General features: G+C 71.0%; 47 protein-coding genes, 2 tRNA genes and 1 CRISPR repeat array (1 of these 50 running past the window's edge). Of the genes, 25 read left to right on the top strand and 24 right to left on the bottom strand.

All coding sequences use genetic code 11. From position 1 onward, the window contains the following. Window positions 1-88: the 5' end (the start) of a hypothetical protein gene (locus EBN88_RS03685; RefSeq protein ID WP_122182318.1), read on the bottom strand. 137 nt of this gene lie to the left of the window's left edge; the window shows 88 of its 225 coding nt (coding positions 1-88); its start codon is at window positions 86-88; its stop codon lies beyond the left edge, outside the window. A 7-nt stretch (window positions 89-95) separates the two neighbouring features. On the opposite strand from EBN88_RS03685, the gene EBN88_RS03680 reads away from it, so the two are divergent. Continuing rightward, on the top strand, window positions 96-872 hold the full coding sequence (locus EBN88_RS03680; RefSeq protein WP_233580431.1) for a M23 family metallopeptidase: 777 nt from the start codon (window positions 96-98) through the stop codon (window positions 870-872). A gap of 41 nt (window positions 873-913) precedes the next feature. On the opposite strand, the gene EBN88_RS03675 is transcribed toward EBN88_RS03680, so the two are convergent. Further along, window positions 914-2,083, bottom strand: a complete 1,170-nt coding sequence (locus EBN88_RS03675; protein WP_122182317.1) for an acyltransferase family protein — start codon at window positions 2,081-2,083, stop codon at window positions 914-916. 476 nt (window positions 2,084-2,559) lie between these two features. Between EBN88_RS03675 and EBN88_RS03670 the strand changes: the two genes are divergently transcribed. Further along, complete coding sequence (locus EBN88_RS03670; protein ID WP_122182316.1) at window positions 2,560-2,772, top strand: hypothetical protein; 213 nt, start codon at window positions 2,560-2,562, stop codon at window positions 2,770-2,772. 90 nt (window positions 2,773-2,862) lie between these two features. Here EBN88_RS03670 and EBN88_RS03665 read toward each other — a convergent pair. Then, window positions 2,863-2,933 (bottom strand) — tRNA-Gly (locus tag EBN88_RS03665). Window positions 2,934-3,106: 173 nt separating this feature from the next. On the opposite strand from EBN88_RS03665, the gene EBN88_RS03660 reads away from it, so the two are divergent. The 5 genes from EBN88_RS03660 to clpX all read left to right on the top strand — a co-directional run bounded on the left by EBN88_RS03660 (window position 3,107) and on the right by clpX (window position 7,836). After that, a tRNA-Pro gene (locus tag EBN88_RS03660) sits at window positions 3,107-3,183 on the top strand. Window positions 3,184-3,282: 99 nt separating this feature from the next. Further along, on the top strand, window positions 3,283-4,725 hold the full coding sequence (tig, locus tag EBN88_RS03655) for a trigger factor (protein ID WP_122182315.1): 1,443 nt from the start codon (window positions 3,283-3,285) through the stop codon (window positions 4,723-4,725). 285 nt (window positions 4,726-5,010) lie between these two features. Then, window positions 5,011-5,625, top strand: coding sequence for an ATP-dependent Clp protease proteolytic subunit (locus tag EBN88_RS03650; protein ID WP_319789580.1), 615 nt, complete (start codon window positions 5,011-5,013; stop codon window positions 5,623-5,625). A 75-nt stretch (window positions 5,626-5,700) separates the two neighbouring features. After that, window positions 5,701-6,351: an ATP-dependent Clp protease proteolytic subunit gene (locus EBN88_RS03645; protein WP_122182314.1), complete on the top strand. Its 651-nt coding sequence runs from the start codon at window positions 5,701-5,703 to the stop codon at window positions 6,349-6,351. Between the two features lie 192 nt (window positions 6,352-6,543). Beyond that, window positions 6,544-7,836, top strand: a complete 1,293-nt coding sequence (clpX, locus tag EBN88_RS03640; RefSeq protein ID WP_122182313.1) for an ATP-dependent Clp protease ATP-binding subunit ClpX — start codon at window positions 6,544-6,546, stop codon at window positions 7,834-7,836. An 81-nt stretch (window positions 7,837-7,917) separates the two neighbouring features. On the opposite strand, the gene EBN88_RS03635 is transcribed toward clpX, so the two are convergent. Further along, on the bottom strand, window positions 7,918-9,039 hold the full coding sequence (locus EBN88_RS03635) for a hypothetical protein (RefSeq protein WP_199742242.1): 1,122 nt from the start codon (window positions 9,037-9,039) through the stop codon (window positions 7,918-7,920). 258 nt (window positions 9,040-9,297) lie between these two features. Here EBN88_RS03635 and EBN88_RS03630 point away from each other — a divergent pair, with 258 nt between their 5' ends. The 11 genes from EBN88_RS03630 to EBN88_RS30150 all read left to right on the top strand — a co-directional run bounded on the left by EBN88_RS03630 (window position 9,298) and on the right by EBN88_RS30150 (window position 24,791). Next, window positions 9,298-11,928 carry a valine--tRNA ligase gene (locus EBN88_RS03630; RefSeq protein ID WP_122182312.1) on the top strand — a complete coding sequence of 877 codons (2,631 nt, stop codon included), beginning with the start codon at window positions 9,298-9,300 and terminating at the stop codon, window positions 11,926-11,928. Between the two features lie 135 nt (window positions 11,929-12,063). Further along, window positions 12,064-13,575, top strand: coding sequence for a bifunctional tetrahydrofolate synthase/dihydrofolate synthase (folC, locus tag EBN88_RS03625; RefSeq protein ID WP_407703369.1), 1,512 nt, complete (start codon window positions 12,064-12,066; stop codon window positions 13,573-13,575). Next, entirely contained in the window at window positions 13,575-13,916 is a 342-nt protein-coding gene (locus EBN88_RS03620) for a DUF4233 domain-containing protein (protein ID WP_122182310.1), read from the top strand. The genes folC and EBN88_RS03620 overlap by 1 nt, the downstream gene beginning before the upstream one ends. Window positions 13,917-14,102: 186 nt before the next feature. Further along, window positions 14,103-14,519: a nucleoside-diphosphate kinase gene (gene ndk, locus EBN88_RS03615; RefSeq protein WP_122182309.1), complete on the top strand. Its 417-nt coding sequence runs from the start codon at window positions 14,103-14,105 to the stop codon at window positions 14,517-14,519. 336 nt (window positions 14,520-14,855) lie between these two features. Continuing rightward, window positions 14,856-15,875, top strand: coding sequence for a rod shape-determining protein (locus tag EBN88_RS03610; protein ID WP_122182308.1), 1,020 nt, complete (start codon window positions 14,856-14,858; stop codon window positions 15,873-15,875). Between the two features lie 80 nt (window positions 15,876-15,955). Beyond that, a complete protein-coding gene (gene mreC / locus EBN88_RS03605; RefSeq protein WP_122182307.1) occupies window positions 15,956-17,065 on the top strand; it encodes a rod shape-determining protein MreC in 1,110 nt (369 codons plus the stop codon). A gap of 2 nt (window positions 17,066-17,067) precedes the next feature. Further along, the gene (gene mreD / locus EBN88_RS03600; RefSeq protein WP_122182306.1) at window positions 17,068-17,769 is read left to right on the top strand and encodes a rod shape-determining protein MreD; all 702 of its coding nucleotides are present in this window, start codon (window positions 17,068-17,070) and stop codon (window positions 17,767-17,769) included. After that, window positions 17,766-20,174, top strand: a complete 2,409-nt coding sequence (gene mrdA / locus EBN88_RS03595) for a penicillin-binding protein 2 (RefSeq protein ID WP_122182305.1) — start codon at window positions 17,766-17,768, stop codon at window positions 20,172-20,174. Before mreD ends, mrdA begins: the two co-directional genes overlap by 4 nt. Before the next feature lie 10 nt (window positions 20,175-20,184). After that, window positions 20,185-21,375, top strand: coding sequence for a rod shape-determining protein RodA (gene rodA / locus EBN88_RS03590; protein ID WP_122182304.1), 1,191 nt, complete (start codon window positions 20,185-20,187; stop codon window positions 21,373-21,375). 150 nt (window positions 21,376-21,525) lie between these two features. After that, complete coding sequence (locus tag EBN88_RS03585; RefSeq protein WP_122182303.1) at window positions 21,526-23,448, top strand: TIGR03960 family B12-binding radical SAM protein; 1,923 nt, start codon at window positions 21,526-21,528, stop codon at window positions 23,446-23,448. A gap of 335 nt (window positions 23,449-23,783) precedes the next feature. Next, the gene (locus tag EBN88_RS30150) at window positions 23,784-24,791 is read left to right on the top strand and encodes a pentapeptide repeat-containing protein (RefSeq protein WP_147472633.1); all 1,008 of its coding nucleotides are present in this window, start codon (window positions 23,784-23,786) and stop codon (window positions 24,789-24,791) included. 278 nt (window positions 24,792-25,069) lie between these two features. On the opposite strand, the gene EBN88_RS32325 is transcribed toward EBN88_RS30150, so the two are convergent. Beyond that, on the bottom strand, window positions 25,070-25,987 hold the full coding sequence (locus EBN88_RS32325) for a DUF1932 domain-containing protein (protein ID WP_122182301.1): 918 nt from the start codon (window positions 25,985-25,987) through the stop codon (window positions 25,070-25,072). Further along, a complete protein-coding gene (locus tag EBN88_RS03570; RefSeq protein ID WP_122182300.1) occupies window positions 25,984-26,994 on the bottom strand; it encodes a hypothetical protein in 1,011 nt (336 codons plus the stop codon). The genes EBN88_RS32325 and EBN88_RS03570 overlap by 4 nt, the downstream gene beginning before the upstream one ends. Window positions 26,995-27,115: 121 nt before the next feature. On the opposite strand from EBN88_RS03570, the gene EBN88_RS32650 reads away from it, so the two are divergent. Then, window positions 27,116-27,664, top strand: coding sequence for a hypothetical protein (locus EBN88_RS32650; RefSeq protein ID WP_407703368.1), 549 nt, complete (start codon window positions 27,116-27,118; stop codon window positions 27,662-27,664). A gap of 13 nt (window positions 27,665-27,677) precedes the next feature. Next, on the top strand, window positions 27,678-28,067 hold the full coding sequence (locus EBN88_RS32645; RefSeq protein ID WP_407703367.1) for a hypothetical protein: 390 nt from the start codon (window positions 27,678-27,680) through the stop codon (window positions 28,065-28,067). 48 nt (window positions 28,068-28,115) lie between these two features. Continuing rightward, a CRISPR array of direct repeats spans window positions 28,116-28,806; the repeat unit is 30 nt; unit sequence GTTGCTACCCCTCGTAGGGGCGATGAGGAC. A 117-nt stretch (window positions 28,807-28,923) separates the two neighbouring features. On the opposite strand, the gene cas2 is transcribed toward EBN88_RS32645, so the two are convergent. From cas2 to EBN88_RS03525, 7 genes are all read right to left on the bottom strand, one after another. Beyond that, complete coding sequence (gene cas2 / locus EBN88_RS03560; protein WP_122182299.1) at window positions 28,924-29,187, bottom strand: CRISPR-associated endonuclease Cas2; 264 nt, start codon at window positions 29,185-29,187, stop codon at window positions 28,924-28,926. A gap of 7 nt (window positions 29,188-29,194) precedes the next feature. Beyond that, on the bottom strand, window positions 29,195-30,175 hold the full coding sequence (gene cas1b / locus EBN88_RS03555; RefSeq protein ID WP_122182298.1) for a type I-B CRISPR-associated endonuclease Cas1b: 981 nt from the start codon (window positions 30,173-30,175) through the stop codon (window positions 29,195-29,197). A 1-nt stretch (window position 30,176) separates the two neighbouring features. Then, a complete protein-coding gene (locus EBN88_RS03550) occupies window positions 30,177-30,674 on the bottom strand; it encodes a CRISPR-associated protein Cas4 (protein ID WP_199742241.1) in 498 nt (165 codons plus the stop codon). Then, window positions 30,671-33,802 carry a CRISPR-associated helicase Cas3' gene (cas3, locus tag EBN88_RS03545; RefSeq protein ID WP_199742240.1) on the bottom strand — a complete coding sequence of 1,044 codons (3,132 nt, stop codon included), beginning with the start codon at window positions 33,800-33,802 and terminating at the stop codon, window positions 30,671-30,673. Before cas3 ends, EBN88_RS03550 begins: the two co-directional genes overlap by 4 nt. 84 nt (window positions 33,803-33,886) lie before the next feature. Then, window positions 33,887-34,954, bottom strand: a complete 1,068-nt coding sequence (gene cas7i, locus EBN88_RS03535; protein ID WP_122182297.1) for a type I-B CRISPR-associated protein Cas7/Cst2/DevR — start codon at window positions 34,952-34,954, stop codon at window positions 33,887-33,889. Next, window positions 34,951-36,366 (bottom strand): hypothetical protein, encoded by a 1,416-nt coding sequence (locus EBN88_RS30410; protein WP_158621314.1) that lies wholly within the window; start codon window positions 36,364-36,366, stop codon window positions 34,951-34,953. The genes cas7i and EBN88_RS30410 overlap by 4 nt, the downstream gene beginning before the upstream one ends. Before the next feature lie 48 nt (window positions 36,367-36,414). After that, window positions 36,415-36,984: a CRISPR-associated endoribonuclease Cas6 gene (locus tag EBN88_RS03525; protein ID WP_199742239.1), complete on the bottom strand. Its 570-nt coding sequence runs from the start codon at window positions 36,982-36,984 to the stop codon at window positions 36,415-36,417. 2,223 nt (window positions 36,985-39,207) lie between these two features. Here EBN88_RS03525 and EBN88_RS03515 point away from each other — a divergent pair. Continuing rightward, window positions 39,208-39,813: a M23 family metallopeptidase gene (locus EBN88_RS03515; protein WP_122182295.1), complete on the top strand. Its 606-nt coding sequence runs from the start codon at window positions 39,208-39,210 to the stop codon at window positions 39,811-39,813. 88 nt (window positions 39,814-39,901) lie between these two features. Here the strand turns inward: EBN88_RS03515 and EBN88_RS03510 are convergent, their stop codons facing one another. The 4 genes from EBN88_RS03510 to EBN88_RS30405 form a co-directional block, all read right to left on the bottom strand. Then, window positions 39,902-42,835, bottom strand: a complete 2,934-nt coding sequence (locus EBN88_RS03510) for an AfsR/SARP family transcriptional regulator (protein WP_122182294.1) — start codon at window positions 42,833-42,835, stop codon at window positions 39,902-39,904. A gap of 727 nt (window positions 42,836-43,562) precedes the next feature. Next, complete coding sequence (locus EBN88_RS03505) at window positions 43,563-44,144, bottom strand: TOBE domain-containing protein (protein ID WP_122182293.1); 582 nt, start codon at window positions 44,142-44,144, stop codon at window positions 43,563-43,565. Window positions 44,145-44,161: 17 nt separating this feature from the next. Next, the gene (locus tag EBN88_RS03500) at window positions 44,162-45,058 is read right to left on the bottom strand and encodes a sterol desaturase family protein (RefSeq protein ID WP_122182292.1); all 897 of its coding nucleotides are present in this window, start codon (window positions 45,056-45,058) and stop codon (window positions 44,162-44,164) included. An 82-nt stretch (window positions 45,059-45,140) separates the two neighbouring features. Then, window positions 45,141-45,806, bottom strand: a complete 666-nt coding sequence (locus EBN88_RS30405; protein WP_158621313.1) for a hypothetical protein — start codon at window positions 45,804-45,806, stop codon at window positions 45,141-45,143. Here EBN88_RS30405 and EBN88_RS03490 point away from each other — a divergent pair. From EBN88_RS03490 to EBN88_RS30395, 4 genes are all read left to right on the top strand, one after another. Next, on the top strand, window positions 45,771-49,592 hold the full coding sequence (locus EBN88_RS03490) for an RHS repeat-associated core domain-containing protein (RefSeq protein WP_158621312.1): 3,822 nt from the start codon (window positions 45,771-45,773) through the stop codon (window positions 49,590-49,592). The genes EBN88_RS30405 and EBN88_RS03490 overlap by 36 nt on opposite strands. A gap of 35 nt (window positions 49,593-49,627) precedes the next feature. Further along, complete coding sequence (locus EBN88_RS03485; protein ID WP_122182290.1) at window positions 49,628-49,873, top strand: S1 domain-containing protein; 246 nt, start codon at window positions 49,628-49,630, stop codon at window positions 49,871-49,873. Between the two features lie 174 nt (window positions 49,874-50,047). Then, complete coding sequence (locus EBN88_RS30400) at window positions 50,048-50,194, top strand: hypothetical protein (protein ID WP_158621311.1); 147 nt, start codon at window positions 50,048-50,050, stop codon at window positions 50,192-50,194. A 132-nt stretch (window positions 50,195-50,326) separates the two neighbouring features. Next, entirely contained in the window at window positions 50,327-50,476 is a 150-nt protein-coding gene (locus tag EBN88_RS30395) for a hypothetical protein (protein ID WP_158621310.1), read from the top strand. A 52-nt stretch (window positions 50,477-50,528) separates the two neighbouring features. Here the strand turns inward: EBN88_RS30395 and EBN88_RS03480 are convergent, their stop codons facing one another. From EBN88_RS03480 to EBN88_RS03450, 7 genes are all read right to left on the bottom strand, one after another. After that, window positions 50,529-51,713 carry an HTTM domain-containing protein gene (locus EBN88_RS03480; protein WP_122182289.1) on the bottom strand — a complete coding sequence of 395 codons (1,185 nt, stop codon included), beginning with the start codon at window positions 51,711-51,713 and terminating at the stop codon, window positions 50,529-50,531. Continuing rightward, window positions 51,710-52,279: a DUF5819 family protein gene (locus tag EBN88_RS03475; protein ID WP_233580429.1), complete on the bottom strand. Its 570-nt coding sequence runs from the start codon at window positions 52,277-52,279 to the stop codon at window positions 51,710-51,712. Before EBN88_RS03475 ends, EBN88_RS03480 begins: the two co-directional genes overlap by 4 nt. Before the next feature lie 228 nt (window positions 52,280-52,507). Next, window positions 52,508-53,722, bottom strand: coding sequence for an ice-binding family protein (locus tag EBN88_RS03470; RefSeq protein WP_199742237.1), 1,215 nt, complete (start codon window positions 53,720-53,722; stop codon window positions 52,508-52,510). Between the two features lie 419 nt (window positions 53,723-54,141). Continuing rightward, window positions 54,142-55,149 (bottom strand): ABC transporter substrate-binding protein, encoded by a 1,008-nt coding sequence (locus tag EBN88_RS03465; RefSeq protein WP_122182288.1) that lies wholly within the window; start codon window positions 55,147-55,149, stop codon window positions 54,142-54,144. Between the two features lie 35 nt (window positions 55,150-55,184). After that, the gene (locus EBN88_RS03460) at window positions 55,185-55,937 is read right to left on the bottom strand and encodes an amino acid ABC transporter ATP-binding protein (RefSeq protein WP_122182328.1); all 753 of its coding nucleotides are present in this window, start codon (window positions 55,935-55,937) and stop codon (window positions 55,185-55,187) included. A gap of 14 nt (window positions 55,938-55,951) precedes the next feature. After that, on the bottom strand, window positions 55,952-56,968 hold the full coding sequence (locus EBN88_RS03455) for an amino acid ABC transporter permease (protein ID WP_233580432.1): 1,017 nt from the start codon (window positions 56,966-56,968) through the stop codon (window positions 55,952-55,954). A 49-nt stretch (window positions 56,969-57,017) separates the two neighbouring features. After that, a complete protein-coding gene (locus EBN88_RS03450) occupies window positions 57,018-57,578 on the bottom strand; it encodes a GNAT family N-acetyltransferase (protein WP_122182287.1) in 561 nt (186 codons plus the stop codon). Window positions 57,579-57,671 lie beyond the last annotated feature (93 nt).

Raw genomic sequence — 57,671 nt, 5'->3', positions numbered from 1 at the left:
CTTGGCTCGGGTCCATGAGCGATCCGCGCAACAGCCCGAGAACGCCGAGAACGCCGAACACGCCGAACACGCCGAACACGCCGAACACGCCGAGAGTGCCCCGCCTCCCGCGTGCCCTGGGGAGGCTGGCCACCGGCCACGCCTTCGTCGCCATCCTGGCCAGGCGGCTCGCACGCCCCCTGGCCAGGATGGTCGCCGGCCGGCCGTCCCGCCCCTCAGCCCGGTGGGCCGCCGGCTGCGCCCTGCTGGGCGCGGTCGCGATAGCCGGCCCCTGGGCGGTGACGGCGATCGGGCAGGAGGACGACCGGCCGGCGGCCCGCACCGGCGAGATCCGGCAGTTCCTCGGCGGCATCGGCGACGCGGCCATCGGAGCGCACCGTGGACCGGGGCCCTACTACGGCACGTTGGCCGAGCAGGGCTGGAACGAGCCGTTCCAGCCCTGGTACTGGCACCCGACGGCCGGCCCCGAGTGGGCGCTGCCGGTCACCGGCCACCCGGTCTCGGCCCGCTACGGCATCCCCGGCGGCTGGGCCGCCGGCTACCACACGGGCGTCGACTTCGCCGCTCCCGTCGGCACCCCGGTGCACTCGGTCGGCCCCGGCCGGGTGATCGAGACGGGCTACTCGGGCGACTACGGCAACGCCGTCACCGTCGCCATGGAGGACGGGCACTTCACGCTCTACGCCCACCTCGACTCCATCGCCGTCGAGCCGGGCCAGTCGGTGACCGCCGAGAGCTGGCTGGGCGACTCCGGCAACACCGGCCGCTCCACAGGGCCGCACCTGCACTTCGAGGTGCGCACCAGCAACGTCTACGGCAGCGACATCGACCCGCTGAGCTACCTGGTCGGGCACGGCGTCGAGGTCGGCTGACCGAACGGGGCGGGCGCCGGAACCGCCCGCCCCGCGCGGCGTCAACTCGCCTTGACCGGACGGCGGTCGCCGCCCGTGTCGTTCGACGGCCGCCCGGCCCGCCCGCCGGACTCGCCCCGCTCGGCGGCGCGGAACGCCCAGTCCATCCTCGGCTCCACCATGAACCGGAAGACCCGGCGCACCGGCGCGGTGCACAACAGGGTGACCACGGCCGCGCCGATCAGCGTCACCCCGATCCGGCCGGCCGGCGTGTGCACCCAGGCCACGTCGTACCACTCCCACCAGCGCGAGGCCTTGGCCACGAAGCCGTGGAGCAGATAGCCGTAGATGGTGCCGGCGCCCAGCGCGGTGAACCAGCGGTGCCGGGCCGGCACCCAGGACAGGAAGCAGACGGTCAGCAGCAGGCCGCAGCCGAACAGGGCCAGGCTCATCACCACGCCGACCCACCACTCGAAGCCGAGGTCCTGCGCGGCGGCGCTGCGGTAGAACCAGGCGGCGTCCATCCTGGGCACCGACCAGTAGGCGGTGACCAGCGCGCAGAGGAAGACCGGCAGCGCCAGCAGCCGCACCTCGCGCCGGCGGACCAGCTCGAAGTGCTCGGGGCGCAGCCGCATCCCCAGCACGAAGAAGGGGAGGAACTGGAGCACCCGCTGGATGTTGAGGTCGTTCCCCAGCGAGGGCGCGAAGCTGGCCAGCGCGGCGATCGTCAGCGCGATCGGCATCGGCCAGCGGACGATGTGCCACAGCGGTGCCGTGATCCGCCAGACGAACAGCGCGATCAGGAACCAGGTGAGGTAGTAGGGGTCCAGGAGCGCGAAGGGGTGGTCAGGGTCGTCGGTGCCCCAGCGCTTGAACAGCACATAGGCGACACCGAAGATCAGATAGGGCACCAGCACGCCGCTGACCAGCCGCTTGAGCTGGTCGGGCCGGCCGGTGAAGTTCCGCGAGAAGTAGCCGGCGACGAGGATGAACGCCGGCATGTGGAACGTGTACACGAAGTTGTAGAGGGCCGCCGCCGTGCGGGAGTCCTCCCGCAGCGGGGTCCACGCGTGGCCGATCGCGACCAGCACGATCGCCAGGTACTTCGCGTTGTCGAAGAAGGGGTCGCGTGCACTGACCCGGGCCTGACCGTCCGTGACTGTCGGTGGGGGGACAGCCTTCGTCGCCCGGACCTCGGGCAAGGGGGCTCGTTGGTTACGGACGTGCAACATTGTCCGCACGATAGCGCTTCCTCAGGTGATCCGTACATTCGCCAACCCGGATAAGGGAATCTTGAGAGGGATTCGACTGATGAAACGAAAACCCAAGGGTGGTGGAGGTCACGTTCCCTGTCCGTAATCACGCGATTTGACCGGATTAATTGGTGTGTTTCGGACCGCTCGGCGCCCTCCCGACGGCCCCTCCCGTGCCCGGCGAATGGCGCCTTCCGGCCCCCCGGCGGCGTGATCCCGAACACGATCAGCGGGCCGCCGGAATTGTCGAAGCGGGACGGACGCGGTGGCTAACGGACGGATAACGGGCACAACGCCGCCCAACACCCCGTGGCCGCCGCCCGATCGGGGCCCTCGGAGGGGCATCCTCCTCCGCTGGCCCGCCAGTTGATGGCACGATGGTGCCTGCGGGGGTGCGGCGGCCGTGGTCAAGCCCCTGACGGAGCAGTGGCGACCTTCCGAAGGTGTGATCAGTTGTGGTTATCTCGTTCTCTCTGGCCCTGCTGTTCGGCGTGATCATGTTCTTCATGATCCGAAGCGGGGCGGTCAAGTGGGGACCGGCCATCGTGGCGATCCTCTTCGGCTTCTCCCTCGCCTCCACCGGCGCCGCCGACCCCATAAACAGCTTCCTGGAGTCGATCACCAACGCCGTCGACGAGGTGGACGGCTCCATCAACAGCTCGCCCTGAGCCCACTCCCGGTCGGCCCCCACGCGCGGCACGGAGGAAAACACGAGGGCCCGGCTCCCCGAGGGGGGCCGGGCCGGAAGTGCGGAGAAGAGCGGGCGACGGGAATCGAACCCGCGTAGCTGGTTTGGAAGACCAGGGCTCTACCATTGAGCTACGCCCGCCGGCGGGGTCGTCGGATGCCGTGTCCACCACGGACGCTCCCCGAACGCATCGCATCGTACCAGCGCCCAACGCCCGCCCCGATCGGGCGAGATCACCGCCCGGCGCGGCGCGGGGCCCCGGCAGGGCGCCGGCCTGCCGCCCTGTACCCTACGTATCGCGTCGTGAGCCACGACGGGGTGTGGCGCAGCTTGGTAGCGCGTCCGCTTTGGGAGCGGAAGGTCGTCGGTTCGAATCCGGCCACCCCGACCACGTACGATGACTAGCCTGTGCGCCTGTGGTGTGTCCGGATATGGAGCGCTTCAGCGACGTTCGCCTAACTCTCGATTGTCAGCCCCAAGGAGACCGACCGTGAAGAGCGCCGTGGAGACCCTGAACCCCACCCGGGTTCGGCTCACTGTCGAGGTGCCCTTCGATGAGCTGAAGCCCAGCCTCGACGCGGCGTACCGGAAGATCAACCAGCAGGTCCAGGTGCCGGGCTTCCGCAAGGGGAAGATCCCGGCCCGCGTCATCGACCAGCGCTTCGGGCGCGGCGCGGTGTTGGAGGAGGCGGTCAACGACGCGCTGCCGAAGTTCTACACCGAGGCGGTCAACGAGGGTGAGCTGACGCCGCTCGGCCAGCCCGACGTCGACATCACCGAGCTGAAGGACAACGAGACCCTCACGTTCACCGCCGAGGTGGACATCCGCCCCGAGCTGGAGATCCCCGACTTCTCCGGCATCGAGGTCACCGTGGACGCGGTCGAGGTCGCCGACGAGGACGTGGACAAGGCCGTCGAGCAGCTCCGCGAGCGCTTCGCCACCACCACCGTCGTCGAGCGCGAGGCCGCCGACGGCGACGTCGTCAAGATCGACCTGGAGGCCCGGGTCGACGGCGAGCTGCTGGAGGACGGCGTCGCCCAGGGCGTCAACTACACCATCGGCTCGGGACAGATGCTGGACGGCCTGGACGAGGCCGTCATCGGCCTGGCCGCCGGCGGCACCGCGACCTTCACCAGCGAGCTGCGGGGCGGCTCCGGCGCCGGCAGCGAGGCCGAGGTCACCGTCACCGTCGAGTCCGTCTCCTCCCGCGAACTCCCCGAGCTGGACGACGAGTTCGCCCAGCTGGCGAGCGAGTTCGACACCTTGGAGGAGCTGCGCGAGGACAGCCGCAGCCGGCTGGCCGACGAGCGCAGGTACCAGCAGGCCACCGAGGCCCAGGAGAAGGTCCTCGACGCCCTGCTGGAGCTGGTCGAGGTCCCGCTGCCCGAGAAGCTGCTGGCCGAGGAGATCAAGACCCGCAAGCACAACCTGGAGCACCACCAGCTGCCCCAGCTCGGCATGGACCTGGACGCGTACCTCAAGCTCCAGGAGAAGACCGCCGAGGAGTTCGACGACGAGCTGAAGGAGCAGGCGGAGAAGGGCATCCGCACCCAGTTCGTGCTGGACGCCATCGCCCGCCGCGACGAGCTGAACGTGAGCCAGGAGGAGCTGACCGAGCACCTGGTGCGCCGGGCCCAGTCCTCCGGGATGAGCCCCGACCAGTTCGCCAAGGCCGTCGTCGAGGGCAACCAGGTCTCGATGCTGGTCGGCGAGGTCAGCCGGGGCAAGGCCCTCGCGTCCGTGGTCGAGGCCGCCACCGTCCGCGACAGCAACGGTGAGCTGGTCGAGCTGGACGACGAGGACGAGAGCGAGAACGAGAACGCCGAAGGCGCCGCCGCCGACGAGACGGACGACGCGGTCGCCGAGGCGGTGGAGGCCAACGAGGCCGCCACGGCCGGCGACTCGACCGAGTCGAAGCCCAACGAGGGCTGACGCGACGTCAGTCGGCGGGCAGACGGCCAGCAGGGGGTGGACGCGGACGACGCGTCCACCCCCCTTCCGTTCGCTCCCGTTCGGCCCGCCCGGGCCCCACGCACCGTCACCCTCCCGCCGCCCCGGTCCCGCCGGGGAGGGGCGACCCTGCGCTCACAGCGAACAGTTCCCTGGTCGGGATGGGTCTGTCGGGACCGCGCGTTAGGGTCCCTAGAAACACGCCAGATGTCGAGTGACGGACGGGCACACGTGGCCTGGACCGTCCAGGAATGAGCAGGTGGATACGTGACGCTCTTGATGCCCTCCGCCGCAGCGGAGCCGACAAGCGGCAGCCTCGGCGATCAGGTCTACAACCGGCTGCTCGACGAGCGCATCATCTTCCTGGGTCAGCCGGTGGACGATGACATCGCCAACCGGATCACGGCGCAGCTGCTGCTGCTGGCCGCCGATCCGGACAAGGACATCTATCTCTACATCAACAGCCCCGGCGGCTCGATCTCGGCCGGCATGGCGATCTACGACACCATGCAGTACGTCAAGAACGACGTGGTGACCATCGCCATGGGCCTGGCGGCGTCGATGGGGCAGTTCCTGCTGACGGCCGGCGCCCCCGGCAAGCGCTACGCGCTGCCCAACGCGGAGATCCTGATCCACCAGCCGTCGGCCGGGCTGGCCGGCTCCGCCTCGGACATCAAGATCCAGGCCGAGCAGCTGCTGCGCACCAAGCGCAAGATGGCCAAGCTCTCGGCCGAGCACTCGGGCGTCTCCGAGGAGCAGTGGGAGCGCGACGCGGACCGGGACCGCTGGTTCTCCGCCGAGGAGGCGCGGGACTACGGGCTGCTGGACCGGGTCATCACCAGTGCGGCGGACATCACGGGCGGCGGCGGCACGGGCGCCTGAGCCCACAGCTCGCCCTGACAGCCCCGACGCTCACTGCCCGTTCGCAAGCCTAGACCCAAGGCGGTACACACACCGATGAAGAAGTTCCCAGGCTCCGGCCTCTACGACCGTCTGCCGGCCGAGTCCCGCTATGTGATCCCGCGCTTCGTCGAGCGCACCTCGCAGGGCGTGCGCGAGTACGACCCGTACGCGAAGCTCTTCGAGGAGGGCGTGATCTTCCTCGGCGTGCAGATCGACGACGCCTCGGCCAACGACGTGATGGCGCAGTTGCTGTGCCTGGAGTCCATCGACCCGGATCGGGACATCCAGATCTACATCAACAGCCCCGGCGGCTCGTTCACCGCGCTGACCGCCATCTACGACACGATGGTCTTCGTCAAGCCCGACATCCAGACGGTCTGCATGGGCCAGGCCGCCTCGGCCGCCGCCGTGCTGCTGGCCGCCGGCACCCCCGGCAAGCGGATGGCGCTGCCGAACTCGCGGGTCCTGATCCACCAGCCGTACTCGGAGACCGGCCGTGGCCAGGTGTCCGACCTGGAGATCGCCGCCCGCGAGGTCCAGCGGATGCGCGGCCAGATGGAGGAGATGCTGGCCAAGCACTCCACCAAGCCGATCGAGCAGATCCGTGACGACGTCGAGCGCGACAAGATCCTCACGGCGGCCGAGGCCGTGGACTACGGCCTGATCGACCAGATCATCACCACCCGCACCTCCACGGCCGGCTAGGCCACTGTCGGTACCTGTGCCGGATCACACATTCGGCGCGCGAAACGGCTCTGTCCCCTTTGACGGGAAGGCCCCGCCCAGGGGGATTCCCGTCAAGGGGGACCGTTCCACCGGGCCAACGAGGTACCGTCGTCTTCTGTAAGCACTCGGCACCGTCTCCCCGGCGGTGCGCAGTCGAAGGGGAAGCACCTCGTGGCACGCATCGGTGATGGCGGCGATCTGCTCAAGTGCTCGTTCTGCGGCAAGAGTCAGAAACAGGTGAAGAAGCTCATCGCGGGCCCGGGGGTCTACATCTGTGATGAGTGCATCGATCTCTGCAACGAGATCATCGAGGAGGAGCTGGCCGAGTCGCCGGACTCCGACCTGGGGGAGCTGCCCAAGCCGAGGGAGATCTACGACTTCCTCGAAAGCTATGTGGTCGGCCAGGAGGACGCCAAGAAGGCGCTCTCCGTCGCCGTCTACAACCACTACAAGCGGGTCAGGGCCAGCGACGCCCACCCCTCGCGCGACGAGGAGATCGAACTCTCCAAGTCGAACATCCTGCTGCTCGGCCCCACCGGGTCGGGCAAGACCCTGCTGGCCCAGACGCTGGCCAGGATGCTGAACGTCCCGTTCGCCATCACCGACGCGACCGCCCTCACGGAGGCCGGCTACGTGGGCGAGGACGTGGAGAACATCCTGCTCAAGCTGATCCAGGCGGCCGACTACGACATCAAGAAGGCCGAGCAGGGGATCATCTACATCGACGAGATCGACAAGGTCGCCCGCAAGAGCGAGAACCCGTCGATCACCAGGGACGTCTCCGGTGAGGGCGTGCAGCAGGCGCTGCTGAAGATCCTGGAGGGCACCACGGCGGCCGTGCCGCCGCAGGGCGGGCGCAAGCACCCGCACCAGGAGTTCCTCCAGATCGACACCTCCAACGTCCTGTTCATCGTCGGCGGCGCGTTCGCCGGTCTCGACGACATCATCAGGGCCCGCTCGGGCGCCCGTGGCATCGGCTTCGGCGCCGACATCCGCTCCAAGCGGGAGCGGGACAGCGCCGGGCTGCTCACCGAGGCGCTCCCCGAGGACCTGGTGAAGTACGGCATGATCCCCGAGTTCATCGGGCGGTTGCCGATCATCACCTCGGTGCACAACCTGGACCGCGAGGCGCTGCTGCGTATCCTGGTCGAGCCGCGCAACGCGCTCATCAAGCAGTACGAGCGGCTGTTCGAGCTGGACGGGGTGGAGCTGGAGTTCGACCTGCCGGCCCTGGAGGCCATCGCCGACCAGGCCATCCTCCGGGGCACCGGGGCGCGCGGCCTGCGGGCGATCATGGAGGAGGTCCTGATGTCGGTGATGTACGAGGTGCCGTCCCGGCAGGACGTCGGCCAGGTCGTGATCACGGAGGACGTCGTCCGCTCCAACGTGAACCCGACGCTGGTGCCGCGCTCCCGGCTGGCCAAGCGCGACGCCTCGGTGCCGCCGCAGGAGAAGACCGCCTGAGCGGTCGCCGTAGCAACGGGCGAGGGGCCCGGAACCAACTGGTCCCGGGCCCCTCGTGCTGTCCGGTCGGTGCCGGGGCCGTTACGGAACGGTCTCCTCGCCCGGGGCCTCGCCCTCGGTCTCGGCGCCGCCCTCGGTCCCGCCCGCGCCGGGCGTGCCCTCGACGAGCGAGGCGCTGCGCAGCGTGGCGCTGTGCGAGGCGGCCTCGTCCAGCGACATCTCCAGGCCGCCGGAGCCGGTCTGCTTCTGGAAGAAGGTGAAGCCGGCGGTGCTGTAGTCGGCCCAGACACAGACCGGGACCCGCACCATCTCGCCGGTGAAGGTGTCCTCGGTCTCGGCCTCCTGGCACTTCATGGTCGCGCCGTCGAGCCCGTCGGGGTTCATGGCCTGGGGCTCGCCCAGCAGGCTCATGTCGTCGCCCGCCGCCGCCTGCTCGGCGCCGTAGGCCAGGAACGCGTCCACGGAGGCCTCGGGGTCCTCGATCTCACCCCACATGCCGACCGCGAACAGGGTGGTCACCTCGGTGGAGCCCAGCTCCGAGGGGTCCATGATCTCGGCGACCTCCTCGGGCGTTATCCCGGCCACATAGACGCCCGAGGTGCCCTCGGCGTCGGCCAGCCCGACCTCGGCCAGCTCCTCCTCGGAGAGGGTGTCGGTCGACGAGGCCGGCTCCATCAGCCGGAAGTCGCCGCTGGTCTCGGGGAACTCCAGCGAGTAGGTGGCGTCCGGGTCGTTGCCCGGGCCGCTGCCGCCGTCGTCGTCGCCGCCGAGGAGGAAGAACGCGCCGCCGCCGATCACGGCGAGCGCCACCACCACCGACAGCACGATGAGCAGCGTCTTGTTGCCGCCACCGCCGCCGGCCGGCGGCTGCGGCTGGCCGTAGGGGGGCTGGCCCGGGAACTGCCCGGGGGGCGGCGGCTGTTGGCCGTAGGGGCCGGGCTGCTGGGGCTGGCCGTACGGGCCCGGCTGGCCCGGGAACCCGCCCGGCTGCCCCGGGGCGCCGCCGGGCTGGCCGGGGGCGCCGCCCGGCGCCTGCGGGAATCCGTACCCGGGGCCCTGGGGGGCGCCGCTCTGCGCGTACGGGTTGGGGCCGCCGGGCGGCGGGGCGCCGTGCGGCGGCGGTGACCCGTACGGGCCGGGCTGCCCGGGCTGCTGGCCCGGCGGGGGCTGCTGCCCGTAGGGACCCGGCTGGTTATGACTCATGTGCTTCCCCTCAAGAGCCCGACATCGTCTGCGTCAGGCACATCCTGTCGGATGAGACGGCTTCCTGTACATCCACCCCAATCACATCCTCGCCGCCGGCGCAAGGCCCTCCGCGCCCTTCGCCGCGACCGGTTCCGGCGGCCGATCTCCCGCGCGGGCGGCCGGCGTTGGAGGCCGCCCCCGGCGGACCCACGGGCGCCGCGGCGGCCCCGGCAACGGGTGCGCGGAGTGTCAGCGGGGCGTTCTAGACTTACCGCCGTGACCGAGAACACTCAGCCGCCCGCCAACGGGCCCCACAGCGCCCCCGCAGATCTGCCGACGCAGTACACGCCGGCCGACGTAGAGGGGAAGTTGTACGAGCGCTGGGTAGAACGCGGTTACTTCGAGGCGGACGAGAAGAGCGAGAAGGACCCGTACGCGATCGTCATTCCGCCGCCCAACGTGACCGGAAGTCTCCATCTCGGCCACGCCTTTGAGCACACGCTCATCGACGCGCTCACCCGGCGCAAGCGGATGCAGGGGTACGAGACCCTGTGGCAGCCCGGGATGGACCACGCGGGCATCGCCACGCAGAACCGCGTGGAGCGCGAGCTGGCCAAGGAGGGCACCTCCCGGCACGACCTGGGCCGGGAGGCGTTCGTCGAGCGGGTCTGGCGGTGGAAGGCCGAGTCGGGAGGCACCATCTCCGGGCAGATGCGCCGCCTCGGCGACGGCGTCGCCTGGTCCCGCGAGCGCTTCACGATGGACGAGGGCCTCTCCCGCGCGGTCAACACGATCTTCAAGCGGCTCCACGACGACGGCCTGATCTACCGCGCCGAGCGCATCATCAACTGGTGCCCGCGCTGTCTGACCGCCATCTCGGACATCGAGGTGGAGTACCAGGACGACGACGGCGAGCTGGTCTCCATCAGGTACGGGGACGGCGAGGACTCGCTGGTCGTCGCCACCACCAGGGCCGAGACGATGCTGGGCGACACGGCCGTCGCGGTCCATCCGGACGACGAGCGGTACCGCCATCTCGTCGGCCGCCGGATCGACCTGCCGCTGACCGACCGCTCCATCCCGGTCGTCGCCGACGCCCATGTGGACCCGGAGTTCGGCACCGGCGCGGTCAAGGTCACCCCGGCCCACGACCCGAACGACTTCGAGATCGGCCGCCGGCACGGCCTCCCGCAGCTGACGGTCATGGACGAGCACGCGGTGATCACCGCGCCGGGCCCGTTCCAGGGCCTGGACCGCCTTGAGGCGCGCTCGGCCGTCGTCGGCGCGCTCCGCGAGGAGGGGCGCATCGTCGCGGAGAAGCGCCCCTACCAGCACTCCGTCGGCCACTGCTCGCGCTGCCACACCACGGTCGAGCCCCGGCTGTCCATGCAGTGGTGGGTCAGGGTCGCCCCGCTGGCCAAGGCGGCCGGGGACGCGGTCCGCGACGGCCGGGTCGCCATCCACCCCAAGGAGATGTCCTCCCGGTACTTCGAGTGGGTCGACAACCTCCACGACTGGTGCATCTCCCGCCAGCTGTGGTGGGGCCACCGCATCCCGGTCTGGTACGGGCCGGACGGCGAGGTCCGCTGCGTCGGCCCGGACGAGGAGCCGCCCACCGGCCCCGGCTGGACCCAGGACACGGACGTCCTGGACACCTGGTTCTCCTCGGCCCTGTGGCCGTTCTCCACCCTGGGCTGGCCCGAACGCACCGACAGCGTCGCCAAGTTCTACCCGAACTCGGTCCTGGTCACCGGGTACGACATCCTCTTCTTCTGGGTCGCCCGGATGATGATGTTCGGCCTCTACGCGATGGACGGCGTTCCCCCGTTCCACACCATCGCCCTGCACGGCATGGTGCGTGACCAGTTCGGCAAGAAGATGTCCAAGTCCTTTGGGAACGCGGTCGATCCGCTGGACTGGATGGACGCCTACGGCTCGGACGCGGTCCGCTTCACCCTGGCCAGAGGCGCCAACCCGGGCGTCGACGTGCCCATCGGCGAGGACTGGGTCCAGGCCTCGCGGAACTTCGCCAACAAGATCTGGAACGCGACGCGCTTCGCGCTGCTCAACGGCGCCACCGTCGAGGGCCCGCTGCCGGCGGCCGAGGAGATGTCGGCCACCGACCGCTGGGTGCTCTCCCGGCTGAACTCGGTGGTCGCCGAGGCCGACGCGTACTACGACGACTACCAGTTCGCCAAGCTCAGCGACGCCCTCTTCCACTTCGCGTGGGACGAGGTCTTCGACTGGTACGTCGAGCTGTCCAAGACCACCTTCGCCGCCGGCGGCCGGCCGGCCGAGGTCTCCCGGCGGGTCCTGGGCGAGGTGCTGGACGTCACGCTGCGCCTGCTGCACCCGCTGATCCCGTTCGTCACCGAGGAGTTGTGGACCACGCTCACCGGCGGCGACTCGGTGGTCGTCGCCGACTGGCCGAAGGACTCGGGCTTCCGGGACGCGGCGGCCGAGCGCGAGCTGGACGCCGTGCGGCAGTTGGTCACCGAGGTCCGCAGGTTCCGCGCCGACCAGGGCCTCCAGCCGGGGCAGCGGGTGCCCGCCACCCTCGACCTGGGGGAGACGGGCCTGGCCGCCCACGAGCCGGCGATGCGGGCGCTGCTGCGCCTGGAGCCGGCGGGCGAGGCGTTCTCCGCCACGGCGACCCTGCCGGTCGCCGGCGCCGTGGTCGCGCTCGATCTGTCCGGGGCGATCGACTTCGCGGCCGAGCGCAAGCGCCTGACCAAGGACCTGGCGGCGGCGGAGAAGGAGCTGGCCCAGACCACCGCCAAGCTGGGCAACGAAGCCTTCCTCGCCAAGGCGCCCGACCACGTGGTGGCCAAGATCCGCACCCGCCGCGAGGCGGCGGAGGCCGACATCGCCCGGATCACCGAGCAGTTGGCGAAGCTCCCGGCGTGACCCGGCCCGGCTCCCCCGGCCCGCGCCGGGGGAGCCGAAGCCCGGCGCCCGGGCGGCCCCGGGCCCTTCCGTAGACTGGCCACCGTGAGCGACGCGCAGCCCGACAACGGCCAGGAGCCGGACGACCTCCCGGCCATTCCCTCCATCGACGACGAGCAGAGCGAGGGCGGCGAGTTCGACCGAATCGTCGACGCCGAGCGCGACCGCGACCCGGACCTGGCGGTCATCGAGGCCGGCAGCCGCACCCTGCGCGCCCAGGCCGGCCCGCCCGGCGGCGACCTGCCGACCCGACCCGATGACCCCGAACTCGACCGCGCCCTCGCCGACGTCGAGAAGGAGCTGCTCGCCCGCTGGCCGGAGACCAAGCTCGACCCCTCCACGGCCCGGATGAGCGCGCTGATGGACGTGCTGGGCGAGCCCCAACGCACCTATCCGGCCATCCACATCACCGGCACCAACGGCAAGACCACCACGGCCCGGATGATCGAGGCCCTGCTCGCCGGCTTCGACCTGCGCCCCGGCCGCTACTCCAGCCCGCACGTGCAGTCCATCACCGAGCGGATCAGCCTGGACGGCGCCCCGATCCCCGCCGACCGCTTCGTCTCCGTCTACCGCGACATCCAGCCCCTGGTGGAGCTGGTCGACGCCCAACAGGAGCACCGCCTCTCCTTCTTCGAGGTGCTCACGGGCATGGCCTACGCCGCCTTCGCCGACGCGCCCGTCGACGTGGCCGTGGTCGAGGTCGGGATGGGCGGCAGCTGGGACGCCACCAACGTCATCGACGGCACGGTCGCCGTGCTCACCCCGATCAGCCTGGATCACAGGGCGCGGCTCGGCGACACCCCCGAGCGGATCGCCGTGGAGAAGTCCGGGATCATCAAGCCCGGCGCCCGCGTGGTCCTCGCGCAGCAGCAGATCGAGGCCGCCTCCGTGGTGCTGCGCCGGGCCGTCGAGGTCGACGCCACGGTGGCCAGGGAGGGCATGGAGTTCGGGGTGCTCGCCCGCGAGGTCGCCGTCGGCGGGCAGCTGTTGACGCTGCGCGGCCTGGGCGGCGAGTACCCGGAGGTCTTCCTCCCGCTGCACGGCGCGCACATGGCGCACAACGCGGCGGTCGCCCTCGCGGCCGTCGAGGCGTTCTTCGGCGTCGGCGACGGCCGGCCGGCCGAGCCGCTGGACCAGGACGTGGTGCGCGCCGCGTTCGCCTCCGTCACCTCGCCGGGGCGTCTTGAGGTGCTGCGCACCAGCCCGACGGTGCTGGTGGACGCCGCGCACAACCCGGGCGGCGCGCAGGCCACCGCCGAGGCGATCACCGAGGCGTTCGGCTTCAGCCGGCTGATCGGCGTGGTCGGCGCCACCGAGGGCAAGGACGTGCGGGGCCTGCTGGAGGCGTTCGAACCGGTCCTCACCGAGGTGGTGGTGACCCGCAACACCTCCCAACGGGCCGTGGACGTGGACGCGTTGGCGGCCGTGGCGGTGGAGGTCTTCGGCGCCGAGCGGGTCCAGGTCGAGCCCAGGCTCGACGACGCCATCGAGGCGGCCGTCGCGCTGGCCGAGGAGGAGCACGAGTACGCGGCGGCCGGCGTGCTCGTCACCGGCTCGGTGATCACGGTCGGCGAGGCCAGGCTGCTGCTGAAGGGCGGTCGGTGATGCGCACCCTGTGCGCCAGCACGCTGCTGGGCGAGTTCTTCGTCATCGGCCTCGCCGGGCTGGCCGCCAGCCGGCTGTCCACGGCCTCGACGGCCACCGTGTGGTGGGTCTGCGGCGTGGCCATGGCCGTGTCCCTGCTGCTGTGCGCGATCGCCGGGCGGCCGCTGGGCGTGTGGCTCGGCTGGGCGTTCCAGGTGGCGCTGGTCGCGGCCGGCTTCGTGCTGCCGGCGATGTTCGTGCTGGGCGTCGCGTTCGCCGGTCTGTGGTGGGCCTCGGTCCACTTCGGCGCCCGCATCGACGCGTTGAAGGCCGCCAGGGAGCAGGGCGCGCCGGCCGGTTGAGCCGCCCTGGGTGCGGCCGGCGGGCGCCCGCCCGGTACTCTTACGCTCCCCGGGCGTCCGGCCCGCCGGACGGCCACGCGGGTCGCGCCACCCCGCGCGGCGGTCGCCCGCCGAGGTGCTTCCGCCGCCACACCGTTCTTCACCGTTCCTCGCAACTCGTTTCCAGGATTTCCAGGAGCCGCCCCCATGAGCCAGCGCACTCTTGTCCTCCTCAAGCCGGACGCGGTCAGCCGGGGGCTGATCGGCGAGATCGTGGGCCGGGTGGAACGCAAGGCGGGCTGGCGGATCACCGCGCTCGAACTGCGCACCCTGGATCGCGCCACCCTGGAGACGCACTACGCGGAGCACGTGGGGCGTCCGTTCTACGAGCCGCTGCTGGAGTTCATGGCCTCCGGCCCCAGCGTGGCCATGGTCGTCGAGGGCGAGCGGGTCATCGAGGGCCTGCGCGCCCTGGCCGGGCCGACCGACCCGATCGCCGCCGCACCCGGCTCCATCAGGGGCGACTTCGGCACCGTGGTCCGGGAGAACCTGATCCACGCCTCGGACTCGGAGGAGTCCGCCGAGCGCGAGCTGAAGATCTTCTTCCCCGAGCTGCCCCGCTGAACTCCCTGTTGAACGGCCGTCAGCGCGGCACGTTCCCCGAGCCACGCCGGCCCGGCGGAATGCGATGTTCCGCACGGGTCGGTAAGGTCGGTCAGGGGAACCCTTCACCCGAACGCGACGTCACCATGATGGAGGGTGGGGCTGGTTCCGCCGACAATGGCGAAAGCGGCGCTCCGGCGCTCCGTGTCAGACCGGCCGTGGATACGATGGCAATGCCGCGCCTCTTCCCCCAGCGGCGGGAGAGGTCCCGCGCACGCAGCCCATCGCACCCTCCGCCGACCTCCCCGCACAAAACGCTCCAGCTGGAAGGCCAGATGCATCCCTATGGCGAACAATATGTCGTTCATCGGTCGTGACATGGCAGTTGACCTCGGGACGGCCAACACGCTGGTGTACGTCAGGGGTCGAGGGATTGTCCTCAACGAGCCGTCCGTCGTCGCGATCAACACCAACACGGGTGGCATTCTCGCCGTTGGTGCCGAGGCGAAGAAGATGATCGGCCGGACCCCCGGCAACATCGTGGCCGTTCGCCCCCTCAAGGACGGCGTGATCGCCGACTTCGAGATCACCGAGCGAATGCTGCGTTACTTCATTCTGAAAATCCACAAAAGGCGTTATCTCGCCCGACCGCGCGTGGTCGTCTGTGTGCCCTCGGGCATCACGGGAGTGGAGCGCAGGGCGGTCATCGAGGCGTCGACGCAGGCCGGGGCGCGGCAGGTGCACATCATCGAGGAGCCCATGGCGGCCGCGATCGGCTCCGGGCTTCCGGTGCACGAGGCCACCGGCAACATGGTGGTGGACATCGGCGGCGGCACCACCGAGGTCGCGGTGATCTCGCTGGGCGGCATCGTCACGGCGCAGTCGATCCGGGTGGCCGGCGACGAGCTGGACAACGCGATCATCCAGCACATCAAGAAGGAGTACAGCCTCCTGCTGGGCGAGCGCACCGCCGAGAGCATCAAGATCACCATCGGCTCCGCCTACGAGTTGGACCAGGACGAGCACACCGAGATCCGCGGCCGCGACCTGGTCAGCGGCCTGCCCAAGACGGTGGTGATCTCCTCCGCCGAGGTCCGCAAGGCGATGGAGGAGCCGGTCAACGCCATCGTGGACGCGGTCAAGACCACGCTCGACAAGTGCCCGCCCGAGCTGTCCGGTGACGTGATGGACCGGGGCATCGTGCTCACCGGCGGCGGCGCGCTGCTGCGCGGCCTGGACGAGCGGCTCCGCCAGGAGACGGGGATGCCCATCCACATCGCCGAGGACCCGCTGGACTCCGTGGCGCTCGGCTCGGGCAAGTGCGTCGAGGAGTTCGAGGCGCTCCAGCAGGTGTTGGACGCCCAGCCCAGGCGCTAGCCCGGCCCAGGCGCCAGCCCGGCCCAGCCGGGCCAGCCCGGGAGTCGACTGACCGATCCAGAAAGGCACGGCCGCCGCACGTGAGGGACACCCGAGAGAGCCGGCTGCTTCTCGTACTGCTGGTCTCCATCGCTTTCGCGCTGATCACGATGGATATCAGGGGCGGGGACAACTCCCCGCTCAACGGTGCGCGGGAGGCCGCCGCGTCCTTCTTCGGCCCGGTGGAGGAGGGCGTCGCCGGCGCCGTCGACCCCTTCGCCAACGCCATCGCCGCCGTCCGCGAGTCCGGCGAACGGCACGACCGCATCAGCGAGTTGGAGCGGGAGAACGCCGAGCTGCGGCAGGAGCTGGGCAGCGAGGCGCACCGCGAGTCGCGGATAGCACAGCTGGACGAGCTGCTGCGGACCGCCGGCGCCGGCCGGTACGGGATCGTCGGCGCCCAGGTCATCGCCGTCGGCGCCGGGCAGGGCTTCTCCTGGACGGTGACCATCGACGCGGGCAGCGAGGACGGGATCGCCAAGGACATGACGGTGCTCAACGGCGACGGCCTCGTCGGCCGCGTCACCACCGTCGCCCGGGGCACCTCGACGGTGCTGCTGGCCAACGACCCGGGCTTCACCGTCGGCACCCGGCTCGAGGACAGCGAGGAGTTGGGCTTCGCCACCGGGCGCGGCGACAACACCCTGGACGTGCAACTCCTCAACCAGCGCGCCGAGGTCAAGGAGGGTGACCGGATGGTCACCTTCGGCTCGGCCGACAACAAGCCCTTCGTGCCGGGCGTACCCGTAGGCGAGGTGGTCAGCGTCGAGCGTTCCAACGGCGACCTGACCCGCACCGTCCAGGTCCGGCCCTATGTCGCGTTCACCCAGCTCGACCTCGTCGGCGTCGTCGTCGAGCCGCCCCGGGACAACCCACGCGACTCCGTGCTGCCCGAGCGGCCGGAGGACATCGAGCAGCGGGCGGCCCGCGAGGAGGCCGAGAACGAGGAGGACGGCGGCGCCGAGGCCGGCGAGAACACCGGTCCTGTGGACGAGTTCCCCGAGCCCGACGGCCTGGCCCCGCCGCCCGGCGAGGACGGCGAGGACGGCGGCGACGCCGAGCGGGACGGCGGCGAGGACCAGGGCGGGGAGCCCGACCTCGGAGCCCTGGCGCCCGGCCGTGACCGGTTCGACCCAGCGAGCAGGAGCTGACCATGCGCCTCTACCGCACGCTGCTGGCCGCCGTGCTGATCTTTGTCGCGCTGCTGGCGCAGGTCACCATACTGGCCAGGCTCGGGCTGCCCGGCGCCGTTCCCGACCTGCTGCTGCTCACCGTGCTGGCCCTGGCGCTGGTCTACGGGCACACCGGCGGCGCGCTGGTCGGCTTCGCCGCTGGCCTGCTCGCCGACCTGGCCCCGCCGGCCGACCACGCGGTCGGCCGCTACGCCCTCGTTCTGTGCGTGATCGGCTATGCCGCCGGGCTGACCCGGCCGGAGAACGGTCAACACCGGTCGGCGACCGTCCCGATGCTGGTGGTCGCCGGCGGCGCGCTCAGCTCGACGCTGCTCTACGCGGGCGTCGGCGCGCTGGTCGGCGACACGCCCGCCCGCGACGTCGGGCTCACCAGCCTGCTGTTGACCGCGACCTGTTACGACCTGCTGCTGGCCCCGTTCGTGGTGCCGCTGATCATGGCGGCCGCCCGCAGGGGCGAGGGCGATCCGCTCTCCGGCGACGCCTCTGGCCCCGGCTCGGACAACCCGATCAGCTGGCTGAGCGGGGCGGGCGCGGGGATGCGCCCGCGCGCCCCGCGCCGCAGTCGCTACGGGCGGACCGCACGCGTCGGCGGGCGGTCCCCGCTGTTGAGCCGCTCCGCGCGGAACAGCGCGGGGCGCATCAAGGGAGTCAAGCGACTGTGACCAACATCCCCGAAACCGGCAGGACTTCGCGGATCACCATTCGGCTGGTCGTCATCCAGATATTGGTTTTCTCGCTGCTCCTGACCCTGGGCGGGCGGCTGTGGTACCTCCAGATCCGGCAGGGCGACGAGTTCGCCGCCGAGGCCGCCGGCAACCATGTGCAGCAGGTGGTGCAGCCGGCCGTGCGCGGCTCCATCGTGGACGCGCGCGGGGTGCCCATCGCGGACAACGAGACGCGGCTGGTGGTCTCCGTGGACCGCACCGAGCTGTCCAAGCTTCCCGACGACGGCGAGGAGGTCCTCGCCGACCTGGCCGAGCTGTTGGAGCTGAGCGAGGAGGAGGTCGCCCACCGCGTCCGGCTCTGCGACGCCGAGACCCCGCAGCCGTGCTGGAACGGTTCTCCGTATCAGCCGATTCCCATCACCGACGAGGCCACCACCGAGCAGACCCTCCAGATCCGCGAGCGCGCCGAGGAGTTCCCCGGCGTCAGCGCCGAGCCCACCGCCGTGCGCCGCTACCCGGCGCCCGAGGGCGCCAGGAGCGCCCAGGTGCTCGGCTATCTCTCGCCGGTCACCGACGAGGAGGTCGCGGAGTCCGAGGACACCGACTCGCCGTTGCTGCGCTCCGACCAGATCGGCCGGTCGGGCCTGGAGCGCACCTACGACAGCTATCTGCGGGGCGAGTCCGGCGTGACCCGGTACGAGGTGGACAAGTTCGGGCGGGTACTCGGCGAGGCGGAGAACGACCCGGCGATGGCCGGCGCCAACGTCGTCACCAGCCTCGACTCCCGCCTCCAGGCCGTGGTCGAGGAGGAGTTGGTCGGCGCGATGGAGCGCGCGCAGGCCGAGCACGACGACATCACCGGCCGCAACTACGAGGCGGACTCCGGCGCGGCCGTGGTCCTGGAGAACGACACGGGCCGGGTGGTGGCCATGGCCTCGGCACCCGACTACGACCCCAACGTCTGGGTCGGCGGCATCTCCAGCGACGAGTACGCCAGGCTCACCGACGAGGACGCCAACGACCCGCTGATCAACCGGGCCATCCAGGGCCAGGGCCCGCCCGGTTCGACGTTCAAGGTGGTCAGCTCGACGGCGGCGGTCAACGCCGGCTACGACTTCGACAGCCGCTACAACTGTTCGTCGTCCTACGACATCGGCGGCCAGACGTTCCGCAACTTCGAGTCCAGCTCGTACGGCCCGATCAGCCTGGGGCAGGCCATCGAGGTCTCCTGCAACACGGTCTTCTACGGTCTCGCGCACCGCGAGTGGCAGCGGGACGGCGGCAACAACCCGGTGGACGAGCCGAACGACTACTTCTTCAACACCGCCCACGGCTTCGGCCTCGGCACCCAGACCGGCATCGACCTGCCCAACGAGGTGCCGGGCCGCATCCCGGACCGGCAGTGGAAGCAGGACTACTGGGAGGCCAACAAGGACGAGTGGTGCGAGATCGCCGAGAGCGACCGGGACGACTACCCGGCGAGGATCGCGCGCGAGAACTGCACCGAGGGCATGAAGATGCGGGCCGGCGACATGCTCAACTTCTCCATCGGGCAGGGCGACGTGCTCGTCACGCCGATCCAGCTGGCCACCGTCTACGCGGCGATCGGCAACGGCGGCACGCTCTACCAGCCCTCTGTCGGCAAGGCCGTGGTCGCCGCCGACGGGCGGGTGATCGAGGAGTTCGAGCCGCAGGCCACCGGGGAGCTGCCGGCCGACGAGCAGACCATCGAGGACCTGCGGGACGCCACGGCCAGCGTGATCACCACGGGCAGCGCGGCGTGGAAGTTCGGCGGCTGGCCGCAGAACGAGATCCCGCTGCACGGCAAGACCGGAACGGCGGAGGGCGCGGGCGACCAGCAGACCTCGTCCTGGCTGGCGACGTTCACCGACGACTACACCGTGGTGATGACCATCTCCCAGGCCGGCACCGGCTCGGGCGCCTCGGGTGACGCGGTGCGGCACATCTGGGAGGCGATCTACGGGGTCCAGGGCGGCGGCGTCAACGAGGACGCCGCGCTGCTGCCGGAGCCGATCACCGAGCTGCCGGAGATCGACGAGACCGGGGCCATCGTTCCGCCGCCGGACGAGGACGAGGACGCCGACGAGGAGCGCGACGCCTCGGGCGAGGCCGGTCAGGAGCAGGGGCAGCCGGGCGAGACCTTCGACCAGGGCGATCCCGGGGGCCAGGGCGACCAGGGCGACGCGGGCGAACAGCCGGAGGGCGCCGAGCAGTTCGTGCCCGGCGGCACGCCCCTGCCGCCGGACGCCGGGGACTCCCAGGCGTCCTGGGACGCGCGGGCGTCGTGGAACGCCGGGGCCTCCCGGGCCGGTCCGGCGCCCGTTCCCCTCGCCGAGAACCCGCCGGAGCGGGAGACCCAGACGCGGCGGGAAGACGAGTAAGGGCTAGTCGTTGAACAACCACCACCTGCGGGTCGACGGGTTGGGCCCCGACCCGGGCCCCTGGCGTCGGCTGACCGCGCGCGACTCGGTGCTGCGCCGCGTCGACTGGGTGCTGCTGCTGGCGGCGCTGGCGCTGTCGGTGATCGGCATCCTGCTGGTCTGGTCCGCCACCAGGAACCGCACCGAGATCAACAGCGGTGACCCGCACTACTTCCTGGTCAGGCAGGGCATCAACCTGGCGCTCGGCCTCGCCCTCGCGGTCGGGGTGATGTGGCTGGGGCACCACCGGCTGCGGTCGGCGGTGCCGCTGTTCTTCGCGTTCTCGATGCTGTTCATGCTGCTGGTCTTCACGCCGCTGGGCACGGAGATCAACGGGCAGCGGGCCTGGCTGTCCATCGGCGGCTACACCCTCCAGCCCGGGGAGTTCGCCAAGGTCGCGATCATCCTGGGGATGGCGGTGATACTGGCCGACCAGGTGGACGCCGGGGACCGCGACTACCCGAGCCGGCGGGCGGTGCTCCAGGCGCTGGCGCTGGCCACCGCGCCGCTGTGCGTGGTCGTCATAGACGACATGGGCATGGCCATGGTGCTCAGCGTGATCGTGCTGGGGATACTGCTGGCCTCGGGCGCCCCGTTGAAGTGGTCGATCGGTCTGATGCTCGCCGGGGTGGTCGGCGCGGCGCTCGTGTGGGCGCTGGGCGTGCTGGACGACTACCAGCTGGACCGGTTCGCCGCGTTCGCCGACCCGTCCCGGGACCCGGCGGGCGTGGGCTACAACACCAACCAGGCCAGGATCGCGATCGGTTCGGGGCAGCTGGACGGCAAGGGGCTCTTCCAGGGCACCCAGACCACCGGGCAGTTCGTGCCCGAGCAGCACACCGACTTCATCTTCACGGTGGCCGGCGAGGAGCTGGGCTTCCTCGGCGCGGGTGGGATCATCGTGCTGATCGGCGTGGTGCTGTGGCGGGCGCTGCGGATCGCGCGGGACAGCAGCGAGCTGTACGGGACGATCATCGCGGCGGGGATCGTCGCCTGGTTCGCGTTCCAGTGCTTCGAGAACATCGGGATGGCGCTGGGCATCATGCCGGTCGCCGGCGTGCCGCTGCCGTTCCTCTCCTACGGGGGAACGGCGATGTTCGCGGTGTGGATCGCCATAGGGCTGCTCCAGTCCGTGCGGATGAAGCGGCCGTTGACGGCGTGAGCGCCCGGGCGGCCTGAGGCCGGCGCTCGCCGGTGGCGGGGCGGGCGCGCGGGGGCCGGTACGCTGAATGGTCCAGCCTTCGTCAGCCTGATCGAACCCGCGCGGTCCGTTGCCGGTCGGGATCGGTCTTCGTCGCGAAAGACGCAAGCCATGCCCATCGAGTCGGTCTTCCCTCGCCTCGAGGAACTCCTTCCGCACGTTCAGAAGCCGATCCAGTACGTCGGCGGTGAGCTGAACTCCACCGTCAAGGACTGGGACGCGGCCGACGTCCGCTGGGCGCTGATGTACCCGGACGCCTACGAGGTGGGGTTGCCGAACCAGGGCGTGATGATCCTCTACGAGGTGCTCAACGAGCGGCCCGACGTGCTGGCCGAGCGGACCTACAGCGTCTGGCCCGACCTTGAGGCGCTGATGCGGGAGCGGGGGGTGCCGCAGTTCACGGTGGACGCGCACCGGCCGGTCGGCGCGTTCGACCTGCTGGGGGTCTCGTTCTCCACCGAGCTGGGGTACACCAACCTGCTCACGGCGCTCGACCTGGCCGACATCCCGCTGGCGGCCGCCGACCGCACCGAGGAGCACCCGGTGGTGGTGGCCGGCGGGCACGCGGCGTTCAACCCGGAGCCCATCGCTGAGTTCATCGACTGCGCGGTGATCGGGGACGGCGAGCAGGCCGTGTTGACGATGAGCGACATCGTGCGGGACTGGAAGCGGGAGGGCCGGCCCGGCGGGCGCGAGGAGCTGCTGATGCGGCTGGCCCGCACCGGCGGGGTGTACGTTCCGGCGTTCTACGACGTGGAGTATCTGCCGGACGGGCGGATCGCGCGGGTGGTGCCCAACCGGTCCGGGGTGCCGTGGCGGGTCTCCAAGCACACGGTGATGGACCTGGACGAGTGGCCGTACCCGAAGCAGCCGTTGGTGCCGCTGGCGGAGACCGTTCATGAACGGATGTCGGTGGAGATCTTCCGGGGTTGCACGCGGGGGTGCCGGTTCTGCCAGGCGGGCATGATCACCCGGCCGGTGCGGGAGCGGTCGATCACCGGCATCGGGGAGATGGTCGACAAGGGGCTGAAGGCGACCGGCTTCGAGGAGGTCGGGCTGCTGTCGCTCTCCTCCGCCGACCACAGCGAGATCGCCGACGTCGCCAAGGGGCTCGCCGACCGCTACGAAGAGGACAAGATCGGCCTCTCCCTGCCCTCGACCCGGGTCGACGCGTTCAACATCGATCTGGCCAACGAGCTGACCCGCAACGGCCGTCGCTCCGGGCTGACCTTCGCGCCCGAGGGCGGCAGCGAACGCATCCGCCGGGTGATCAACAAGATGGTCTCCGAGGAGGACCTGATCCGCACGGTCGCGACCGCGTACGGCAACGGGTGGCGGCAGGTGAAGCTCTACTTCATGTGCGGGCTGCCGACCGAGACCGACGAGGACGTGCTGGAGATCGCCAGCATGGCGACCAAGGTCATCGCCAAGGGGCGCGAGGTCACCGGCAGCAACGACATCCGCTGCACCGTCTCCATCGGCGGGTTCGTGCCCAAACCGCACACCCCGTTCCAGTGGGCGCCGCAGCTCGCGGCCGAGGAGACGGACGCGCGGCTGGCGAAGCTGCGCGACGCCATCCGCGAGGACAAGCGGTACGGGCGGTCGATCGGCTTCCGGTACCACGACGGCAAGCCGGGGATCGTCGAGGGCCTCCTCTCCCGGGGCGACCGCCGCGTGGGCGCGGCGATCCGCGCGGTCTGGGAGGCGGGTGGCCGCTTCGACGGCTGGCGGGAGTACTTCTCCTACGACCTGTGGATGGACTGCGCCGGCAAGGCGCTTGAGCCCTACGGCGTGGACGTCGCCTGGTACACGACGCGCGAACGCGGCTACGAGGAGGTCCTGCCCTGGGACCACCTCGACTCGGGGCTGGACAAGGACTGGCTCTGGGAGGACTGGCAGGACGCCCTCGACGAGACCGAGGTCGACGACTGCCGCTGGACGCCCTGCTTCGACTGCGGGGTGTGCCCCCAGATGCAGACCGAGATCCAGGTCGGGCCGACGGGGAAGAAGCTGCTGCCGCTGAAGGTGCTCTAGGGTCCTGACCTGCGATGATGGATGAGGCAGTGGGCGATGTCATGACCAGGATCACACGACTTCTGGAGGGCCTACCTGAGGCCGAACGGGTGAAGCTGCTCGCTTCCCTCGGCGCTGGCCGCCGCCGCGAGCGGCGGCCAGCGTGTCCCGAGCCCCGGCCCACGCCTCTGCGACTGCCGCTTCCGTCACAGAGGCGAGGGCCGGAGATCGAGAGCACGGTGGAGTGGGTATGAGGCTGCGGTGGTGTACTGAGGCCGGGGGGACGGGTGTTCAGGAGGGCGTCGACGCAGAAGCGGTTCGGCGGGGGCGGGCGGAACGAGCGGTGGCGTGCAGCAGTGCTTGTCACTGTTGCGTCGCTGGGAATCCTCTGCGTTCTGATCTTCGTTCTGGGGCCGGTCTCCTGGTGGGTTGCCGGTGAGACGGTCAAGGGGCTGTCCGGCAAGGAAAGGGCGGATGCGATCAATGCGGTTCGCCAAACGGTGCTGGCTGCCCTGGCCGGGGTGACAGTTCTTGCCAGTCTTGCTTACACGGCTCGTACTTATCGCCTGTCGCGTCGGGGGCAGGTGACGGAGAGATTCCGGGCGGCAGTCGAAAATCTGGCTTCGGATAAGCTTGAAGTCCGATTGGGTTCTGTCTATAGCCTTGAGCACATTCTCGCGGAGTCGGCAGTCGATCACCGTGCGGTCGTGGAAGTGCTGGCTGGGTTCGTTCGCCACCGGGTTCGGCGGAGCTCCGCACCAGAGCCGATGAAGCCTCCCGAACAGAGAAACTCCTACCAAAGCGATCCTCCAGACTGGGGGGAGGAGCTTTCCCCCGACATCCAGGAGGCGGTGGAGGTCCTGGCCCGACGGCCGCGACGAGCCGAGCCGCGACGCATCGACCTTCGTCACACAAGGCTCGCCGGTCTCAGCCTGCGTCACTTCGAGTTCGAATCCGCGCCGCGCCTGGAGTGGATGTTCCTTACCGGGGCTGACCTACATCGAGCTGACCTTCGCGGCGCGCATATGAGGGGCACCATCCTCAACGACGCTGATATGCGTTGGGCTTGGCTTCAGGATGCTTGCTGTGAAGGGACTCAGATGGCCTTTGTTGACTTCCGTGGCGCGAGCTTGAATGGGGCGGACTTTCGGCGGGCCTTCCTTCGCGGTGCCGACTTCCGGGAAGCCGGAGGGCTCACTGCCGGGCAGCTTGCCGAGGCGGAGATCGATGACGACACCAGGCTCCCTGAGTACCTGTCCGATGATCCCTGGGTCGCAGCCAGGTTGGCTGATTGTGCCGCCTGGAGAGAGACAAATTCGCCGCACCGACGCCCGCCGAGGACGCCCCCGCCTCCGCTCGTTTGACGAGGTGGCCATGGGGGCGCTGTGCTGCCGGGAGGTGGGAGAGTTGGTGGTAGACACCGGCGCCCTCGGAGCGCCGCTGCGGTGATGCCTCACTGACTGTCCCGGGCAGGAAGCAAACCGGCTGACATCTCGATGCCCTCGGGCAGGGGTGGAGACGTCCGCCCGATCCGTAATGGGGTCCGGGCCGAACCGAGGGGGGACAACCGAGTGCGACACCCGGTTGAGGCGTGACCACAACGCCCCCAATGGCGTGTGTGGAGGTCACCTCCATCAGGCTCTCATTCCGTCAGGTACCGCTGCTGCTGCCTGGCGCCCGCACGCTCTCTGTGCGACTCGCCGAGAGGTGTTCGGCCTCTGCCGCTTCCGTTCAGCAGGCGATTGATGACGTCCTCGGCCTCCAGCGACCGATTGTCCTTGTCCTTGTCCCAGGTGGTGAGGAGTTCGGCGGTTGCTTGGGCGAGGGCGGGTGGGAGGTTGGCGGCGGTCAGTGCGGTTGCGGCGATGTCGAGTTCGTGGTGCCAGCGCCAGGCGCGGGTGGCGAGGGTGGGGAGGAAGGCGGTGTCGTCGAGGCGGGGGGTGGGCATGTGGGCGGCTTCGGCGAGGAGTTCGTGCTGCACACCGTGGTGGGTGGCGAGGGCGTGGGTGAGGGCGGTGAGGGTGCGGGTGGTGCGTTGGTAGGTGAGGTAGGCGATCTTGAGGGCGGAGGCGCGGCCGATGGGTGGGGGGTGGGGGAGGGTGTGGGTGTGGACGCGGGTGTTGGCGAACAGCGTGCGCAGGAGGGCGACTTCGGGTTCGGGGCCGTGGAGGTAGAGGGCGGCGGCGCGGGTGCGGTCGGCGTCGGGGCCGAAGATCGCGGCGTCCAGGACGGTGGCGTGGGGGAGTTGGGCGGTGATGCGTTCCAGGGTGGCCGGTGGGGTGGGGTTGGCTTCGACGTAGAGGCCGGTGTAGTCGAACGGGGCGACGGTGGCGGCGACTTCTTCGGCGAGGTGGGCGGGGGCGATGGACAGGACGAGGTCGCTGACCGCGAGTGCGGCTTCGAGGGGGGCGGCGGGTTGGAGGCCGGCGGTTTGGGCGCGTTGTCGGGTGGCTTCGCTGCGGCCGGTGGGTACCCAGAGCACGCGGGTGCCGGCGCGGGCGGCTTCGCCGCCGATCGCGGCGCCTATGCTGCCGGGGTGGAGGAGGGTGAGGGTGGTCATGTGGTCTCTCCCGGGGGCAGGGCGCGGGCGCGGTGGTGGGTGATGGCCTCGCGGAGTCCGATGGCGGTAGGGGAGGTCGCGGCGGGGCCTTCGTTGAGGTGACGCGCCAGGCGGTCGAGCCCTTTGTCGATGCTTTCGGTGCGGCGGGTGGCGGCCAGGCCGAGGACGGTGTGGCCCTGGTCGGCGGCGGCGTCGAGGTCGCCGGTGGCGAGGTGGACCTGGGCCAGGTCGACGCGGGCGAGGGCGAGTTCGCCGAGTCGTCGACGTTCTGGTGGGTCGGCCTGGTAGAGCTGGATGGCCTGGTTCGCCGCTTCCTTGGCGTGGGTGAGGGAGGTGGGGTCGCGGAGCCAGAGGTGGGTGGTGCCGGCGTAGAGGTGTTGCTTGGCGAGGGGGAAGCTCATCATCCCGCCGGGGTCGTCGTGTTCGATGTCGGGGGTGAGGCGTTCGCGGTGTTCGTCGGCCTGGCGGAGGGCGGCCAACGCCTCGGTGCGGTGGCCGAGTTGTCCCCAGGCGCGGGCGCTGATGCTGGCCAGCCGGATGTGGGCGGTGCCGTTCTCGGGCACGAACTCCATTCCGGCGTGGGCGAGTTGGACGGCGTCGCGGGGGCGGCCGTCCCAGTAGGCGATCAGCGACTGGAGTCCGCGAAGCCAGGCGCGCAGGCCGTTGTGGCCGGCGAGTTCGCCGCACAGGAACGCGGCGCGGGCCTGGGTCTCGGCCTCGTGGTAGCGGTTGAGGTCGAAGGAGGCGTTGGCCAGTACTCCGCACAGCAGGCCGGCGGCCAGGTAGAGGTCGCGGGTGTGGTGCGGCGCCTGGCGGCCTTCCAGCAGGTTGAACGCGCGGTCGCGCAGTTCCCTGACCTCGTGGAACAGCGGCTCGATGGGGCGGGAGGGGTAGGTCGTCACCACGCGTCGGATGTCGGCCTGGAGTTGGTCGAGGGTGTGGGGGCCGACGTTGCTCTGTTCGGCGAGGGCGGCGAACCGCGCGGTCTCGCGTGCTGCTTCGGACACCGCGTCTTCTCCTTGGGAGGGGACGATTCCGGGGTGGTCGGCCCCCCTCTCTGTCAGCCTTGGGTGAGACGTCCCGCTTCGTCGGGTTAGCCTGAGAGGGCACGACAGGAGAACCCCCCTCATGACCAGCACGAACCCTGCCGGACCCGACCCGGCTGCCCGGCCGAAGCGCCGTACCTTCAGTCCCGAGTACAAGCTGCGGATCGTGGCCGAGTACGACGCCGCGCCCAAGAACGAGAAAGGCGCGGTCCTGCGCCGCGAGCGTCTGTACCACTCGCACGTCAAGGAATGGCGGGCCGCGCGGGATGCCGGGGCCCTGGAGAAGCTGGTCGACAAGCGCACCAGCCCGGCGAGGCGGAGGAAGCCGGCGGCCGAGGCGGAGAACGAGAAACTGCGCCGCCCGCGCGCTATCGAACCTGGACTCTGCGGTCGTCGCCATCCCCAAAGCCTACGGTCCAGGGAGAAGGAGCAGCAGCCCTCCAAGTGGAAGCCGGGGCATGAGGCGGTGCGGCTGGTCAACATGAACTCACGGGTGCCTGGGCCCGATTCCCGTGCACGGAGGCGGTCGCCAGCAGAGCACGCCGGCAACGACGACATCCTGATCAACCCACCCGGCTGGTCCCCTCGACCCCGTGGGGGAAGCTCGGTGGGGCCCAGCCTCGGTAGGTGAGGTGCCAGGGGCCATGGGTCAGCTGGTCGAGGGGAACGATGTCGATGCGGCCGGGGGCCGCGATGTCGTTCGTCGCGACCTGGTCGTCGCCGAGATGGAGTGCGACGTGACCGGCGTCGTCACCGGTGGCGTAGAAGAGGAGAGCACCGGCTGGGACGTTGGGGTCGTGAGGGTGGGTCTGACCGGCTGCGTGAAGCCGGCGCCAGGCGGCGTTGGCCGTGGGTTCGCCGGAGGCGCCCCAGCCGTAGGCTTCGGCGACGAAGGCCAGGCACCACCGCTTCCAGTTGCGGTCGCCCAACAGGGCCTCCTCCCGAGCGGCGGCGATCGCATGCTCGCAGGTGCGGGGGTTGGGGCGTTCGAGGTGAGCGAGGACGTGCTGATCCAGATCACCAAGGACTCGTAGGGGCGATGAGGACCTCGCCCGTCGCCGCGATGTCCTCAGCCATGCCGGGTTGTTACCCCTCGTAGGGGCGATGAGGACCCGAGGCCGTCACCGGCGAAGAGATCGAGCGCGACCGGTTGCTACCCCTCGTAGGGGCGATGAGGACCCGCCGCGCCGAGCAGCGCCACCAGTACTACGACACGTTGCTACCCCTCGTAGGGGCGATGAGGACGAGGGTGATCCTCGGGGATCACTTTTCCCCGCCCGTTGCTACCCCTCGTAGGGGCGATGAGGACCGCCTCTTCGGCTGCCTGGGGCGTGGCGTAGGCGAGTTGCTACCCCTCGTAGGGGCGATGAGGACGAGTCCGGCCATGGCCGACGCTACCTGTTCCGTCATGTTGCTACCCCTCGTAGGGGCGATGAGGACCCGGGGTGCCGTAGGAGACGTAGTGCACCCCCGCGCGTTGCTACCCCTCGTAGGGGCGATGAGGACACGTGGGCCGCATTCTCGGGGCGGTCGGCGACGCGATGTTGCTACCCCTCGTAGGGGCGATGAGGACCGCCCTCGTGTTCGGCGTCAAGGGCAGCACCACGGCGTTGCTACCCCTCGTAGGGGCGATGAGGACTCCAGGCCGCCGACCTCGTCCGCGAAGGACTCGTCGAGTTGCTACCCCTCGTAGGGGCGATGAGGACCGGTCCAGCTCCACCCCGGCCGGCGCGACCGGGACAAGTTGCTACCCCTCGTAGGGGCGATGAGGACCGCATCGTGAAGATGCAGGTCAGCACGGGTTCCGTGCTCCCGTGGGGGCGCAGTTTTTCAGCGCTCCGGGGGTTGTGCGGCTGAGGCCGGGGTGTTGCTGAAATTTGTCTGCCGCCGTCACAGGACATCCGTCGGGGCGGGTTTCGTGGCACCCCATTCGAGGCGTTGGGGACTCGTCCCGGGTGGGAAGGTGTAGACGAGGACGTTGTCGTAGCTCAGGTCGAGAGCGTCTTCAACCGCCGCCTGGAACATGCGGAGTTGGGCCGGCGTGAGTTGTCCTTCGAAGACGCTTCGTTGGACATGGTGCAGGTACTTGCGGCAGGTGCGCAGGATTCTGGGGTTGCGTTTCGCGGCCGTGTCATAGACGACGATGACGTGCATCCGGGCGTCACCACCAGATGCGGAACGGCTTGTAGGGGGTGCCCTCCAGGCAGTGGCGGGTGAGGGCCAGTGCGTCGAGGTAGATGAGTTCGTCGTAGGCGACGGGGCGGCCGAGGGTGCGGTGGCTGACGGTGGTGGCGAGTTCGTCACGAACGGTCTGTACGACGAGCTTGCGTCCCGCTTCGCTGAGCATGGCCTGGTTGATGTCGCTGTCGAAGTGATGCGGCTTGAGTTGCCTGCGGTTCGCCATGCGCAGGAGTAGTCGTTCGGCGAACAGCGGTTTGAACATCTCGGCGAGGTCCAGCGCGAGGGAGTGGCGCTGTCGCTCCATGCTGCTGTGAAGGAAGGCGATGCCGCTGTGGAGTGGTGTGAGCCTGATGGCGCTGAGCACGCGTGCGTAAGTGATCCCGTTGACGTAGCTGATGAAGGCGTTGCCCGCGTTCTTCGGTGGTCGGCGGCTTCGGCCGTCGAGTTGGAGCCAGGCGGGCAGTTTGGTGTCGATGACGCTCCACGCGGCGCGGCGGAACGTGCCCTCGGCGCTCATGAGTTGGCCGGGTGTGGTGGCCTCGCGGAGGGTGGCGCGTAGGTTCTCGTAGGGCTGTTTGAGGAGGGCTCGGTCCACGACCCGTCGGACGTTGAACGCGCAGGACTCAACGATGCGTCGGCCGATCTCGGTGGCGGCTTCGGGGTCCTGCGCGGTGCGTGCCTGGACCAGCACCGTCTGGCCCGAGGTGCTGGTGTCGGAGGTGAGCAGCGAACCCGCGTAGTCACCGTAGTGGCTGAGAAGGTGCACGCAGATCCGGTGCCGGTTGAGCAGTGCGACGACCGAGGTGTTGATGTCGGTCTCGGCGCAGGCGACGATGTCGCGCACGTCGGTGACGGGGATGTGGACGTCGGGTTCGTTGGTGCGCTCGATCAGCAGGGAGTTGTCCTTGCGGCGGATACGCGTCGGGTTGGTCAGCCAGTAGGTGCGGGCGGCGGTGGGCATCTCATTCCGTCCAGCAGTAGTCGGTGAAGGCGCACCCGTGGCAGCGGGCTTTGGGCAGCCTGTCGGGGGAGGTCGGCGCGGTGACGGTGTCGAGCACCGCTGTGATGTCCTTCCCCGCCTGCTCCGCTTCCTCGGGGGTGAACGGGAAGCGTCGGGTTCGGCGGATGGCGGGGTAGTGCAGCACGGTGCCCTGGACGTCGATGCCGAGGGCGTGGAGACGGAGGCAGTAGTGACGTCCCTGGGCCTGGTCGGCGGGTTGGGGACGGCCGGACGACTTCACCTCGTGGACCCAGTGCTGCCCGTCGACGAAGTCGAGCTTCGCGGCGCCCAGATCGATGGGGGAAGCGCGGCGGTAGCTGGTCTCGTGCACGGCCTCGCCGAACCGGACGGCGCTGCTGAGGTGCTCGGGGCGGATACCGCGAGCGTAGAGCCACAGCTGCCGGGGGCAGTGGTACAGGTACTTGATGTGGACGCCACCGACGTCCTCTCGGCCGATCACAGAAGTGCTCCGGGCTGGTAGGTGCTCTTTTCGACGCGGTGGACGGCCCGGAGCCCGTAGGTGGGATCGTAGTCGCCGTCGATCGTCCGGACGTGGTGCTGTTTCTCCCAGCGGCTGAGGGCTCTGCCCCAGTACGGGAGGGGGATCAGCAGGTCGGCTGCCAGGAGCCGGCCGCCTCGCGAACCGTCCAGGTTGAGGCGTCGCTCGTACTCGTCCTGGTCCTGGAGCAGGATCGCCTCGGTGCCCTCGAACATCTCGTCCATCTGGTCCGCCAGGAAGCCGCGGTCGTCGAAGGGGTGCTCGAACTTCAGGAACGCCTCGGTGAACGCGCGCCGGTGGTGATCCACATCGGCCCTCCACCGCTCTCCCCAGGCAGAGGCGTAGATGTCGTCGAGCCAGCGGGCGGTCTTCCCCTCGTCGATGACCTGGCCGTCGTGCTCCGTGAGGATGCTCCAGGCGAGTTGGGTGGCTTCGGCCGAGTAGACGCCGTCGGCCCAGAGGTCGCCGCCTCCACGGCGCCGAGGGGCGTAGGTCGGTTCGTGCACGACGGTGGGGGCCGGGGAGCGGCTGCCGAGACGGTTGACGCGGCCGAAGCGCTGGAGGAGGGCCTCAAGGTTGGCGGCGGACGTGTGGCAGACGTCGAGGTCGAGGTCGAGGGAGACTTCGAGCACCTGCGTTCCGACGAGCAGGCCCGGCCGACGCGGCCGCCGCGTGCCGAAGCGTTCCGCGATCCTTCCTTCGATGGCGTTCCGGTCACCCCGGCGGAACCGGGAGTGCAGCAGGAACGCCGAGTCCTCGCCGTGGAGTTCATGGCACGCGGGGGCGAGTTCTTCGTAGAGGGTGACGGCGTCGCGCACGTTGTTGGCGACCACGAGCACGGAGCGTCCCTCGGCCAGGCGCTGTCGGATCTCGCCGATCGAGGTGGCGTCGGTGAGGTGCGCGGAGCGGGTGTGGAGCCGGTGGCGCCGGGGCGCCGGCAGCTCGGCGGGTGGCTCGACGACGCGGAGGGTTGTGGCGAGGGCTTCTTCGACGCACTGTTTCAGAGCCTCGGGCAACGTCGCGGACATCACGGCGACCCGCCCACCGAGGTCGGCCCAGAAACCGAGCATCGCCAGGATCATGCCGAGACGTCGCTCGTCGTAGGCGTGTAGTTCGTCGAGGACGAAGACGGAGTTGGCGGAGTCGGTCAGGATGCCGCTGTGGATCGGGCCGGCGAGCGCGCCGCGCAGCAGCTGGTAGGGGGTGCCCACCCGGAGGAGTTCGCGGAAGTTCCGGGTTGCTTCGGCCCGTGCGTGGGCCTTCTGGGCGGCGCGAACGGGGGCGTCGTCGACGAGTTCCTCGGAGAGGTCGTCAGGACGGTCGTCCTGGTCGTTGGTGTGGTCGGCGCAGTCGTCTGCCAGGGCCCGCGCCAGGTGGTAGGAGGCGGCTCGGGAGTGAGCGACGCCGATGTGCTCGGCGGCCTCCAGTTCTTCGGTGAGGCGGCCGGCCATCGCGTTGATGCTGGCCAGGTACGGCAGCAGGTAGAACAGCCGTGGGGTGCCTCCCGTGCCGGCTGAGATGTCCGCGATCTGGGTGGTCGCCCAGAGGAGAGCGGCCTCCGTCTTCCCGCTGCCGGTCCAGGACCGTAGGAGAAGGTGATCGTGCTGTGCGGCGGACTCGGCCTGCTGCGGGCGCAGTTCCTTTCCTTCGTCCAGGAACCTCTTGGCGAGCCGGTCCGGGTAGTCGGCGGACAGCGGATGCTTCGTGTCCAGCACATGGTGCCCCGAGGACAGGTGGTCGGCCATGGTTGTGGCGCCGAGCAGCAGGACGGTGGCGCGGCCCTCCTCTTCGGTCTCCTCGGCCAACGACCACCGCTCGTACAACTTCTGGAAGAGGCGGTGGGAGGCCGTCACCACGTCGCCGGGCGTGACGCGGCTCGGCCTGTCCGAGACGGGCAGCTCGAACGCGGCACAGGTGGCGCGCAACCAGCGCACGAGATCGTTGACGCGTGCCTCGTCGAGCGGAGTGAACTTGCCGAGGAACTCTTCTGGTTGGTCGCCCTCGTAGAGGGGGAAGAGGGGCGTCTTGCGGGCGTGGGCCCCGCCCGTGGTGAAGGGGCGGTGATGCCCGGCCACGAGGCTGGCGACCGTCAGGCGCTCGTCCTCCGGCAGGTCGGCGAGGAGGATCGCGACGAAGCCGAGCGAGAGCACCTCATGGCGCTCTCCCCAGTTCCGGCGAGGGCCGGGACCGTTGCCGACCATGAGCTGGAAGCCGAACGCGACCTTGCCCGCGTCGTGGAAGAGAGCCGCGAGGAGCACCAGGGTCCAGGAGCGATCGGACAGGTAGGGCAGCGTGCCGACCCGTTCGCGGATCGCCACCGCCGCCCGCAGGGTGTTCAGCAGGTGGTCGCTGAGCGCCTCGCCCACCTTGGCGGGACGGACGGGCTCCTTGGCCCACAGCCCTTGGAGCACACGGGAGTTCGCCTCCGCCGGTGTCGCCCCGCCGTTCGCGAACTGCCCGGGGTGGGTTTCCGGGAGAAGAACGACGGCCTGGCCCTCGCTCGTGACCAGCCCCGAGTCGAGAATCGCTGGGGCGCCCTGCTTCGCGTACCTGTAGTGGTCCCAACCGAACCTGTCCCGCTCCGGCGAGACGACCGTCGTGAGTCGGAGTTGCGTGCCCACGGCGCCCGCCATGTCGTGAGGCACCAGCGCGTGGCCCTGGACGCCGGAGCCCGCCGCGAGGTCGACACGACGGAGGTCCACCCGCACCAGGTCCTGACTGCGGCCGAGCCGCAGCGGCCAGACGGGACGGCGGAAGGCCCGTTGCCACAGGTCGAGATCCTCGACCAGCCAGATCCTCAACGTGGTGAACGCCAGGAACTCCCGTTCCTTGATGGTCGCGTTGGTGGGCGTACCGGGAGCGGCATCGGGATGGTAGGTCTCCAGGTCCTTCCCCTCGCCCTCGGCGTGGAAGGTCATCGCGAAACGGGTACGGAGCGGAACGTGCTCCCAACCACCGGCGGCGGAGGCGAGCAGGCCACCGACCGTGGAGGGCGGGGGGCAGGGAAGGCCCACCTGGATTCCCGCGTAGAGGGGGTTGCGGAAGCTGGCCACGGGCGCGTGGACAGAGACTTCCAGTGCTTCGGGCATGGCTGCGCCTCCTGGGGGCGTACGGTCGGCGGTCGTGCGGCCGGCGGCGTGGCCCCTCTGAGGGGCGATGAGGTACGGGCGGTATCAGGCGGCGGGGGCGGTGGGATCGTCGAGCCAGTCGTCGTGCTCCCCGGCCTCGAACTCGTCCGCCAGCGTCCGCAGCATGGTGCGCGGGTGATCCAGCGTCACCCGCCTCGCGTGGATGAGGTCAGCGAGGTCCTCCTGGGCGCGCTCCCGCTGCACGCCGAGGAATCCCGGTGCCCACCCGATGCGCACCGGACCGTCCAACTCGTCGGCCCACGCGCTCATTTCCTCGCGGAGCACGTCCGCGTCGAAGAAGGTGGCGCGCTCCTTCTCCCGCACCACGCGGGTGAACGGGTTGGTGCCCCCCTTGATCGGTGCCAGCAGAATCAGCCCGGGCGTCCGGTCACCGTAGTGGGCCGACCACTTGGCTCCGCCCTTGACCGAGGCCATCGTGCGCAGCAGAACCGCGACGCGCCGCCGCCGTTCCGGCATCGGGAGGCGGAGGCACTCGCGCCCTCGCAGCACGACCGGCTCGGCACCCTGCTCCGCCACCTCCGCGATGACGGGTGCGGGCAGCGCGGGCCTGATGCTCTTCCCGCCGATCTCGAACGTGCCGACCCGCGGCAGGTCCAGAAGCAGGTCCCCGGCGAGGTCCGCCGTGTACATCTGGTGCTCGTGGATCACCGGGTGTTCATCCGCCCCGAAGCCCCGGCTCATGGTGCCGAAGTCCGTGACCGGCCGGTTGGGAACCACGGCGACGAGCGTCCCGGTGGCGAGGACGGTGTCGCGCATGAAGGAGTTGGATTCCCCCTTCTTCGCCGTCTTCGACTCCGACTTGACGGCGATCATGTAGCCGAACAGGTCGTCGTCCAGGTACAGGTCCGGCCGGCCGGCCGTGTACGCCTGCTGTTTCTTCCCCTCCCCGCTCCGGGTCACCGGCGAGACGGCCTCGTCCGGCGGCAGGCTGTCGCGCAGCCAACGGCGACCGGCCTGCGCCGACACGTAGGGATAGATGTCGCTGCGGCCGACCCTGAACTGCTTGACCATGCCCAGGTTGTCCTCCCCCCGGCCGTTGTTGGGCGCTCCGGCCTTGATCTCCAACACCGTCTGTCCCACCAGGAACGTCATCGCTCCACGTCCTCCTTGTTGGCGACCTGCCCGGCCGCCTCCTTGATCTCTTCCAGCTCCGTGGCCGACCCCTGCGGGCGCCAACCAGCCCCGATCAGCTCCTCGATCACCCGGTAGAGCAGCAACTGGCGCCAGTGCCAGGACCGTTCGTCCTCGAAGAGCAGCCGGTACTCGGCTGTGGCCAGGAAGGCGGGGGCGTCCTCGGGGCGTTTCGGGTCCAGCAGCCAGTCGACCGACCGTGCGCGGAACCAGCCGTTGAGGTTCCCGCCCCGGCCGTTGGCCCGGATGAACTCCCGGAACGGTCCCGGGCTGTTCGTCGCGCCCAGGACCCCCGCCACCCGCTCGGCCAGCACCGCCACGCGCTGGACGTCCTTGTCCTCCATGGACAACACCTCTCGACAGTAGGAATGGAGAATCCGCCCCAGCTCCGGGGCCACCGGCGGGAGCAGAGCCTTCTCCCCGACGCCCCGCACCACATGGCGCACGGCGAAGTCGAGCACCGCCGCCGGATCGCTGAAGGCCCGCTTGGCCAGGAACGCCTCGCCGGGAACGCGCTGCGTGCCCTGGGTCCCGACCAGGGCCCGATAGCCCGCGGCGTGCCGGGAGTTCACGGTGGAGCGCAGCCACTCGGCCACCGGCTGTCCCATCTCCTGAACATCGAGGAACTGCTCCTTGTTCGAGTTGGACAGCACCATCAACTCCACCGGCGCGCGGAGTGGGAGGCCGTAGTCCCTGATCTCCCTGAGCACCGCCAACTCCCGCTCGTAGGGGCCGGGTTTCACCCCCTTGGGCATCCCCAGGCTCCACAGCCGACTCGTCTGCCTGAGCACCCTTCGCGTTACTACGCCGAGGAAGTCGTCGTCCCAGGAGTGGATGACGGCGGCCCTCCCGCCGGAGAGCTTCGCTCCGTAGGGGAAGGCCCACAGGCAGGCCAGGCACGGATAGCACAGGGGAGTTCCCTGGTGACCGTGTGCGGTCGTGTTCCGGTAGGCGACGCTGGCACCCAACGGGATGTCCACCTTCCCGTACCAGCCGCAGGCGGGTCGGCCACAGTAGACGCAGGGCGCGTCGGGGGCGCTGGCGGCGTCCGGCCGGGTGCGCCAGGCGGTGATCGCGGCCCGGCGCTGAGCGACGGTCTGCTTGCCTCGGTTGGTGGGGTTCAGGGGGGAGTTGGGCCACAGGAGATAGCTGGCGCTCAGCCAGTACCCGCCGGGCTCGTCCGCCTTCGCCAGACCGGCGGTGTCCAGGAGATGCGCGGTCATCGTCTCGACGGCATACTCGAAGGAGTCCGAGGTGAGTTCCTCCGGATGCTTGAGGTTGACCAGCCCCGCCAGGGCGAACGCGCCGACCCGTTGAAGTGGACTGGCGGTCAGCTCAACCGCCCAACTGGTCGACCCCTCAGTGGTCGTCACTGGCTCCGCCCCTCCTCGTGTGGCGATCGGTTTCCGATCGCGTGAACGTCATCGCTGCGATCCGATCCAGCCCATGCCGGCGGCGTTCGCCTGGCCCAGCCCCCAGGCGTGGAGCGCGGCCAGGGTCTCCGGCGGGCCGGAGACCTCGACCTCCACGCACGCGCCGGGTTTTTTCCCGCCGGGACCGTTCGCCGAGGCCACCTGGAACGAGCGCTTCGGCCCCACCCAGGTCACGGCGTCCAGGGAGACGTCCGGGTCCAGGCCCAACGTCTCCGCCTTGCGGCGGAGGTTGGCCTGCATGAAGACGTCCCACTCCGGCTCACCGGGGAGGCACCACGCCTGCCGGGTGGTTCGCCGACCGGCGTCGTCGCGGCCCGAGGTCTTCATGACCACCGGCGTCACGGTGCGGAACAGCGCCCTCCCCGAACGGAAATCCGGCGCCTCCCGCACCTCCACGTGGTCAACGATGAGCGCCGTCGCTCCCCAGGCGATCACCGGCATCTGCGCGAGCCCTCGTGCCCAGCCCTCGATCACCTCGGGCAGCGGGCTGCCGAGGTCGACATAGCCGCGCCCTCCGGCCGCGTAGACGCCCCGGCGTCGGCGCGCCCCGGGGAACACGGGAGCCCTGTATCCGAACGGCACCATCCCATGGGGCCCCACCCCGGCCCTGTGCAGTCGAGCCCCCAACTCGGCGGCCCCGCGCTCCAGGAGCGCGTAACAGACCGCCCGCCCCGGCGCCTGGACCTCGGCCCAGGGCAATGCCGGGGCGCTCGTGTGAACGAGCGTCCGCAACCACCACCGCACAACCGATCACCTCTCTGCTGATCGCCAGCCCCACCCGCGAAACCGCAGGTCACGGCGGATTGTCAGACCCATCTGGCACCGTGCGTGTGTGATCGGACGATCACACACGGCGGCGACGAGGTCAGAGAGTAGCGTGACGACTACCTGATGTGTCAAATCGCCAAGTCAGGTGAGATAAGACTGAGTTGGATACGACCGAGTTGATGGGCCGGATCGCGAGGGCCGGTTATGCTCGGTCAAGTCATCGCCCCGCAGGGATCTTTACTTCGGATCGCCGGGCGGGGGTCGCAACTATCCGACCTGGCTTGGGGAAACGGCCATCAAGCGCGGACTCATCGCCCCTGTGAGGGGAAGCAACAGCCCCGCGATAGCCAGCATGTGAGCAGATGGCTTCCGTGGCACCAGGGCGCACCCGGTACTTCGGCAGAGCGGCGGGGTAGTTGGCCGCGCGGACCGGGGAACGACAGCTGGCTGATGTCTTGGTGTCGCGCCGTACCTTCGACCGGTGGATGGCCGGCGGATTGAAGCGGATGCCGCAGCGGGGACACGCGGCGGGTGTTGGGGCACCTCTTCCAGGAGCCGGCCGCCCGGTTGTTCGCCGAGCCGAGGGCGCCACGGTCTGCGCTGCACGACGGCGCGTGGGGCGTGTTCGACGATCCGGTGGCTGTCGCCGCGCACATGCGGAGGGCTTCGTTGAGCGAGATGGCCACGTAGTCGGGAAGGGCGCCCGCGCCGAGAGCGCAGGGCGTCAACAGGGCGCGCAGCGCGTGGATGTGCGGAGCGCTGGCCTGAGCGACGAAGAGCGGGTGGGCGAGGATCTCGTGGGGGCGTATCCGTCGGCGGCGGGTTGTCCGGGCGTACAGGTGGTGGACGATGCGAGGGGCCGACGGATCGTCGGCCCCGTCGACGAGATCGAGGAGGGACAGGCCGAGTCGGGTGTCGAAAACGCTTATGCCGTGTTCCGCCTCGCGCGCAAGGCAGGTGTCCACCGGGGCGGCCAGTGCTCCGTCAGCCGGCCGACCGGCGGCGCGCCGGCACAGCGCCGTGAGGACTCCGACCACTGCCCGTTCCCAGGGGTCGCCGGCACGGTCTCGGCCAGCAGCCGGGCGGCCGTCCCCGTGTCCTGCCCGGTGAGGGCGGCTAGGACAGCGACCTGCCGGTCGTCGATTGTCCGGGTGCCGATCCCTTGGTGCGCCTCGACGTGGGGCAGGGCCTCGGCCCAATGCCCCTGCGTGGTGAGGGCGCGGGTGCCGTCCGCCAGGAGGACCCGCCACACGATCCCTGGTCGCGTCGCGAGGCCCGCTGTGGTCCGGCGAGGTGTACCCGCTGCCCTGTGGGCGGCCGGCCGCAGTGGTGGCCGGGCCCCGGGGATTTTGGTCGCCCGGCATGGAGCCGTCCGATGTGCCCTTCGCGGAGCTACAGGCGTGCGTTCCGGCACCCGAAGGAAGTGCGAGATCGACGAGGCGCTGGCCAGCACCTTTGACGAATGCTGAGTTGTCCTCGTTGTCCTCGCTCTCGCCGGTCGGGAATCCGGGTGCTCCTCGCCATCGCGGCGGGGACGTTCGGCAACGCCGTGCCGCCTGGTCGGCCGCTTGAGCGGGATCCGCGCCGGCGTCGACAGGTGTTCCGGGGAGAACATCTGTCGATCGGCTTCGGGTAATGCCGGGTGAGCCGGTGCCTGGGGGATGGGGAGTGCGACAAGGGGAGGGACACATGCCGGCTGAGGACCACGTCTCCAGGTTCGACGGTGCCGAGCACGTCGAGGTGCGGGTTTTTCGGAGGGTGCCCGAAGTCGTCGCCGTCGCACATGAGTTGGGATATGCGCTGTTCGGGTATCGCGTGCGGTCGACGGGGGTCCGATCCGGCTCCGGTTCACCCGGGACGACGGCGAGGTCGCGCGGCGGCGGGGGTCGCCCCGCCGGGCGCACCCGGCGGCCGGGCCGCCGCCCGGTGCCGCCGTCCCGGCGTGTATGTGCTTTGTATGCGTCCGCGCTTGAATCGCCGCGTCATCGAGACCGGCAGGACAGGGGAGTAACCATGCGCAGACGTTCCCACAGGTTATGGGCGGCTCTGGGGGCGGTCGCCGCCGTGGTGGTGGCCGCCCCGCTCGCGGTCGCCGCGCCGCAGGGCGGCTTGGCGGAGGGCGGCTCGGCGGAGGCCGCCGCCTCGGACGTGGACGCGCTGGCGCGGCCCGCGTTCCGGATGCCGTTCCGCTGCGACCAGGTGTGGACCGGCAGCAACTGGAACGGCCACAGCCCGGCGCACTCCATCGACTGGAACCACTACGACGCCAACGGCAACCCCGACGACCTGGGCCGGGTCGTGCTGGCCAGCGCCGGCGGCCGGGTGGTGTCCTCGCACTACTCCACGACCACCGGCTACGGCAACACCATCGTGATCGACCACGGCGACGGCTGGCGCACCCGCTACGCGCACCTCAGGTCCCGGGGCGTCGCGGTGGGCGCGCAGGTGACGCGCGGCCAGCGGATCGGAACGGTCGGCGCCACGTCCGCGAAGTACAACCTGTCGCCGCACCTGCACTACGAGCAGATCCACAACGGCTCGGTCGTCGTCTCGGTGGTGCAGGGCGTCCGCTGGTCCGACTTCCTCAAGCGCACCCAGCGGAGCACCAACAACTGCTGACCCCACCGCCGGCGCGCCGCGCCTCGCGCGCCGCGCCTCGCGGCCCGTCAACCCGCCGGAACGCTACGCGCGTTGACGGGCCGCGCGGTCAGCGCACCGCGCGGAGCTTGGCGTCGACCAGCTCGGCCTGGTCGCGGACGTCGAGCCGGCGCCAGGCCGACAGCGAACGGTGGAAGTAGCGCCGCGCCGTGTGCTCCCGCCCGGTCGCCCGGTGCAACTCGCCCAGCAGGCACGCCACTCGGGCCTCCGCCCGGCGGTCGCCCAGCTGCCGCTGCGCGGCCAGCGCGTCGACCAGCAGCGCCGAGGCCCGGCCCGCGTTGCCCTGCCGCAGGCACAACTCCCCGATGCTCTGCCGCACATAGGCGGCGCAGTGGGTGTCGGCCAGCTCGTCGAAGATGTCCAGGGCGCGTTCCAGTTCGCCGTGCGCCGCCTGCGGCTCGCCGCGCTGCTCGTGCAGCACCGCGATCCGGCGGCGCACCTGCGCCTCGCGGTGCCGGTCGCCGACGTCGCGGGAGAGTTCCAGGGCGCCGGCCAGCCAGGGCGCGGCCGCTTCCGGGTCGCGCCGCTCCAGCCACACCGAGGCGATGGCGTTGTGCGCCACGGCCTCCCCGTGCCGGTCGCCGGCCGCGCGGAAGTCGTGTAGCGACTCGGCGAACGTGTCGAGCGCGGCGTCGAGATCGCCGAGGACCCGGTACACCGAGCCCGCCCCCACGGCGGCGACCGCCTCGCCGGAACGCAGGCCCAGCGCGGCGAAGATCTCGCGCGAGGCGACGAACGCGGCCACGGCGTCGGCGTAACGGTCCTGGTAGAGGTGGAGTTGGCCGAGGTTGCGGAGCAGCGCGGCGGCGCGGGCGTCGGGCGGGGCGCCGTTCGGCGTCTCCGACGGCGCGCGCGACGCGGACGGCGCCCGCATCGCGTCGAGCACCAGCCGGTGGGTGCGGAGCCACTCGTCGTAGTAGCCGCGCATGTCGAAGAAGCTCGCCAGCTCGATGGCCAACTCGGCCGCCCGCGCCACCTCGCCGAGCCGCAGCGCCGACTCCACGGCCGCGACCAGGACCCGGCGTTCGGTCTCCAGCCACGCGACGGGCCTGGCCCGCACGGCCGGCGTCACGGCGGCGGCCGGCCCGGTCGGCGGCACCGCCTCGCCGAGGACGCCGAGGAAACGGGTGGGCATCGCCGCGTTGGCGCAGCGGGCGAGCGCGATCAGGGCGTCGAACGAACGGAGTTGGCGCGTGAGCCGCACCGCCGCCCGTTCCTCCTCGGCCAACTCCCGGGCGTAGCAGCGCAGCAGGTCGTGCATCCGGAAGCGCCGCAGCCCCAGCGGGTCGGTGGCCACCACCTCCACGAGGTGCTCGTCGAGCAGCGTCTCAAGGCCGCCGGGCCGCTCGTCGGCGTGGCCGGCCGCCACCGCGACGAGCCAGCCGGCGACCGGCTCGTCCGGCAGCTGCCCGAAGACGCGGAACGTCTCGGCCGCCGGCCCCGGCAGGTGGCGGTAGCTCAACTCGGCGCTGGCCCGCACCTCCAGCTCGCCCGTCCGCAGCTGGTCCAGCCGGCCGCGCTCGTCGTGCAGGAAGTCGGCGAGCGTGCCGAGCGTCCAGCCCGGCCGGTTCGCCAGCCGGGAGCCGGCGATCCGCACCGCCAGCGGCAGCGCGCCGCAGCCGGCGAGCACCCGGTCGGTGTCGGCGCCCGCCCGCCGCAGCCGGTCGGGGCCGACGATGGTGGCGAGCAGCGCGCGGGCGTCGTCGAGCGGCATCACGCCGAGCGGGCAGTGGTGCGCCGGCAGCCCCGGCAGCCGGCGGCGCGAGCTGACCAGCACCGCCGAGCCGCCCGTGCCGGGCAGCAGCGGCCGCACCTGCGCGCCGTCGCCGGCGTCGTCCAGCACGATGAGGAACCGGCGTTGCGCCAGCCGGGAGCGGAACAGCGCGGCGCGTTCGCCCAGTTCGGCGGGGATGGCGCCGTCGATGACGCCGAGGCCGCGCAGCATCTCGGCCAGCACGTCGGCCGGTTGGCGCGGCTGGTCGCTCATCCCGCCCAGGTCCACGAAGAGCTGCCCGTCGGGAAAGGCGGCGCGCACCCGGTGCGCCACATGCACCGCCAGCGTCGACTTGCCGGAGCCCGGCGGCCCCGACACCACCACGACCACCGGCGCGCCGCGCGCCGCCGAAAGCCGCCGCTCCAGCGCGGCGACCTCCTCGGCGCGGCCCGTGAAGTCGGGGACGTCCACCGGGAGTTGGCAGACCGGCGCCGGCGTCGTGGCGCGCCGGGGCCCGGCGTAGCCGTTGACCTCGGCGCCCACGGTGCGCAGCGGCGCGCTGGGCTCGACGCCCAGCTCGGCGGCGAGCGTGCGTTCCGCCCTGGCGTAGGCGGCGCGCGCCTCGGCGGTGCGGCCGGCGCCGTGCAGCGCCTGCACCAGCATCCGCCACAGGTCCTCGCGCAGCGGGTCCTCGACCAGCCGGGTGCGCAACTCGGCGACCAGCGGCGGGTAGTCCCCCAGGCGCAGCCGCACCTCAAGGCACCGGTCGGCCGCGACCGAGCGCAGCTCCTCGACCCTGGTGACGGCCGGGTCCCACACCACGCTGGGCGGCAGGTCGGCGAGGACGCCGCCGCGCCAGAGCCCGAGCGCGGCCTCGTAGCGGCGCAGCGCGGCGGTGGCGTCGCCGCGTTCGTCCGCCAACCGGGCGTCGTGCAGGCGCTGTTCGAAGAGTGGCAGGTCGACCTCGTGCGACGGGACGTCCAGGGCGTAGCCGGCCGGCTCGGTGCGCAGCCCGCCGGTGGGAACGCCGGCCGCCGTCAACGCGCGTCGCAGGGTGCGCACATAGGTGCGGACGTTGGCGACGGCGGACCGGGGCGCGCCGCCGGGCCACAGCACCTCGGTCAGCAGGTCCAGCGAGACGAACCCGCCGGGTTGGAGCAGCAGCGTGGCGAGGACGGCCCTCGGCTTCGGCCCGCCGACGGGCACCGGCCCGCCGGACGACGACCGCACCTGGAGCGGCCCCAGCACCCCGAAGGTCGGCTCCCCCATCCGCGTGCCTCCGCGATCGTCCGACAACTGCGGCGAGCGTACTGGTGAGCGAAGGCCGGGGAACAGAGTGCCTGCGCCCGGCCAACGAGCCGGGCGCCGCCGACCAACCCCCGTTCCCCCGTTGCCCGCGCCGTCCCGTGCGCCCCCGCGTACCCGTCACCCCGGGACCCCCGCCGCCCCGTCCCTGACCCGCGCCGCGACCAGGCGCGCGGTCGCGGCGGCCTCGCGTGCCGTGGCGGCGGACGCGCCGCAGGACCACGGTCCGCCACACCCGCGCCCGGCCGGCGCCCAGGCTGGCGGCGGCTGACCCCAACGACGAGTCCAGCCCGGCCAGTCCGGCCCGCACCGTCAGACAGAAGAAGGGGTACATCGTGAAGGTGAGGACGAGCAGCACCCCGGCTACCCCGCCCATCGCCACCGAGGCGGGAGAGCAGCACCGCCAGCGGCGTGCCCAGCACCCCGCAGGTCAGGACGGACCCCAGGGACACGCCCAGCGACAGCAGCAACGCCTCGCGCGAGGAACCGGACAGGAACGAACGGTAGTTGGGGCCGAAGCCGTCGCCGCCGACGCTGGTCCAGGCCGTGTTGGCCATCGGCACCACGACGAACGGCAGCGGGACCAGCACCACCGGGGTGGCGAGGACATGGACGAACCGGTCGCCCGAGGGCGTGAACCGGCCGCGCCGCCGGGCGGAGGCGGCCTCGTGGACGGGGGAGTCGACCGTCGTCACGGCGTCACCAGCCAGGCGCGCTCGACCTCGCAGGCCAGCGCCACCGGATCGCCCGGGCGCGGCCCGGCGGCCCGCTCGGGCGTGGTGACCTGGAGCGTGTGGTCGCCCACGGCCACGTCGTAGGACGTGGTCGCGCCGTTGAACTCCAGGTTCCTCACCGTGCCGCGCGACAGCCCCTCGCCCTCGGGAACGAAGCGCAGCGTCTCCGGCCGCAGCGAGAGGGACGCCTCGTCGCCGACGGCCAGTTCGAGGTCGGCGCGGCACCGGTATCCGTCCGGAGCCGCCAGGCAACGCCACGCCAGGTCGAGCAGCCACTCGTAGCCGGGCCGGGGATCGTCTCCGGGCTGGGCCAGGCGCCAGATCATCGCGGTGTAGATGCCGCGCGTCGTGCCCGAGGAGGCCACGTCGCGGATGAGGATCCTGCCCCGGAACGCGGGGTCGGTCAGGTCCTCCCAGTCCTGCGGGGCTTCTTCGGGGGGCAGCATCTCGGGGTTGTGGACGATCACCTGGACCACCCGCATCTCGCCCAGCCACAGGTCGTCCTCGCCCCGGAACTCCTCGGGGACCCGCCGCGCCACGTCCCGGGGCGCCGGGGTCAGCAGGTCGGCGGGGTCGGCCGGGGGGTTCCGGGGGAGTTGGGGAACTCGGCGACGCCGGGAACGGGGGCGGGCTGCCAGCCGGGGCCACGGAACACCCTTCCCGCCCGTTCCCGCCAGCCGCGCGCGGCGCGCAGGTCGCGGGCGATGGCGGCGTACTCGTGGGTGGCGACGCGCAGCGGGTTGTAGGTGGTGATGTTCTTGGTGAGGCCGTAGACGGGCCTCTCGACCTCGCCGGCCCAGGAGCCGAAGAGTCGGTCCCAGACGATGAGGATGCCGCCGAAGTTCCGGTCCAGGTAGCTGCCCTGGGAGGCGTGGTGCACCCGGTGGTGGGATGGCGTGTTGAGGACGAACTCGACGGGGCGGGGCAGCCTGTCGATGCGTTCGGTGTGAATCCAGAACTGGTAGACGAGGTTGAGCGAGGAGCAGAACGCGAGGGCCGCCGGGTGCACGCCGAGCGCGATCAGCGGCAGGTAGAACGGCCAGGACGTGAGGCTGGTCCAGGGCTGGCGGAGCGCGGTGGTGAGGTTGAACTTCCGGCTGCTGTGGTGCACCACGTGGCAGGCCCACAGGACGCGGATGACGTGGTGGCCCCGGTGCGACCAGTAGTAGAAGAAGTCCTGCGCGAGGAGCATCAGCGGGACCGTCCACCACGTCAACTCGACGCGCAGCGGGGTCAGTTCATAGACGGCGGTGTAGATCGCGACGATCGGGATCTTCCACAGGAGGTCGAAGAAGAGACTGCCGAGGCCCATGCTGAGACTGGTCGCGGCGTCCTTGGTTTCGTACCCGGCCTTGTCCTCGTCCGGATGGATGCGGTAACTGACCATTTCCACGACGGTGAGCAGCACGAACGCCGGTATGGACCACAGCACGACATCGGGCAGGTTCGGCATGGGACGAACGTAGAGCCGGGCGCCGGGCCCGGCTAGCCCCCGTTACCGACAAGTAGAACGAGGCGGGGCGGGCCGGGCGTTGTCAGTTCCCCACAGGGGTGGGGGGCGCGGCGGGTTCGGCGAGCAGGGTGAGGTCGTTGTCGCCGGTGAAGGCCGGGCGCACGGTCAGGTCGCCGTTCCGGAGGGGGGCCGTGGGATGGACGTCGGTCCTGCGGCGGTCGTGGGTGTCGCCGGCGATGCGGGCGAGCGGGGCGGTGTGGCCCTCGGGGGTGGTGAGGTGGAGGCGCCAGACGCGGGCCTCGGCGGGCGCGGACGGGGGCAGCGGCAGGTCGGCGTAGGCGAGGGTGGCGGAGAGGTGGCCGTCGGCGGTGGGGGTGACGGTCAGCGGTGTCTCGCGGCCGGTGGCGTCGCGGGCGGTGACGCGGCTGCCCGGCGTGGCCGGCGCGTTGACGGCGATGGTCACGGTGGTGTCGGTGGTGCGGATCTCGGTGACCTCGGCGTGGTGGGGGCGCTGCCAGGTGCGGAGGGTGAGGTTGCCGTCCTTGGTGGGGTAGGGAATCCAGGCGGTGGCGCCCCTGGGGGTAGCGCGGGGCCGGGCGACGACCAGCGCTGCGGTCTCGACGAGGCGGGCGGCGAGGCGTTGGGGTTTCGGCCGCTCGGCGGTGGCGAGGAAGGCGTCCCAGCGGCCCTCGGCCAGGGTGTGCTCGGCGCGGTGGACGCTGGCGCGGCCGTGGCGGTCGAACGGCACGCGGAGGGAACGGCGTTGGGGGTCCTTGCGCAGGCGGAGGAGGAGTTCGCCCCGGGCGGGGCGGTCGAGGGCACCGCGCGGAACGACGGCCGCACCGTCACCACCGCCTACCAGCCCGCCACCGGCCTGCCGGCCACCGTCACCCAGACCTCGCCGCCGGCCGACCCCGACGACCCGAGCACCGCGCAGACCAACGTCATCGCGCTCGACCCGCTGCGCGCCCTGCCGGTGCGCACCACCGACACCAACGGCCACCAAACCGTCCTGCGCCACGACGCGTTGGGCCGCGCCAGCCACGTCTGGCTGCCCGACCGCGACCCCGACGACACCCCGACGTACCAGTTCGACTACCGCTTCGTCGAGGGCTCGCCCGTCGCGGTGCGCACCCGCACCATCGGCGTGGACGGCGAACAGGACTCCTCCTACGTCCTCTACGACGGCCTGCTGCGCGAACGCCAGACCCAGGACCCGGGCCCCGACGGCGGGCGGCTGCTGACCGACACCCTCTACAACGCCCTCGGCCTGCCGCACCGCACCCACGCCCCGTACCACGGCTCGGGCGCGCCGACCAACCAGCTCTACCTGCCGGACGTGCCGCAGATCGAGACCCAGACCCGCCTCAGCTACGACGCCCTCGGCCGGGAGACCCGGCGGCAACTCGTCGCGGGCAACGGCGACGGCGGCGAGATCCTCGGCACCACCGAGACCCACTACTTCGGCGACCGCACCACCGTCATCCCGCCCGAGGGCGACACCGCCACCACCACGATCCAGGACGTGCGGGGCCGCACCACCGAACTCCGCCAGCACCACGAGCGCACCCTGGGTGCCGCGTTCGACGCCACCACCTACGCCTACACGCCCTTCGACCTGCTGGCGCGCGTCACCGACCCCGCCGGAAACGAATGGGTCTACGAGTACGACCAGTTGGGCCGCCGCACCCAGGCCCACGACCCGGACGCCGGCACCACCGTCAGCGTCCACGACGACCGCGACCAGATCACCAGCACCACGGACGCGCGCGGCGCCACCCTCGCCTACGCCTACGACAACCTCGGCCGGCGCACCGAACTCAGCGACGGGGCCGGCGAGACGCTCGCGACCTGGGAGTACGACACCGTGCCCGGCGCCCAGGGGCAGTTGGCCGCCGCCACCCGCCACGAGGACGGCGAGCCCTACACCACCCGCGTCCTGGAGTACGACGCGCTCTACCGCGCCCTGCGCACCGAGGTCACCATCCCCGCGTCGGAGGGCGCGCTGGCCGGTTCCTACGAGACGGCCACCAGCTACGCCGCCTCCGGCCTGCCCGAGGCGTACACCTACCCGGCCGCCGGGAACCTCTCCTCGTTGACCGTGACCCCGCGCTACGAGGACGGCACCCGACGGCAGGTCGGACTCGACGGCTCCCAGGGCCTGTACACCCGGACCAACTACAGCCTGACGGGCAAGCCGCTCCAGTTCGAGATGAAGCTCGACCCGGACGCGTACGAGGCGGCGTGGGTCACCAACACCTACGAGTGGGGAACGCAGCGCCTCAAGACCTCCTGGACCATGCGCTTCCTCGCCGGCGGGCCCGACCGGTACGAGACCTACTCCTACGACGAGGCCGGCAACGTCACCTCCATCAACGACGTCTCCCTCACCGGCAGCGAGACCCAGTGCTTCCGGTACGACCACCTGCGGCGCCTCACCGAGGCCTGGGCCCAGACCGAGGAGGAGTGCGCGGCCGACCCGGCCGACGCGACCCTCGGCGGGCCCGCGCCCTACTGGCACTCCTACGCCTACGACCTGTCAGGGAACCGCCTGACCGAGACCTTCCACGAACGGGACACCACCCGCACCTACGCCTACCCGGAGGCCGGCGGCCCGCAGCCGCACACCCTGACCTCCGTCGTCGAGGAGACCCCCGAGGTCCGTTCCCTGGAGCAGTACGCCTACGACGCCGCCGGGAACACCGTCGCGCGCCAGACCGGCGGCGACACCCAGGAGTTGGCGTGGAACGCCGAGGGGCGGCTGACCGAGGTCACCGAGGCGGACGGCACCCGCACCGAGTATCTCTACGATGCCGAGGGCAACCGCCTCATCGGCCGCACCCCGACCGAGACGACGCTGTACCTCGGCCACACCGAGGTCGTCCTCCCGGCGGGCGCCTCGACGGCCCGGGCCACCCGCTATGTGGACGCCGGCGGCGGGCACCTGGTCGTCCTGGAGGACAACGGCGACATCTCCTACACCCTCGCCGACCACCTCGGCACGGCCCGGGTCGCCGTCGACGCGTGGACGCTCGAGGCCAGCCAGCGACGCGTCCTGCCCTTCGGCGAGATCCGGGGCGCGGACGCCGACTCCTGGCCCGGCACCCGGGGTTACGTCGGCGGCACCACCGACACCTCGACGGGGTTGACCCACCTCGGCGCCCGCGAGTACGACCCGGCCACCGGGCGTTTCCTCTCCCTCGACCCGGTGATGGACCTCACCGACCCGCAGCAGATCCACGGCTACACCTACGCCAACAACAACCCGCTGACCTTCGCCGACCCGACGGGGCTGTTCTTCAAGGACATCATCCGGGGCATCAAGAGCGGGGTGCGGAAGATCACCAACGCGACCCGTCAGACCGTCGGCAGCGCCGGCCGCACCTGGAGCAACCGGGCCAGCCAGGCCGCCCGCGACTACCGCTGCGGGTTCAGCTGCTCTTCCCAGGACGCGCGGGGGTACCAGCCGCAGTGCGACGACGCGTGCCGCGCCGCCGCGCTGTACCGCTGCGGCTGGGCGTGCACCGACGAGATGCCGGTGCCCCGGCAACCACCGGTGTGGATGCAGGCGTTGGGGCAGTTCCTCTACAGCGCCATTCCGCTGGTGGACCTGCCCGCCTGCATCGCCGACTCCGACGTGGGGGCGTGCCTCGACACCGGCACCGACCTGGCGGGCAGCCTGAAGGCGGCGTTGATCGCCGTCCGAGCCGTCGTCCCCGACACGACACGCTGCTCCGGCGACGGCGCGCTGTGCAACAGCTTTGTCCCCGGCACCCGCGTCCTGATGGCCGACGGCACCAGCCGTCCCATCGAGGAGGTGCGGATCGGTGACGAGGTGGTGGCCACCGACCCGGAGACGGGCGAGACCAGCGCGCGGACGGTGACCGCCGAGATCGCCACGACGGAGACCAAGTACCTGACCCGGTTGGTCGTTGACACCGAGGACGGCCGGGCCGTTCTCGTCGCCACCGACGACCACCCGGTGTGGAACGAGACGACCCGCTCCTGGACCGAGGCGGCCGACCTGCCGCCCGGCGCCGAACTCACCGCCCCCGACGGCACGTTGACCCGCGTCGCGGCCTCCACCCGGCACACCCGGGGCACCGCTGTCCACAACCTCACGGTGGAGGGCCCACACACCTACTATGTGCTGGCGGGCGAGACGCCGGTGCTGGCGCACAATTCAGGGTCGGACTGTGATGTGAGCATCTACAAGGCGCCAAGCCGGGGTACGACGCAGAGGTTGCTGGAGGACGGGTTCGACCCGGCTGATTTCCCGGGGTCAGGAAATGGATACCCCGACGGTAGGGCGTACTTCGGTCTCCAGGATGAAGGCCGAGAGATCGCCCTCGATTATGCGAGTCGTGGAGGATATGACTCGGCGGTGGTTCGAGTTAGAATACCGGAGGCCGATTTCGATCGTTATTTCAGTTCGTATGTTGGATCCCATAATGGGGTGCCGGGGGTGGAGGTTGCCATTCCGAATACGCAATTCGAAGTGCTGAATCGCTATCCGAGGGAATTGATCGAATGAATAATGGAGATCAGAATCCTTCTGAGCTTGAGCTCGTGGGATCACTCGTCGTCGGCCGCGTTGTGGCGATCTTCAATTGGGGTGTCATCGTAGATATTGGGTTGTCGAAAGTCGGCTTGATTGACGCCCTGTATGTTGATGATGAGGACAAGTATGAGCCTGGAGCGGAGGTGGCCGCGTATCTCGAGTCGTTGGACTCGATGAAAGATAAGTACATCCTGAGGCCTCCTCATCAGACCTCGCTTGCGGAGCGGCTGCGAAATAAGGGGTACGATGTGTAGTTCTTTGAGGGAACTCCTGCGATCGTCCGCCATGCGAGCTTGGAACGCTTCCTGCGGTCGACGTGAGCAGCCCGCGCCCTGTTCGGTCCTGGCTCGGTTGCCCGAACGGCCAACGATGCACAGCCGGAGTTCGACGAGGGCGCGGCCGGCGACATCTACACCTACAACGTCGCCGTGCACACCGTGCTCAGCGAGGACGACACCCTCGTGGTGTCGTACAACGTCAACTCCTCCTCGCTGGACGACGTCTTCGCCGACGTCAGCCTCTACCGGGCCCGCTTCCTGGAGTTGGAGTTCGCCGCCACCGAACCCACCTGCTGAGCGGAACGGCGACGCGGACGTTCGTGGGTCCGGCCGGGGGCCCCACCCGGCCGGACCCTGCGCAGGGCCCGGTTGAGTCGGTGGGCGGCAGCCCCGGCGGGTGGGTCTCGGAGGACGAAGTCCCGGCACGACGTGGCCTACGACCGGGGCAGGAACTTCGTCCCCACGGGGATCGACACGACCCGTCCGACGCGGCGGACCGGCTGCACCTCGGTGAACACCCAGGGGAATCTGGAGGGCGGCTACGCGCCGCTGTCGCACCGGTGGGTCGAGCGCTGCTGAACCGGGGCTGCGCCGGGGGGCGTGTCCCCCCGGCGGGCGGGGGCGTGGTCCGTCAGCGCGCGCCGACCGGTTCGCCGTGGTCGGTCCCGGCCGGGTGGGCGGCCTCCGGGGCGTCGTGGCCGGGGCGCGCGTCGTCGACCCCTTCCGGCGGCCGGCGCCGGCCTCGGAGCCGGCCGCGCGCCGCCCCGGCCAGCCACCGGTAGGCGCCGTCGGACAGGAAGACCGCGTCCGCGACGATCATCGCCCCGGAGAACAGCGGCAGTCCCATCAGCGCGGCGATGCTGAGGTGCGTCGCCAACATGAGGCCGAGCACGGGGTACTTGAGCCTGCCGAAGAGGACGAAGGGGAAGGCCACCTGGGAGAGCACGGTCAGGTAGCAGATGACCGTGAGGAGCACCTCGTGGCTGTCCACCAGGGACGACAGCGCGGGCCAGGGGCGGAACAGGTCGAGGTTCAGCACGTAGTGCAGCGCCGTCCCGTTGCCCCAGGCGCCGCCCTGCACCTTGAAGAGGCCCGCCGCACCGTAGAGGACGCAGACCTGCACGGCGATGACCACCATGGCGCAGTTGTGCAGGGCGGTGGTCAACTCCTCGCGGCATAGGGTGAGTTGCTGCCGCAGTCCCGGGCGACCCGCCTCCGCCCCCGGGGGAACGGGCGCGGCGTGGCCCTTCGCGGCGGCGCGGCGCTTGGCCCTCCTGGCGTCCAGGGACCAGCGCCGGCCGCACGCGGTGCAGCTCAGGTACAGGGCCATCAGCAGGATCAGGTTGTCCCCGCCGTCCGTCACGAAGATGGCCTTCGCGTGGAACGAGGCGACCAGGACGGCGAACACGACGGAGACGACCCTGGTGTGCCAGCCCAGCAGGAACAGCGCGGCGGTGAGCATGGCCAGCGCGTAGACGGCCTCGAAGTAGAGCCTGCTGTCGGAGAGGGTGAGCACGCTGACCCACCCCGTCTGGTCGAAGAGCTGCCGTGTCAGCGCGGGTGTCCAGGGCGAGCCGGGCCCCCAGATCTCGTCGCGGTGCGGGAACTCCCGCAGCAGGAAGACGAGGTAGAGCAGCCCGTACCCGACACGCAGCACGGCGGCGCCGTAGAGGTGCCTGGCCCGGCCGGTCAGGACCGACCGGAGCGCGCCGAACGGCGTGTCCGGCGGCTCGGTGGCGGGGTCCGCCACGGACTGCCCGACGCCGCGTGGCGAGGGCACGGGGCGCGCCGTGGCCTGTTCGTTGTGCGTGCTCATCCCTGAGAGACCTCCCACCAGGGCAGATCCCTGGTCTCCACCGCGTTCGGACTGACCTGCTGTGCGCCGTGGGCCGCGATCGGCACGGTCTCCACCCGCAGCCGCACGGCGTCGAAGGGCCCCGGCCTGTGCTCGGCGACGCGGTCCGCCGCGATGTTGCGCAGGTAGTCCCGCAGCATCACCGCGCGGTCCGAGTGCGGCACGTCCTCCGCGCCGTGGGCGTCGACGTAGGCGCTCCAGGCGCGGCGCAACGTGTTCTGCGCCGTGTGGCTGGGGAAGACGTGGTGCCTGACGGCGGAGGTGTCCAGGGCGGTGAGGTCGAACCAGTCGCTCTCCCGGGTCGCGCCGTCCGGCATCTCCTGCCGGGTCTTCACCGAGATCTGGACGTTCGCCGAGGCCGGATTGGGGGCGAAAAGCCTCCAGTCCTGTTCGAAGAAGGGATAGACCCACGCGTCGATCTGTTCTCCGTAACGCTGTGAGACGGCGTTTCTGGGGGCCACATGGAAGAACACCATCACCGTGTGAACGGACGCGACGACGACCAACAGCGCCACGATCAGACTCACCGTTCCTCTCAGGAGGCGCGGTGGTCGGGGATGTTCCGACACAGGGCGAGGAGGCTCGGCGGGTGCCTCCCCCTCCGTCTTTTCGGGGACTGGCCCGGCCGCTTTCATCTGGCTTCCTCCGCGTGTTTCTCTCTCGGAACGGCGCCGGCGTTCCGCGTGCACGGGGACGCGGAACGCCGGCCTGCTCACGGCCCGGCCGCCACCGTGGGGGTGGCCGGGCCTTCGCCGTTACTTGTCGTGGCCGCCGTGTCCGTCCTGCTCCTTCTTGCAGTCGTGGGGCCTGCCCTCTTCATGGGGCTTCTTGCAGTGGTCCTTTCCGTGCCCGCCGCCGCTGTGCCCGCCGCCGCTGTGGCCGCCACCGCTGTGGCCGCCCGAGTGGCCGCCGGTGTGTCCACCGCTGTGGCCGCCCGTGTGCGCGCCGGTGTGGGCACCTGTGAGGCCGCCGCTGGTGGTTCCGGCGATGAGGCCGCCCGTCGGGCCGGCGATCAGTCCGCCCGTGGTGCCCGCGCTGGTGGTCCCCGCGATCAGGCCGCCCGTCGGGCCGGCGATCAGGCCCCCGGTGGTGGTCTCGCCCGTGACCTGGCCGGTCACCTCTCCGGTGACCTCACCGGTGACGACTCCGGTCACCTCGCCCGTGACCTCACCGGTGACGACTCCGGTCACCTCGCCCGTCACCTCGCCGGTCACTTCGCCGGTGACGTCGGTGCCGCAGACGGACCGGGTGATCACGTTCTCGTCGAGCGTCACCGAGCCGTTGCGGGCGAGCGCCCGGCCGGCGATCGTCGCCCCGTTGTTCACCGTGATGGAGGTGAGCGCCAGGATGTTGCCCACGAAGGTGGTGTCCGTGCCGATGGTGGCGGAGCTGCCGATCTGCCAGAAGACGTTGCAGGGCTGCGCGCCGTTGATGAGAAGGATGTCGCTGGAGGTCGCCGTGGTCAGTGTCGAGCCGATCTGGAAGACCCAGACGGCGTTGGGGTCACCCTCGGCGTCCAGGGTCAGGGTGCCCGTGAGACCGATGGAGGAGGAGGCGTTGTAGACCCCGGGCGGCAGCGTCAGTCCGCCGATGTCACCGGCGATGTTGGCGTCGGGGGCCTGGCTGGCGGCGTCGTCGTAGGCGGCGGTCAGGTCGGTCTGTGCCTGGAGGGCTACGGCGTTCGCGGAGTGGGTGGCCCCGTTCACCGTCCCGGGCGGGAAGCCGGTGATCTCCGTCCCCGGGCTCACGCCAAGATCTCCCGTGACCACGGTGGAGCCGGTGTTGGTCACGGACTGGCCGCCCAGAACCGCGAAGCTGTCGGCGGTCCCCAGGGGCACCGCGGTCGCGATGGCCTGGGCCTGACCGGCCGTCACCATCAGTCCCAGGGACCCGAGCAGTACCGCCAGTGTCCCGGCGATCCACATGTGAAGGGCCCGCCAGCGGAATCTGGGGAAGATCTGCGATGTCATCGTTTGCCTGCTCCTCCGAGAATGTGTTGGGCGGTTCTCTCTTCGGTGTCCAGGTGACTGCGAAAACCAGGTGGTTCTTCCTCTTTCTGGCAGAACCGGGCACCGTCCGTACACATCCGCAATAAGGACACTAGGGAGGAACGGCGCGCTGGATCGTTCTGACGGACCGGCAAGTGGGTGAAGTCGTGCCCGGGACCGTGGTGGTGATGCGATCCGACACCCGGAAACGGCCTTGGCACGTCGCATCGCATGGGTGTGACAGAGCCGCCGGAAATCGACTCCGTCCGCCGGGAACGGGAACGGGAACGCGGGGGCGGGGGCGACGGGCCTCGGACTCGGGCAGCGGTGAGGGCCCGGGCCTGATGGCGCTGCCCGAGCCCTCGTCCGCGTGTGGCCCCGCGTTTCGGGGCTCGCCGCCCCTACTCCGTCGGCGGCAGCCCCGGCGGGTTGATCTCGGAGGCCTCGACGGCTTCGTCGGCCAGGCCCCAGCGGTCCAGGACCTCCGCGTAGGTGCCGTTCTCGATCGTCTCGTTGAGCGCCGCGTGTAGTGCCTCGATCAGTCCGTTGTCGCGTCGGGTGGTCGCGGCGATCTCGCCCTGGATGTTGTCGCCGGCGCCGGAGAACGTGCCGACGATCCGGGTTTCGCCGGTGACCCGGGCGTGGTAGGCGGTGCTGGGGCTGGGGCCGAGATAGGCGTCGAGGCGGCCGGAGGAGAGCGCGAGGTAGTAGTCGGTGGAGTTCTGGAAGTACCGGATGTCGGTGGGTTCCAGGCCGGCGGCTTCGTTCTGTTCGCTCCAACTGATCAGGATGGCCTCCTGGTTGGTGCCCGAGGTGACGCCGATGCTGCGGCCGGCGACGTCCTCGGGGCCGGTCACCGTCCAGTCGGCGTCGGCCCGCGCCTCGAAGGCGATGTTGTCCAGCCGGTAGGTGGCGAAGTCGTACTTCTCCTTGCGCTCCTCGGTGACGGTGATGTTGGCGAAGCCCGCGTCGTAACGGCCGCTGTCGAGGCCGACGAAGATGTTGGCCCAGTCGACCACGTTGTAGTTGACCTCCAGGTCCAGCACGTCGGCGACCAGCGAGGCGATGTCGGTCTCCACGCCGATCACGGTCTGGTCGTCGGTGGCGTAGAACGACAGCGGGGGAACGGTCCCGGCGGTGCTGACCACCTCCAGGGTGCCGCGTTCCCGGATCTCCTGGGGGACCAGCGCGGCGATCTCGGGCACCGGCTCGGTGCTGACGCGGTTCTGGTCGGGGGAGAGGTTGATCTCCTGGGCCTGGTCGGTGGCGGTCTCGGAGGCCGGTTCGGTGCCGCCGTCCTCGGGGTCGGCGCAGCCGGCCAGCGCCAGCGGCAGCGTGACGGCCAGGGCCAGGGCGGCGGGCAGGGGCACCGTGGCGCGGGCGCGGGGCGGGCGGACGACGACGTTCATGGGGCCTCGTTTCGTAGGAAGGGTGAGCGGGCCGGTCAGCGGACCTGGGCGAGGAAGGCGCGGGTGCGCGGATGGCGGGGGCGGTCCAACACCGCGTCGGGCGGGCCCTGTTCGACGATCCGGCCCTGGTCCATGAAGACCACCGTGTCGGCGATCTCGCGGGCGAAGCCCATCTCGTGGGTGACGACGAGCATGGTCGTGCCGCCCCGCGCCAGGTCCCTGATCACGGTCAGCACCTCGCCCACCAGCTCCGGGTCGAGCGCCGAGGTGGGCTCGTCGAAGAGCAGCACCCTGGGGGAGAGGGCCAGGGCGCGGGCGATGGCCACGCGCTGCTGCTGCCCGCCGGAGAGCTGGCGCGGGTAGGCGTCCAGCCGGTCGCCGAGGCCGACGCGGTCGAGCAGCGCCGCCGCCTCCCGCCGCGCCCGCGCGCGCGGGCGGCGCAGCGCCCCGACGGGGGCCTCCGCCACGTTCTCCAGCGCGGTGAGGTGCGGGAAGAGGTGGAAGTTCTGGAAGACGAAGCCGATCCTGGCCCGCTGCCGCAGCACGGCGCGCTCCCGCAGCTCGTGGAGGCGCCCGCCGACCCGGCGGAGGCCCATCAACGCGCCGTCCACGCGCACCAGTCCGGCGTCCGGGCGTTCCAGGTGGTTGATGGCGCGCAGCAGCGTGGACTTGCCGGAGCCGGAGGGGCCGAGGATCACGGTCACCTCGCCGGCGGCCACGGTCAGGTCGATGCCGTGCAGCACCTCGACCCCGCCGAAGCTCTTCCGCACGCCACGCACCTCGACCATGGGCGCGGGGCCGCTCACCGCGCGCCCCCCGCCCGCGCCTCGGGCGTGCCGGGTGCCTCGGGCGCGGCGCCCGGCGGCGCCTGACCCCGGCGGGCCAACCGGGCCGCCCACGGCGGCCGTTGGAGCGCCTCGCGGGCGCGGCGGAACGGTCCCGGCGTCGGCTCGCGCTCGGCGCCCCGGGCGAAGCGGCGCTCCACGGCGTGCTGGACGACGGTCAGCACGGTGGTGAGCACGATGTACCAGACGGTCGCCACCATCAGCAGCGGCACCACCCGCCCGTTGCGGCCGTAGATCACCTGCACCTGGTAGAACAGCTCGCCCAGCGCCATCACCGAGACGATCGAGGTGCCCTTGAACAGGCTGATGATCTCGTTGGCCGCGTTGGGCAGGATGCCGCGCATCGCCTGCGGCAGCACGATGCGGCGCAGCTGCCGCGCCTTCGGCAGGCCGAGCGCGGCGGCGGCCTCGCGCTGGCCGGAGTCCACGGCGATGATCCCGCCGCGCACGATCTCGGCGGCGTAGGCGGCCTGGTGCAGCGCGAGGCCGATCACGGCGGCGGCCAGCGGCCCGACCAGGTGCATCGTCTCGAACGTCCAGAACACCGGCCCGAACGGGATGCCCAGGCCCAACTCCCGGTAGAGATAGGCCAGGTTGAACCAGAACAGCAGCTGCACGATCAGCGGGATCGAGCGGAAGGCCCAGACGTAGGTCCAGGCGACGGCGCGGAGCACGGGGCTGCGCGACAGCCGCATCACGGCCAGCAGCACGCCGAGGGTGAAGCCCAACGCGGTGCCGTAGAAGGTGAGTTGGATGGTCAGCCAGACCGCCTTGAGGACGCTCTCGGCCAGCAGGTAGTCGAAGAAGGTGGGCCAGTCCCAGCCGGGGTTGGTGGCCAGGCCGTGCAGGAACTGCGCCGTCAGCACCACGACGAGGGCCCCGGCCAGCCAGCGGCCGTAGTGCCGGGCGGGGACCACCGGCAGGGTGGCCAGCTCCGCGAAGTCGTCGTTCAGCGGGGCGTGTTGGGCGGGCAGGGGGGCGGCGGGCGGGGCGCTGCTCACGGGTCCTCCGGTCGGGGTGCGGTCAGATGCGCGGGACGGTGGCGTCGGCGCTCGCGGTCGCGGTCGCTCCGGGCCCGGTCTCCCCGGGCGGGGTCTCCCCGGGCGCGAGCCGTTTCTCGAAGGGCAGCAGGTGGAGGGTCTCGGGGGCGGCGGCCAGGTCGAACAGCGGGGCGTAACCGGCGTTCAGATACAGCTGTCTGGCCTCCGGCTGCCGGGGCCCGGTGGTCAGCCAGACGCGCCGGTAGCCGCGCGCCGCCGCCGCCCGTTCGAGTTCGGCCACCACCCGGCGGGCCATCCCCCGGCGGCGGTGGGCGGGATGGGTCCAGATGCGCTTCAACTCGGCGGTGTGCTCGTCGAGTCGGCGGTACGCGCCGCCGGCGACGGCCGAGCCGTCGTGCAGCAGGAGCAGCAGCAGGCCGTGGGGCGGGGCGAACTCCGCCGCCGGATAGCGGCTCAGCTCGTTGGCCGCCGAGCCGTAGCGGGCGGTGTACTCGTGCGCCAGCCCGCGCAGCAGTGGGCGGACCAGCGGGTCGGAGAGCAGCGCGGGGGTGACGGTCAGCTCGTGCGGGGACGGCGACGACATCTCGTTCGGGGCCCTTCGCTCGGGTCAGCTCGGATCGGCTCCGGATCGGCTCCGGATCGGCTCCGGATCGGCTCCGGATCGGCTCCGGATCGG

It is taken from the genome of Streptomyces triticirhizae, from assembly GCF_003696235.1.
In the GTDB taxonomy this organism is placed as follows: domain Bacteria; phylum Actinomycetota; class Actinomycetes; order Streptomycetales; family Streptomycetaceae; genus Streptomyces; species Streptomyces triticirhizae.
This window is presented reverse-complemented; position numbering and strand designations above follow the sequence as displayed.

Bases quoted from the DNA above. Each gene is read 5' to 3' on its own strand.
- EBN88_RS32325 (WP_122182301.1), bottom strand. From the start codon at position 25,987: ATGACCACCCTCACCCTCCTCCACCCCGGCAGCATAGGCGCCGCGATC.
- EBN88_RS03585 (WP_122182303.1), top strand. From the start codon at position 21,526: ATGCCCATCGAGTCGGTCTTCCCTCGCCTCGAGGAACTCCTTCCGCAC.
- EBN88_RS03465 (WP_122182288.1), bottom strand. From the start codon at position 55,149: ATGAACGTCGTCGTCCGCCCGCCCCGCGCCCGCGCCACGGTGCCCCTG.
- EBN88_RS03515 (WP_122182295.1), top strand. From the start codon at position 39,208: ATGCGCAGACGTTCCCACAGGTTATGGGCGGCTCTGGGGGCGGTCGCC.
- EBN88_RS03450 (WP_122182287.1), bottom strand. From the start codon at position 57,578: ATGTCGTCGCCGTCCCCGCACGAGCTGACCGTCACCCCCGCGCTGCTC.
- mreD (WP_122182306.1), top strand. From the start codon at position 17,068: ATGCGCCTCTACCGCACGCTGCTGGCCGCCGTGCTGATCTTTGTCGCG.
- EBN88_RS03510 (WP_122182294.1), bottom strand. From the start codon at position 42,835: ATGGGGGAGCCGACCTTCGGGGTGCTGGGGCCGCTCCAGGTGCGGTCG.
- EBN88_RS03500 (WP_122182292.1), bottom strand. From the start codon at position 45,058: ATGCCGAACCTGCCCGATGTCGTGCTGTGGTCCATACCGGCGTTCGTG.
- EBN88_RS32645 (WP_407703367.1), top strand. From the start codon at position 27,678: ATGGGTCAGCTGGTCGAGGGGAACGATGTCGATGCGGCCGGGGGCCGC.
- EBN88_RS03635 (WP_199742242.1), bottom strand. From the start codon at position 9,039: ATGAGTCATAACCAGCCGGGTCCCTACGGGCAGCAGCCCCCGCCGGGC.
- EBN88_RS03675 (WP_122182317.1), bottom strand. From the start codon at position 2,083: ATGTTGCACGTCCGTAACCAACGAGCCCCCTTGCCCGAGGTCCGGGCG.
- cas7i (WP_122182297.1), bottom strand. From the start codon at position 34,954: ATGACGTTCCTGGTGGGACAGACGGTGTTGGAGATCAAGGCCGGAGCG.
- cas3 (WP_199742240.1), bottom strand. From the start codon at position 33,802: ATGCCCGAAGCACTGGAAGTCTCTGTCCACGCGCCCGTGGCCAGCTTC.
- EBN88_RS03620 (WP_122182310.1), top strand. From the start codon at position 13,575: ATGCGCACCCTGTGCGCCAGCACGCTGCTGGGCGAGTTCTTCGTCATC.
- ndk (WP_122182309.1), top strand. From the start codon at position 14,103: ATGAGCCAGCGCACTCTTGTCCTCCTCAAGCCGGACGCGGTCAGCCGG.
- EBN88_RS03460 (WP_122182328.1), bottom strand. From the start codon at position 55,937: ATGGTCGAGGTGCGTGGCGTGCGGAAGAGCTTCGGCGGGGTCGAGGTG.
- cas1b (WP_122182298.1), bottom strand. From the start codon at position 30,175: ATGCCCACCGCCGCCCGCACCTACTGGCTGACCAACCCGACGCGTATC.
- EBN88_RS03470 (WP_199742237.1), bottom strand. From the start codon at position 53,722: ATGACATCGCAGATCTTCCCCAGATTCCGCTGGCGGGCCCTTCACATG.
- EBN88_RS03610 (WP_122182308.1), top strand. From the start codon at position 14,856: ATGTCGTTCATCGGTCGTGACATGGCAGTTGACCTCGGGACGGCCAAC.
- EBN88_RS03645 (WP_122182314.1), top strand. From the start codon at position 5,701: ATGAAGAAGTTCCCAGGCTCCGGCCTCTACGACCGTCTGCCGGCCGAG.
- cas2 (WP_122182299.1), bottom strand. From the start codon at position 29,187: ATGCACGTCATCGTCGTCTATGACACGGCCGCGAAACGCAACCCCAGA.
- EBN88_RS32650 (WP_407703368.1), top strand. From the start codon at position 27,116: ATGACCAGCACGAACCCTGCCGGACCCGACCCGGCTGCCCGGCCGAAG.
- EBN88_RS03480 (WP_122182289.1), bottom strand. From the start codon at position 51,713: ATGAGCACGCACAACGAACAGGCCACGGCGCGCCCCGTGCCCTCGCCA.